11 protein-coding genes are annotated in these 45,118 nt (G+C 76.4%); 9 read left to right on the top strand and 2 right to left on the bottom strand.

Annotation, left to right across the window (positions count from 1 at the left end):
• Window positions 1–254: 254 nt before the first annotated feature.
• Both ACFCX4_RS02235 and eccCa read right to left on the bottom strand, forming a co-directional pair.
• Window positions 255–3,821, bottom strand: coding sequence for a hypothetical protein (locus ACFCX4_RS02235; protein WP_376138145.1), 3,567 nt, complete (start codon window positions 3,819–3,821; stop codon window positions 255–257).
• A 159-nt stretch (window positions 3,822–3,980) separates the two neighbouring features.
• On the bottom strand, window positions 3,981–8,021 hold the full coding sequence (eccCa, locus tag ACFCX4_RS02230; protein ID WP_376138146.1) for a type VII secretion protein EccCa: 4,041 nt from the start codon (window positions 8,019–8,021) through the stop codon (window positions 3,981–3,983).
• Between the two features lie 275 nt (window positions 8,022–8,296).
• On the opposite strand from eccCa, the gene eccD reads away from it, so the two are divergent.
• The 9 genes from eccD to ACFCX4_RS02185 all read left to right on the top strand — a co-directional run.
• Window positions 8,297–9,670, top strand: coding sequence for a type VII secretion integral membrane protein EccD (eccD, locus tag ACFCX4_RS02225; protein WP_376138143.1), 1,374 nt, complete (start codon window positions 8,297–8,299; stop codon window positions 9,668–9,670).
• Window positions 9,671–9,813: 143 nt separating this feature from the next.
• Complete coding sequence (eccB, locus tag ACFCX4_RS02220; RefSeq protein WP_376138142.1) at window positions 9,814–11,274, top strand: type VII secretion protein EccB; 1,461 nt, start codon at window positions 9,814–9,816, stop codon at window positions 11,272–11,274.
• 129 nt (window positions 11,275–11,403) lie between these two features.
• Entirely contained in the window at window positions 11,404–11,757 is a 354-nt protein-coding gene (locus ACFCX4_RS02215) for a hypothetical protein (RefSeq protein ID WP_376138141.1), read from the top strand.
• Between the two features lie 46 nt (window positions 11,758–11,803).
• Window positions 11,804–12,109, top strand: a complete 306-nt coding sequence (locus ACFCX4_RS02210) for a hypothetical protein (protein ID WP_376138140.1) — start codon at window positions 11,804–11,806, stop codon at window positions 12,107–12,109.
• A 5-nt stretch (window positions 12,110–12,114) separates the two neighbouring features.
• Window positions 12,115–12,534, top strand: a complete 420-nt coding sequence (locus ACFCX4_RS02205) for a hypothetical protein (protein WP_376138139.1) — start codon at window positions 12,115–12,117, stop codon at window positions 12,532–12,534.
• Window positions 12,535–12,627: 93 nt separating this feature from the next.
• Window positions 12,628–14,880, top strand: coding sequence for a hypothetical protein (locus ACFCX4_RS02200; protein ID WP_376138138.1), 2,253 nt, complete (start codon window positions 12,628–12,630; stop codon window positions 14,878–14,880).
• 40 nt (window positions 14,881–14,920) lie between these two features.
• Entirely contained in the window at window positions 14,921–15,364 is a 444-nt protein-coding gene (locus ACFCX4_RS02195; protein WP_376138137.1) for a YbaB/EbfC family nucleoid-associated protein, read from the top strand.
• On the top strand, window positions 15,357–15,668 hold the full coding sequence (locus ACFCX4_RS02190) for a hypothetical protein (protein ID WP_376138136.1): 312 nt from the start codon (window positions 15,357–15,359) through the stop codon (window positions 15,666–15,668). Before ACFCX4_RS02195 ends, ACFCX4_RS02190 begins: the two co-directional genes overlap by 8 nt.
• Before the next feature lie 58 nt (window positions 15,669–15,726).
• On the top strand, window positions 15,727–45,118 hold a 29,392-nt coding region (locus ACFCX4_RS02185; protein ID WP_376138135.1), incomplete at its 3' end, for an EndoU domain-containing protein.

Raw genomic sequence — 45,118 nt, 5'->3', positions numbered from 1 at the left:
CGCCCCCGGGGGGGGGGGGCGCGGGGGGGGGGGGGGCCCCCCCGGGGGGGGGGGGGGGGGGGGGGGGGGGGGGCCGCCCCCCCCCCCCCCCCCCCCGCCGCGCGTCCGGGCACCCACGACCCGCCGCCGGGCCCCGGCCCGCCGCACCGGAACGGCACGTCCCCTCGCGTCGGCCGTCCGGAGCAGGCCCGGAACGGCCCCGGGGCGGGGCGGGGGCATCGCGGGCCGGGCCGGGCCGGGTCGACGGCGTCCGGTCAGTCGGAGCCCGGCCCCTCGGACTCCCCGGGCCCCCCGGACTCCCCGGACTCCTCCGGGCCGAGGCCGGCCGCCTCGGCCTCGGCCTCGGGCTCGTCGAGTTCGACGCCCGGGGTGAGGTGGAAGCGTGCGGGGACGTCCGCCCGGGGCCGTTCGGCCTGGGGCATCGCGGCCCGGCGTTCCAGCCACGCGCGCAGCCGGGAGAGGGCGTTGCGGTTCCGCTCGGACGGGTCGCCGCCCGACTCGCGCAGCAGGACGCAGGCCGGCCGGTCGCCGTCGGCCGTCACCATCCCGACCACGGTGAACGCCGTCCCCGGGGGGAACACCGCCTGGGCCGGTCCGTCGGCGGAGTCGAAGACGGAGGTGCGCCGGCCCGTCGCCGACCAGACCAGGAACTCCACCGAGGAGCCCGGGAGCTCCGACCCGGGGGCGGTGAGGCCGGCCAGCGGTGCCGGCTCCCGGAACTGCCGGCCGGTCGGGTAGTGGGACAGGACCGCCTCCGGGTCCAGCCCGGCGCCGGCTCCGAGCAGGACGGCGCCGTGGTGGCTCGGCAGCCGGCGCAGACCGGAGCCGAGGCAGCGCAGGAACGGCTGCATCGCCGGGTCGCCGGACCTTGCGGCGGCCACCAGCACGGCGCGCGACGCGGGGATGCCGGTGTCGGTGTGGTGGAGCAGGACGGCGGCCAGGTCGGGCTTGAAGTCGTCCTGGGAGGTGGTCCGCAGCCCGGGGAGACGGGTGGCGAGCTGCTCCAGCCGGCCCGTGCACCGGTGGTAGTGGTCACCGAGCAGCGTGCGGACGGCGTCGCGCTCGGCGGTGCTCGTCGAGGTGACCGGGGGCGGCGAGTCGTCGAGGCCGAAGTACCGGGCGGGCTCGCCGTCCGGAGCCGGGGCGGCCGTGCCGGGGCCGGGACGGCCGGAGCCCGACGGGTCGTGCCCGGCGGCCGGGTCCCCGGCGGTCGGCTCCTCGGCGGCGGTCCCCTCGGGCGGCAGCGTCCCGACCGGCGGTTCCACCGGCTCGAACGCCGGGAGCGGCTCGGCGCTCGCCGGCCCGGTGGGCGCTGGTCCGGCGGCCGGCGGTCCGGCCGGCGGGACCGCCGGCGTCCTGAACGGCACTGGTGCGCCGCCGCCGGTGACGGCCGGTCCGGCCGTGCCGGGGGCCGCCGGGACCGCCGGTGCACCGGCGGGGTCGCCGTCCGGGGCACCGCCCGCGAGCGGCCCGGGCCGGGGCGGGCCGGAGGACCCGGCGGCGCTGCCGGTGACGGGGGCGGCGGTGGCCCGGACGGGCGTGGGCAGCGGGACCGGCGCCGGTTCGGCGTCGGGCTCCGGGTCGGCGCGGGGACCGGCCGGGGGCTCGGGTGCCCCGGTCGTGAACCCGGGGGCCGGGTCGGGCGCGGCCCCGCTCCCGTGAGCGGTGTCGGTCCCGTACGCGGGCCCGGGTTCGGGTTCGGCGACCGGCGGCATCCGGCGGACGACCGGTGGCCCGGTCCGGGCCTCGGGCTCCGCCGGTGCGGGCCCGGGGCCGCTCTCGGGCTCGGGTTCGGCGACCGGCGGCATCCGTCGCACGGGCGGCAGCCCGCCCCGGGCCTCGGGCTCCCCGGACACGGGCACGGACGTGGACGCGGCGGCCGGGGCGGACGCGGACGCGGTCGCCGGGGCGGTCTCGGGCTCCGCGACCGGCGGCATCTGGTGACGGGGCTGCTCCGCACCGCCCTCGGTCCGGTTCGCGGCTCCGGCCCCGACCGGCGGCGGCACCCGGCGGCCGACCGGCAGTTCGGCCCGGGACTCGGCGCGCGCGACGGGTTCGGGGGCCGACGGCACCCGGCCGGCGCCGGGACCGAGAGCGGCCGGCGCCTCCTGCGCCGCCGCACCGACCCCCGGGCCCGCGCCCAGGGCCGCCGCCGAACCCGCCCCGACCACGCCCGCCCCGACCGCACCCGGCGCGGGCCGCCGGGCCGCCGCGACCGGGCGGCCGATGCCGTACGACACCGGCGCCACCACGGGCGGGCCGTTCAGCGGCTGCTCGGCGCCGAGCCACTCCAGCTCGTGCATCCGCGCGACGAACCGCCCGACCCGCTCGGCGTCGGGCTCCAGCAGCCCGTGGACCAGCAGGCCGAACCCCTCGGCACCGACGGTCGGGAGCCGGTCCAGGAGCGTGCCCAGCTCCTCGAAGGCGTCGGCCGGCACCGGGCGGTCGCGCTCCCCGACGATCAGCAGGGGGCGGGCCGCCTCGGGCCGGCGGAAGCGCGGGGTGAGCACGTGCGGGGGCTCGGGCCGCAGCCAGAGCCCGGCCGGGACGGCCTCCAGCGCCCAGTACGGGAAGGCCCGGAAGACGGCGGGTCCGTCCGTCTGCCAGTCGGCGCCGCCGTTGCGCCAGGCGGCGGGGGTGGTGGGCGCGCCCGGGGCGGTGGCCAGCCGGAGCAGGAAGGGCTCCCACCCGGCGCGGCCGTCGCGGTCCATGATCCGCGAGGTCGGCCCGCCGGGGCCGAGGACGGGCAGGCCGATCGCGGCCTGCACCGGCCGGGCGGTGCGGGCGGCCAGCGCGCCGGTGAGCGCGGCGAGCTGTTCGGGGGCCGCCCAGGGGGCGCTGACCAGGGGCCGGTCGGCGCCGAGCGGCAGGGAGAGGACGGCCTCGGCGAAGTCGTCGGGCAGCAGGAGCGGCCGGGCCGGGGTGCCGATCAGCACCACGGCGTTGCCGGGCGGCGCCGCGGCCGCGGCGAGGTCGGGCAGCGGGGCGGTGGAGCGGTCGGCCGGGTCGGTGAGCCAGAAGCCGCCGGGCAGCCGGAGGACCCGTACGGCGTCGGCGCGGCCCCGGGCCGCGGGGGCCGGGGCGGGGGCCGGTGCCGGCCTGGGGGCCGCGGCCGCGGCGGGGGCCTGCACCGGGCGGGCCGCGGTGGGCCGGGCGGGGGCTTCGCCGGGGGCGGCGGTGCCGAGGGTGCTGTGCAGCCGGCGCGGGGCCTGGCCCGGCTCGCAGCGCCACCAGGCGGAGGCCTCGATCGCGCCCTCGGGGTCGTTGACCTTCAGGGTGCCGGTCGGGGTGATCTCGACCAGGCCGTCGGGGGCGACGACCGGCACCCCGGCGCGCTCGGCGACCACCTCGGCGGGCCGCCGGCCGTTGGGCGCGAGCGCGGCCAGGCCGGAGGCGGCGAGCACCAGGTGGGCGGCGCCCCGGGCACGGGCGATCACCCCGAGGTCGGCCATCCGGTCGCGCAGGACCTTGGCCGAGTCGGGCGCGGCGGCGACCACCACCACCGCGTCCGGGACGGGCCGCAGGGCGCCGATCGCGCTCGCCAGGTCGTCCTCGCGGGCGGTGGACGCGGCGATCACGAAGTGCGGGCCGACCGCGCGGAGCACCGACGCGCCGGGGGCGGGCGCCGTCCTGCGCGGCGCGGGGACCGGCAGGGCGGACGCCCCGGCGGGCCGCGCCGGCCCGCGCACGGGCTCGGCCGCGGCGGCCGGGGGGCCGGCGGGCAGGGCGCGCTGCGGCCCGCGCCGGAAGCCGAAGCGGCGGCGGGGCTCGGCCGGGGAGGCGGGATCGTCGGGGTGCGCACCGGTGCGGGAAGGGCTCATCGTCCTGGACTACGGCCCCCGCCGCGCCGCCGGTTCACCGGACGCCCGCCGGGGGCCCCGGAAGGCCCACCCGCCCCGGCACCGGGCGCCCGGCGCCGGGGCGGGCGCGGTGAACGGGGCGGCCGGTGCCGACCGGCGGCGGACCGGCGGCGGACCGCCCTAGGCCCGCCCCGCCGGGACCTCCGGCTCGGCCGGCTCCGGGTCGGGCATCAGGCCGGTCTGCACCTGGACCGTCCGGCGCCGGGTGATGTGCAGTCCGCGGCCGGGCGGCAGAACCCGCGGCTTGACGCTGCCGAACAGCGTGCCCTCGCTCGGCGGGCAGGAGAGCAGGGTGACCGGCGTGTTGACGTCCTGGAGCCGCCGCAGCACCTGGTCGCTGTAGGCGCGGCCGATGCCGTTGGCCGAGCGGGCGACGATCAGGTGCAGGCCGAGCTCGGTGCCCTGGGCCAGGTGCTCCAGGATCGGGCCGAACGGGCCGCTGCCCATCTGGCCGGGGATCAGGTCGTAGTCGTCCACGACGATGAACAGCTCCGGGCCCGTCCACCAGTCGCGCAGCCGCATCCGGGCCGGGCTGATGTCCTCGCCGGGCAGCCGGGCCTCCATGGCCCGGGCGGCCCCGGTGACGACCTGCCGGAGCACCTCCACCGAGACGGCGTAGCCGAGCCGGTACTCCTCCGGGACGCACTCGTAGAGCCCGCGCCGGAAGTCGACCAGCATGATCCGGGCCTCCGCCGGGGTGTAGGCGGAGGTGATGCCCTCGACCAGCAGGCGCAGCAGGTTGGTCTTGCCGCTCTCGCTGTCGCCGACCACCAGCAGGTGCGGCGACTCCTCGAAGTCGTGCCACAGCGGCGCGATCGCGGTGTCCTCCATGCCGATGGCGATCCGCAGCCGGCCCTCGGGGGCGGGCAGCGCGGAGGCGTCCAGCAGCAGCGGCAGCATCCGCACCTCGGGCGCGCGGGGGCCGGTCCAGTGCTCGTTGACGGCGTCGACGAGGTCGGCGATGCCGTCGGCGAGGTCGTCGGTGCCGCCCTGGCCGTCGATCCGGGGGAGGGCGCTGAGGAAGTGCAGCCGTTCCTTGGTGAGGCCGCGGCCCGGGCTGTGCGGGACGGTCTCGGCGGCGCGCATGTTGATCATGGAGTCGATGGGGTCGCCGAGGCGCAGCTCGAAACGGGTGCCGAACTGGTCGCGCACACCCGCGGTGATCTCGGCCCAGCGGGCCGCCGAGACCATCAGGTGCACGCCGTAGTTCAGGCCGCGGGAGGCGATCGGGGCCAGCGCGGCCACCAGCTCCATGAACTCCTGGCGCAGGGTGCCCCAGCCGTCGATGACCAGGAACACGTCGCCGTGGCGGTCGTCGGCCAGCTCCGGGTCCCCGGCGGCCTTGCGGCGGCGGAAGGTCGCCATGGAGTCGACGCCCAACTGGGCGAAGCGCAGTTCGCGGCGGGCGATGATGCCGTTGACCTCGGCCACGGTGCGGCCGATCCGCTCCGGGTCGTGGCGCCCGGTGACGCCGCCGATGTGCGGGAGCCCGCGCAGCGCGGAGAGCGTGCCGCCGCCGAAGTCCAGGCAGTAGAACTGGACCTCCTGCGGCGTGTGGGTGAGCGCCAGGGCGGTGATCAGGGTGCGCAGCAGGGTGCTCTTGCCGCTCTGCGGGCCGCCGGCGATGCCGACGTGCCCGCCGGCCGCCGACAGGTCGGCCGTCAGCAGCTCGCGCATCTGCTGGAACGGGCGGTCCACCACGCCCACCGGGACGGTCAGGGCGCCGACCGCGGGGCGGCCGTCGGGTGCCAGGCCGTGCCGCGGGCCGGGGGTGAGCGGCGGGAGCAGCTCGTCCAGGGTGGGCGGGGTGTCCAGCGGCGGCAGCCAGACCTGGTGGGCGGGCGGTCCGGCGTCGAGCATCCGCGCGGCCGCCAGGTCGAGCAGGTTCGGGGCGTCCTCCTCGGCCGCCTCCCGGGCCTCCTCGGCGGCCAGCACCTCGGGGTCGGGATCGCGCGGCGCGACGTACTCGGTGCCGTAGGAGACGATCTGCCCGGCCACCGCGGCCTGCTGGACGGCGCCGCGCCGGCGCCGGTAGGGGCCGGAGACGTAGGCGGCCTTGAACCGGGTGAGGGTGGCGATGTCGCTGCGCAGGATGCCGTTGCCGGGCTGGGAGGGCAGCTGGTAGGCGTCCGGCACGCCCAGCACGCCGCGGCTCTCCATGGCGGAGAAGGTGCGCAGGCCGACCCGGTAGGACAGGTGGGACTCCAGGGCGTGCATCCGGCCCTCGTCCAGCCGCTGGGAGGCCAGCAGCAGGTGCACGCCCAGCGAGCGGCCGAGGCGGCCGATCATGATGAACAGCTCCATGAAGTCGCGGTGGGCGGAGAGCAGTTCGCTGAACTCGTCGACCACGACGAAGAGCGTGGGCAGCGGGTCGAGCTGGGTGCCGGCGGCCCGCGCGGTCTCGTAGTCCAGCAGCGAGCTGTAGTTGCCGGCCGAGCGGAGCAGCTCCTGGCGGCGGTTCATCTCGCCGTGCAGGGCGTCGCGCATCCGGTCGACCAGGGCGGCCTCGTCGGCCAGGTTGGTGATCACCGCGGAGGTGTGCGGGAGCCGGTCCAGGCCGAGGAAGGTCGCGCCGCCCTTGAAGTCGACGAGGACGAAGTTGAGCGTCTCCGAGGAGTGGGTGAGTGCGAGCGCCAGCACCAGGGTGCGCAGCAGCTCGGACTTGCCGGAGCCGGTGGCGCCGATCAGCATGCCGTGGGGGCCCATGCCGCCCTGCGCCGACTCCTTGATGTCGAGTTCGACCGGCTTGCCGTCCGCGCCGACACCGATCGGCACCCGCAGCCGCCGGCCGCGCGGGCGCTCCGCCCAGCTGCGGCGGATGTCGTGCTGGTACAGGTCGTTGATGCCGAGCAGCGAGGTGAGGTCGAAGTCGGTGCTGAGCGGCTCGGAGACGTCCATCGCGTCGCCGAGGCGGTACGGGGCGAGCGCGGTGGCGTAGCGGCGGGCGGCCGCCGTGCCCAGGGCGTCCGGGCGGCCGAGCGGGGTGGACTCGTCGCGCCGGTTGCGGTCGGCGGTGACGAGGTCCAGCCGGTCGCCGGTGATCCGCAGCCGCATCCGGAACGGCGCGTGCTTCCACTCCACCGCCCCGGAGACGTCCAGCAGCACGGCGTTGCGGTAGCCGGCCAGCAGGGCGCGGCTGCCACTGGCCAGCTTCACCCCGTCCAGGACGATCAGGGTGAACGGCTCGTCCCGGCCGGGCTGGGTCTCCGGTTCGAAGGGCGGCCGGTCGGAGAACTCCGGGCCGAGCACCTGCTCCAGCTCCAGCAGCGAGTCGGCGACCAGGCGCACCGGGCCGGCGCCGTCCGTCTCGGTGGGGTGCAGGGCGTGCGGCAGCCACTTCAGCCAGGCCCACTCCCCGCGCAGCTCGGGCGCGACCGCGGCCGCGATCCGCAGTTCGTCCGGGGCGTGGAAGAACGCGAGCTGGGCGATCATCGCCCGGGCCAGTGCGCGGGCCGGGCCGGGGTCCGCGGCCTCGGCGGGCTCGGCCGGGGGCGCGGGCGGCACCAGGTCCTCGCCGTCCGCCGGGTCGGCCTCCGGCACGGGGTGCTCGCAGCGCACCAGGACGTGGGCGTAGCCGCGCACGTGGACGGCGATCGGCTGGTCGGCGATGGAACCGTAGGCGTGGATGAAGCGGCGCAGCGCGTGCGCGCAGAGCGGTTCCAGGTCCTCCACCGGCTGGGTCGCCAGCGGGGCCAGCTTGACCGCCAGGCGCTGGGAGCCGGTGGCGATCCGGACGTCGCCGAAGTCCGGGTGGGCCGCGCGCCGCTCCCAGAGCCGGGAGGTGCGTACGAGCGAGGCGAGCGAGTCCGGCGCGGGGTGGCGCCAGGCGAGCGCCAGCCGCTGGTTGACGATGTGGCGGCGGACCTGACGGCGCACCTGGGAGAGGTAGCGCAGGTAGTCGCGGCGCTCGCCGCGCAGCTGGCGCTTGCGGTCGCTGGCGCCGCGGATCAGCTGGGTGACCAGCATGCCGACGGCGGACAGGCCCATCATGCCCATCGCCACGTAGGTCAGCGGCCCGCCGCCGGACTGCGGGTTGAGGAAGATCATCACCATCGAGAGCGAACTCAGCGCCATCGGCGCCATGGCGATCATGTTGGACATGCCGCTCTGCTGCTCCGGGAGCACCGGTGGCTCCTGCAACTGCAGCTCGCCCTCCGGCATCGCCGGCCCGGGGCGCCGGGGCGGACGATCGACCAGGACCACGCTCAACGGGGCTCTCCTCTCGCGGCGCCGCCGCCGGCGCCGGTCGCCGCGGGCCCGACGGCCCGGGCCGCACCGCACTCGGGCCTACGGCCCGCGGGACCCCGGCGGTTCACCACGCCCGCGGGGCGGCCCCGTCCGCGGGTGAACCGTCCGCGGGTGAACCGCCCGCCCGGTGCGGGCCGTACCTGTGTGACGGGAGAACCGGCAGGCCGATTCCACGGAGGACGCGACAGGTGAGCACCAGCACGGCGGCGACAGGACTGGTACGGCTGAGGTTCCGCGCCCCCGGCACCGCCTTCGAACTCGCGCTTCCCGGCGACGTGGTCCTCGCGGACCTGCTGCCGGCCGTCCTCGGCTACGCCGGACCGGAGGTCGCGGAGAGCGGTACCGAGCACTCCGGCTGGGTCCTCCAGCGGCTGGGGGCCGAGCCCCTCGACGAGGAGCAGACCCTGGAGGAACTCGGCCTCACCGACGGCGAGGAGCTGTTCCTGCGCCCCGGCCGCGACGCGCTGCCCGAGGTGCACTTCGACGACCTGGTCGACGGCGTGCGGGCCGGCACCGCGGCCCGCGGCGACTCCTGGCGGCCCGCCGTCACCCGGCGTCTCGCCCTCGCGCTGGCCGTCGCCGTGCTGGCCGGTGGCCTGCTGCTGCTCGCCCTGCCCGGCCCGGAGGGCCCGCGCTGCGCCGCGGCGGCGGCGGTCGCGGTGCTGCTGCTGGCCGGCGGGACGGCGGCGGTGCGGCTGATCGGCGACTCCAGGGCGGGCACGGCGCTGGCCACGGCCGGTGTGGCGCACGCGGCCGCCGCCGCCGCCCTGGTGCCCGGCCTCACCGGCCCGGCCCGGCTGCTGGCGAGCGGCTCGGCGGCGGTCGGCGCCACCGTGCTGGCGCTGGCGCTGGTCGGCTCCGGGCCGTTCTTCGCCGGGCTGCTGGTGGCGGCCGCGCTCACGCTGGCCGCCGGGGCGCTCGCCGTCTCCGGCACGCCGGTGACCCACATCGCGGCGGCGGTCGCCGCCGCCGCGGTGCTGTTCGGCGCCTTCGTGCCCGCGCTGGCGTTCAGGCTGGGCGGGCTGCGGCTTCCCGCGCTGCCCCGCAACGCGGACGAGCTCCAGGAGGAGATCGACCCGTTCCCCGCCGAGGACGTGCTCGCCCGCAGCCTGGTCACGGACAGCTTCCTGGCCGGGTTCTTCGTCGCGGTCGGCAGCGCCTGCGCGATCACCGTCTCGCTGCTGGCACTGGCCCGCGACGGCGGGTGGGGCCCGACGACGATGGCCGCCGACCTGTCGGTGCTGCTCCTGCTGCACGCCCGCGACATCGGCGGGCTGCGCCAGCGGCTCGCCCTGCTGCTGCCCGGCGCGCTGGGACTCGGCCTGCTGGCCGCCCGGACCGGCTGGGACGCCGCCCCGGGCACCCGGCTGGTGGTGTTCGCCGTGATGCTGGCCGCCGCCACCGGCCTGTGCGCGGTGGCGTGGACGGTGCCCGGCCGCCGCCTGCTGCCCTACTGGGGCCGGGCCGGGGACCTGCTGCACTCGCTCGCCGCGCTCGCCCTGCTGCCGCTCGCGCTCCAGGTGTTCGGCTTCTACGGGGCGATGCGCGGCCTGGCGGGCTGAGGCCGCGCCGGCCGACCGCGCCGGCCGACCGCGCCGGCCGACCGCTCCGCCCGACCGCCGGCCTGACCGCCCGCCCGGCCCGGCCGGTCCCGCCCCGACCAGCCGCTCCCGTCCGTGCACCCGTACCGAGGAGGACCACCGCCATGCAGTCCCGACGCGACCAGGTGCAGGCCCACCTGTTCGTGATGAGCCGGGTCGCCGCCGGCGTCCTGCGCGCCGAGCCGGACGCCCCCGACACCCCCGTGGGCCGGACCAATCGCGGCGCCGCGATCGGGCTGGCCGTCGCCCTGCTGATCGGCGCCGGCGCCGGCGTCTACGGGCTGATCAAGCCCGGCGGCGCACGCGGCTGGAAGCAGCCCGGCACCCTGGTGGTGGTCAAGGAGAGCGGCGCCCGCTACGTCTACGCCCAGGGCCTGCTCCACCCCGTGCTCAACGAGGCCAGCGCCAGGCTGCTGGCCGGTGACCAGCTGAAGGTCGACCAGGTGTCCGCCCGCTCGCTGGACGGCACCCCGCGCGGCACCCCGGTCGGCATCGTCGGCGCCCCCGACGGCCTGCCGACGGCGTCGGCCACGGCCGGCGCCGACTGGCTGCTCTGCACGATGCGCACCGCGAGCGCGGGCCCGGTGCCGGCCAAGCCCGCCCCGCAGCTCTCGGTCGCGATCGGCACCCGGCAGACCGGCCGCCCGGCCGGCGAGCAGGGCGTCCTGGTCGGCGGGCCGGACGGCGCCGTCCATCTGCTCTGGCACGGCCGCCGGTTCACCGTGGACGCGGCGGGCGGCGCGGCCCGGGCACTCGGCTGGGCCGCCGCCGCGCCCGTCCCGGTCACCGCCTCGTTCCTGGCCGCCTTCCCGGTCGGGCCCGAGCTGCGCGCCCCGGACGTCCCCGGCCGGGGCAAGGACGGCCCGGCGCTGTCCGGCCGCCCCACCCGGGTCGGCCAGCTGTTCACCGGCACCAACGACGAGCGCTACGTGCTGGCCGAGCAGGGGCTGGTGGGGGTCACCGCCACCCAGTTCGCCCTGCTCCAGGGCGATCCGCGGACCCAGCAGGAGGCCTACGCCAACGGCCAGGTGGCGCCCGCCCCGGCCGGCGCGGCCGACCTCGCCGCGCACTCCGCCCCGGCCGCGGCCGCCGCGGCCTTCGCGCCCGAGGGCCTGCCCGGCCGCCCCCCGGCGCTGCTGGCGGCCCGTTCCGAGCAGGCCCTGTGCGCGGCGCTGCGGCCGGCCGCCGACGGCGGGGACCTGGACGTCTCCGTGCTCGACGCCTCCCCCGTCCTGGGCCTGCCGCCGGTGCTCCAGCCCGGTGTGCTGCCCAGCTGCACCCCGGCGGACCGGATCGCGGTGCGTCCCGGTGGCGGGGCGCTGGTCCGGGCGGTGTCCGGAGCCGGCTTCGGCAGCACGCTCTACCTCGTCACCGACACCGGTGTGAAGTACCCGCTGGCCTCGCAGGCGGTGGCCGAGCGGCTCGGCTACGCGAAGGCGGCGCCGACGGCGGTGCCCGGGCGGGTGCTGTCGCTGCTGCCCACCGGACCCAGCCTCGACCCGGCGCCGCTGGCGGGCGGCATCGTGCAGCCGGCGGTCACCGGCGAGGGCCGCTGCACACGGTGAGCCGCGGCGCCCGCGCGGGGGGTGAACCACCCGGCGGAGTCGTCCCGTTCACCCTGGCGGGCCGCTCCGACCGGCCCGCGGCGAATCGCGCCGGCCGGCAGCGGCCGGCGGCATCGAGGAGGTACTCACGTGGTCCAGCAGCAGACGACGGTCAGCCAGCAGGCCCTGCAGGACGTCAGGACCCAGGTGGAGGCGAAGTACGAGGCGATGAAGGCCACCGCCATGTACATCGAGGACATCAACACGGCGATCCGCGACAGCTTCGAGGGCGCGGCCAGCACCACCTTCCAGAACAACATCAACTCCTGGCTGGAGCAGTACGCGGCGGTCAGCCGCGACTACGACGCCTTCCACGGCAAGTTCGGCGACACCAGCCAGATCTTCACCGCCACCGGCGACCACACCCTGAACGTCGCGCACAACAGCCTCGGCACCGGGACCGGCCCCGCGGACTACGTCGAGGGCGTCCTGAACCCGAAGTGACCCCGCAGCCCGCCGAACCGACCGCCTGAACCGAAGGGAAACCGCCATGTCCGAGCACATGTCACTGCACTACGCCGGCGTCGACACCGCGATCAACGACCTCGACGCCCACTCCAAGACCATGCACGCCCAGATGGAGGACCTCAAGACCTACCTCCGGAGCAAGATCGGCGTCGAGCTCATCGGTGCGTTCTCGGTCGCGGCCGACGCCCTCGCGGGGCAGCTGGAGACCTCCGACAAGTCGATGACCGTCAAGATCGAGAACGCCAAGGCCGCGCTCACCGAGATCCGCGACGCGATCCACGACGCGGACATGCGCGCCAGCACCCACTTCGACCACGTCAAGGGCTGACCGTCGTGGCGGACGACGACAACGGGGACAAGGGCGACGGCGGCACCGTCAAGATCACCGACAACTTCCTGGCGACCTTCCCGGAGAAGACCATCAAGGTCTTCCTCTCGGACGTCCTGACGGCGGTGCCGGTGCGGGAGCTGCGGGCCTTCGCCGACGGCAGCGCGCCGTTCCTGGTCGGCAACAACTCCGGGAACTTCACCGCGCCGGGGACCCTGGCCACCGCGCTCAAGACGTACGACGACTCGATCGCCAAGATGCTGGGGACGATCATCGAGCAGTTCGACACCCTGATCGTCGACCTCTCGCTCGCCGACCGCTACCTGAACAACGCGCTGGACGAGTCCCTGGACTACGCGCAGTTCATGAAGGTGGCGAACCGGACCCTGACCTCGGGCTCGGGAACCGGTACCGGCACCAAGTAATCCGGCGGGACACCGCCGCCACCGCGGAGTCGGCCCGGCACCGGGCCGGCCCCGCACCACGTCAGGTCGGGCACGGCCGCGAGAGGGGATGCCATGGTGTACATCTGGGAGGACGCGCTGACCTTCGTCGGGTCGACGGCCGACAAGGCTCCGACCAAGCGCGGGGACGTGGTCGACGACGAGAAGCCGTGGATCAACACCGACGTCCGCCGGCAGGTGGTCCACGCGGGCTGGCAGGGCGTCAAGGGCGACGGCACCGACGTGAAGCTCGACAGCTGGGTGGCCTGGTACTTCACCTACACCGAGGGCAGCAGTTCGACGGTGAAGCACGGGAGCTACGTCGTCGGCACCAGCGTGCAGTACCCCAACATCGACGGACCGGGCGCGAAGTTCGCGGGGTGGACGGCCAGCCGCAAGCCGCTGGAGCAGTTCGTCGACGGCTCGGTCAAGGCCAACGACCGGCTCGACCCGGCCGTGTTCACCCGTGCGGCCGACACCCTCAAGAACTTCAGCTCCTTCCTCGACGGCTGGATCACCGCGATCGGGACCGAGTGGGTCAAGGGCATCGGGGACGAGGACGGCGACTGGCAGGGCAGCGCGGCGAACGCCATGCGGACCCTGCTGCTGGCGTTCCGCAACGAGATGGACGCCGACAACCGGATGATCCGCCTGGCCGGCGTGGACAACCTCCTGCGCCCGATGGACGGGGGCGTCAAGGTCCAGCTGGGGCAGCTGTGGGAGGGCTTCAAGGGCTGGTGGGGATCGCCCCTGGCCTGGCCGACCAACGCGGTCACCGCGGCGCTGATGGAGGGTCTCAAGGGCGCGACGCTGAAGATCGTCAACTCCGGCGACCGCACCCCGACCTGGCACAGCAAGGAGGACCCGGCCAACGGCGCCTTCGACGCCTACGGCAAGATCGAGGCCGGAGGGGTGCTCGGCTCCCTGCGGATCACCGTGACCGGGGCGCCGTTCGGTGACCCCACGTCGGTCGACTTCTGGAAGCAGGTCGACAAGCGGGCCCGGCAGATCTGGCTCGGCAACGTGGTGAAGTGGCTGGACCTCGAAGCCGACCGGGTGCTGACCGGGCTCACCCAGGCCTACACGTCCATCGGCAACGCCGCCCGGCCGCTGAAGCCGTTCCCGCTGATGATGCCCGACCCGAAGGCCCCGGACGACCCGACCAAGGACCCCACCAAGGACCCCACCAAGGACGACCCCAACAAGAACATCGACGAGCTCAACAAGAAGATCAACGAGCTCGGCACCGGCAGCGGGGGGAGCGGCGACGGCGGCGGTCCCGGTACCAAGGACCTCCCCGGCGGCCCGAACATCAAGGACATCACCGGCGTCGGCGGCGGGAGCGGAAGCGGTAGTGGGGGCTCCGGTGCCAACACGCCGAACCTCAACCTCGGCAGCGGCGGCATCGGTGGCATCGGCGGCGGCAGCGGGAACACCCCGAACCTCAACCTCGGCGGCAGCGGGAACACCCCGAACCTGAACCTCGGCGGCTCCGGCTCCGGCTCCGGCTCCGGCGGCTCCGGCTCCGGTGGCACTGGCAGCGGGAGCGGACCGGACCTGATCGGCAACCCCTTCCCCGGCCTCAACACCGGCCCCCTGCCCGACAGCCTCCTGCCCGGCAGCCCCGGTTCGAACCGGCCGGTGGTCGTGCCCCCCAGCTCGGTGATCACCAAGGACGGCCGGATCGTCGACGAGAGCGGCAACCCCGTCCTGGACTCCGCCGGCAACCCCATGGTGGCCGGCCCGGGCTACACCATCGGTCCGGACGGCATCCTGCGCGACGGCCAGGGCAACACCGTCACGCAGTACCGGCAGCTCCTCGCCGACCGCTACTCCGCCGCCGGTATCGGCAGCGGCGGCAGCGGCACCGGCGGCGGCGACGACCTGCTGACGCCCAACAGCTTCGGTGCCGGCGGCTTCTCCTACAACACGATGGGCCTGGGCTCCGGCAGCTCCGGCGCCGGCGGCGCGCTCGGCCTCGGCGGCAGCCCGATGATCACCGGGATGGGCGGCGGCCTCAGCAACCGCGCCCTGGCCGCCGGCGGCGACCCGTCCATCACCAAGGCCGCGGTCGACCAGGCCAACGCGGAGCGCGCCGCCGCGGAGCGGGCCGCCCGCGCCGCGGCCCAGGAGCAGGCCGCCCTGACCGGCCGCCAGACGCCCACCACCTCCAGCGGGATGCCGCCGATGATGCCGCCGGGCAGCGGCATGGGCGGTGCGGGCGGTCCGGGCAACGACAAGGACCGCCGCCGGACCACCTGGCTGGCGGAGGACGAAGAGGTCTGGGGCACCGAGTCCGGTGCCGTCGAAGGCGTGATCGGGCGCTGACCGCGGCCGGTACCCGACGAGCAGAAACCAGGAGAAGCGCATGAGCAACCCGTTCGCGGACCAGATCGCCCAGGCGATGGCGGACATGCAGACCGAGCTGGCCCGGGCCGAGGCCATGCAGCAGGAGATGAACGAGCTCACCGGCTCGGTCACCTCCAAGGACCGCATGGTCACCGTCAAGGTCGGCTCCCAGGGCCAGGTCGTCTCGATGACCTTCCACACCAACGCCTACCGCGAGATGGCGCCCGCCGAGCTCGCCAAGATCCTCACCGACGTCCTCAACGAGGCCCGGGCCGACGTCGGCAAGCAGGTCGCCGAGCGGATCTCCCGGTTCGACGGGATCGGCGAGACGCTGCGGCTCTCGATGACCGGCGGCAGCGAGCTGGACGAGATCCTCGAACCGCTCTGGGCGATGGCCCCGGGCTACGAGGACGAGGAGAAGAAGAAGGCCAGGGCGAGCAGGCAGGAGGAGTTCCGTGGCTGAGGGGACCACCGCCAAGACGGCGATGCTCAAGAAGAGCTTCGCCGAGTTCTTCGAGCTGAAGGACTTCGTCGCCCAGCTCAACACCGAGGCCACCCACATCAACGAGATCAACCTGCGGGTGGGCGGCAACGACGAGATCGGCAAGCAGTACCACGCCCAGGTGGACGACGGGACCAAGAACCTCTACGAGCTGATCGTCAGGATCGGCTCCACCCTGGGCTCGGTCGGCGAGAACGGAGAGCTCCTCGCCGACACCCTCGACAAGGCGGGCGACCACGCCCGCGACCTCGCCAACGGCTTCTGACCCAGCAGCAGCCGACGGCCCGACCCCGCGCAACGACCGGAAACGGCAGGCAGTCCCCGTGGCCCACTCCTCGATCGAGGTCAACGAATCGACCGCACGGTTCTTCACGATCATCACCGGCATGCCCTGGCCGGAGGTGCGTGAGGGGGACCTGCGCGAGGTCCGCGACGCCTACGAGCAGCTGGCCAAGGAGATGCCCCAGCTGCGGGCGCTGATCGAGAAGGTCGCGATCTCCTGCGCCCGGCAGTTCAAGGGCCAGGCCGCCACCTCGTTCGCCTACCAGATGAACTCGTTCATCGGCCGGACCGGCGGGGACGACTACGTGTCGGCGGCCGGCAAGACCGCCAAGGCGCTGGCGGACTGCGCCGGCGAGGTGGCCAACACGGTCGAGTACACCAAGTGGATGGCCATCGCCCAGCTGGTTCAGCTGCTGGTCGAGATCGCGCTGGCGATCTTCTGGGCGCCGTTCAGCTTCGGCGCCAGCCTCTCCGGGCTGGTGCTCAAGAAGCTGCTCACCAAGGCCGCGCTGATGGCCCTGATGAAGTACCTGCTCAAGACCATCGCGATGCACACCTTCTCGGGCATCGTCGGCGGTCTGCTGATGGACGGCATCATCCAGAACCTCCAGATCGGTCAGGGCAACCGCAAGGAGATCGACAAGGAGTACACCAAGCAGGCGGTGCTCTTCGGCGTCATCGGCGGTGTCCTGGGCGGCCCGCTCGAACTGTTCGGCCTCGGCCTGGGCAAGCTCCTGGGCCGCCTGCTCGGCAGGAGCAGCGGGCGGCTGCTCGCCGACAAGCTCAGCGACTACCTGGTCGACGGCGAGCTGAAGAGCCTCAAGGGCACGCTGAAGACCGCCGCCGAGGCGGCCGCCAAGTCCGGCGAGAAGGGCGCGCTCGGCACGATCGGCAAGGAGACCTCCAAGGGCCTCGCCGACGAGGCGCTGAAGAAGTCCCAGGCCCGCGCCTTCGCCCGGGACCTCGGCGGCCTGATGGAGGCCTCCGCCGAGCAGCTCCAGGCGGGCTTCGGCAAGACCACCAAGGGCAGCCTCGGCGACACCTTCGTCAAGGAGATGGAGAAGACCTTCGTCAAGCACCTCGGCGAGCAGCTCGGGAAGAAGGAGGCCGGGGCGCTCGGCCGCGAGCTGGGCGAGAAGTTCGCCGAGAAGTGGGTCGGCAAGATGCGGCAGACCGTCCCGCTCAGGGGCGCCGCCAGCGAGGGCCTGGAGGACGCGCTCAGGTCGGTCCTCAAGCAGGAGGGCAGTGCCGGAAAGGGCCTGACGACCCATCAGATCAACGCGCTGGGCAAGCACCTGCCGGAGCTCGCCGACGGGATGTCCCAGGGCAACAAGATGTTCAACCTCGGACTGGCGCTGGGCAACTACATCCAGTCCGGCACCCAGAACGTGCTCAGCGAGGGCTTCTACAACCTCATCTTCGGCGAGAACCACGAGTTCACCGTCACCGCGGGCAGCTTCGTCGGCGGCATGATGACCGCGATGATGGGCCACGTCATGCACCTCGGCTCGGCGCCGCTGATGCAGGGCTACGCCGACCTGGTCCAGCGGACCCAGTTCAAGGCGGTCGAGGCCGGGGCGTCCAAGTACTTCCCGCTCTACCACCCGATCAGCTTCGCCGCCCTCGCCAGCATGGCCTCCGGCAAGATCGTGCCCTTCCCGGTGCCCAGGATGGGCCACCCGGAGGCCTTCGAGTTCGCCCGGAGCTTCCGCGTCAACTCGCTGGAGGACGTCGCGCAGGGCCTGTCGCACGCCTCGGGTGTCGACATCAAGACCCCGCCGGCCGACCCCGAGGTGGCCGAGTGGATGCAGCAACTGCTGCCCTACGTCGACCTGGTGGCCGACGAGCACGCCGCCGATCTGGCCGCCAGGGCGGCGGAGCGCGCCCGGACCGTCAGCGACGACGACGCGACGCTCCACGAGGAGCCCGTCGGCACGCCGGAGAAGAAGGGCGCGAAGGGCGGCGACGAGAACTCCGGGGCTCCGGTCAAGGTCCAGTCGGACGACGCCGCGGCGGTCCTCACCCCGCGGCCGCAGGAGTCCGAGCAGCGGGCACCGGAGACCAAGCCGCAGGAGCAGAAGGCGCAGGAGCAGAAGCCCGCCGAGCGGAAGCCGGGCGAGACGTCCGGCCAGGAGGCGCCGAAGAAGGGCGCCCAGCCGCGCAGGGGCGCGGTGCCGCCGGTGTCGACCGAGTCCTCGGGCGACGCGCCGGCCGCCCCCCGCCGGCGCACCGAGGGGAACGACGACCTCACCGCGGGCCGGCGCCAGGCCGCCGGGGCCACCGCCTCCGCGACGGCCCCGGCCACCGGTGACCTCCCCCGCCCGGTGACGGTCACCTCCTCCGGCGGCGGTCACCCCGCCGCCGACCACACCCAGGTCCCGGCCCCGCCCGCCCCGCCGCGTCCGCCGGCCGGCACCGACGAGTCGGGCCGCCACGACGTCCAAGAGCCGGTCCTCCGCGGCCCGCGGCCGACCGAGAGCCTCGCCTCGCTCCTCGCCGGCCAGGGGAACCCCCGCAGCCGGCCGGACGACGACCTCCTGGTGCCGACGGCACCCCGGCGGGACGGCGACGACGGCGAGGACGGCGCGTGGCCGACGCCGAACCCCCTGCTCCGGCAGGACCAGGCCGGCCCGCCCCAGCAGCAGTCCCGGCCCCGGCCCGTGGACGCCGACCAGCCCGCTCCGGTCCCGGTGCCGGTCCCGGTGCCCGCGCCCGCCCCGGTCCCCGTCCCCCCGCCGGTGCACCACGTGCCGCCGCCCGGCAGCTCCGACCTGCGGCCCGGCTACGTCCCCACCGTGGTCCGCCCGCCGGCCGGCCCCCTCCCCGCAGGCGTGGCACCCTCCCCGCTGCGCTCCTACGAGGCCCGGTACGGCACGCTGCCCACCGGGGAGCGGGCCACCGAACTCGTCGTGAAACTGCACCTGGACACGGCGCGCGTCCAGGAGTTCCCGGACCGGGTCGCCGCCCTCCAGCGCCGCGCCCGGGAGGGCGTCGCCGAGGCCTACAACAGCGGCCACCGGCTGCCCGACGGCAGCGTGCTGCGGGTGCGGGTCGAGTTCACCGACTCGCCCGACACCGCGGACCAGACGATCCGGCTGCACGGCACCACCGTCCGCCAGGACGAGGCGAACTGGGGCCTGCCGGCCGACCGCGAGGTCCTCGGCCACCAGATCGGGCGCATCCTCGGACTGCGCGAGGACTCCCACGAGGTGTACCGCGAGGGCGGCACCGACCGCTCCGCCGGCGGCCCGCCGCCGCAGCGGCTGCGCACCGTGGGCGCGGCGCTCGCCGAAGCGTTCGGCGCCGGTGCCGGGCTCGCCCTCCCGGAGCGGCCGGCCGTCCCGCAGGCGGTCCGCACCACCTCGCTGTACGGGGCCGACGGCCCGGACGGCGCGGGCGGGCACCTGCTGCGCGCCAGCGTCCGTCTGGCCCACACCGACGGGCAGTTCCGGGAGAACCCCAACCGCACCGTGCACCTGGACCCGGCGGATGGCAGCGGGGAGCCGGGCCGGACCTTCTTCCCCGCGCACTGGACCGCCGACGAGGCCGTCTACGCGGCCGAGCAGGCCTTCCGCGACTCCCGCACCCGCAGCCCGGACGCCCCGCACTGGGAGGGCGAGTACGCGGGCGTGCGGATCGCGGGCGAGCAGCAGGACGGCGTGATCACCGGGTTCCGGCCCGTCGACGAGCAGGGCGCGCTCACCCCGCCCCCGTACGCGCCCAAGCGGCCCGCGCCGCCCGGCCCCGACGACCTCGGCCGCCCGCGCGAGTTCGGCGACCGGCGCTCGCTCGACGGCGTCCACCTGGTCCCCGGCCCCGGAGCCGCGGCCGGCCACGGCGTCCGCACGGACGCGCCGGCGGCCTACCACCCGAACGGGACCACCCGGCGGCGGGTCTGGTTCCTGGACCCCTCCCTGCCGCCGGACTCCCCGCTCGCCGTCTTCCCGAGCCGCTGGCGCCGGCGCGCGGACGCGCCGGACCCGGTGCACTACCCGGAGGTCTGGTCGGCCGGGGAGATCCAGGTCGTGGCCGACACCGCCCTGCTGACCCACCCGGGCCGGCGGGTGCCGCTCGCCGACGGCCGGACCTTCCACGTCGTCGGCGAGGCGTTCGACGTCCGGGTCGAGGGGCTGGTCCGGGACGGGCAGGTCCTCGTCCACCGGCCGCTCGACCAGCAGGTGCCCTGGCGCCAGGGCACCCACGACGACGGGTTGCCCACCGAGGTCGTCGCCCGTGCCACCGAGTCGCGCACCCACACCGTGGGGGCCGGCCGGGAGGTGACGGTCCGCCGGGTGCTGTTCAACACCCGGGAGGACGGCCTGGAGGTGAGCGTCCGTCTGCACCTGGCCCCCGGCGACGCCATGACCGCCGCGGACCTCGCCGGCCACCGGCGGCGGCTCCAGGAGGCCGCCGACCAACTGGTGCGCGAGCAGTCCCCGTTCGCGCCGGTGAGCCTGCGGCTGGAGTTCACCGACAGCCCGGAGGGGGCGTTCTCCAGCGTCCGGGTCGCCGCCGGGGCGCAGCCCCGGCTGGCCGACCACGTCAAGGACCTGCTCGACGCGGGTGCGGGCCACGACCTGGAGCTGGTGGCCCAGCTGTACGCCCGGGGCCTGCCCCGCACCCCGCTGGGCGTGCCGCTGCCGGACCCCGTGCCGGGCAGCCTGCGCGAGCCCGGGACGCCCGACCCGGCCGGGCCGCCGCGCGTCACCGACGCGATGGCGCAGAACCTCGCGCCCGTCCGCGCCGTCTTCGCCGACGGCGCCTGGGAGCGGACCGGGCAGGGCCTGCCCCCGCACTGGACCGCCGACGACGGCCGGTACGCGGCGTACCTGGTCGCCACCGGCCGGGCGGAGGGCGTCCAGGTGGTGCCCCGGCTGCACGAGGACGGGCCCGGCACCGTGTTCGAGGGCACGGTCGCCGGCTCCCTGGTGCGGGCCACCGTGTCCGGGAACCGGATCACCGGGTTCGTGGTCCGCCCCGGCGACGCCGAGGCCGCGGCCGAACCGGTGCCGGCCGGGCCGCGCCGGGTCCTCGCCACCGCCGAGGTCACACCCCCGGCGGACGCCTTCCGGCGGTCGATCGGCGCCCGCGACGGCATGGCGTTCGAGGTCAGCCGGGTGCTGCTGGCGGACGGCGACACCGAGACCGTCCTGCGCCTGCGGGTCCACCTCGACACCAGCGCCGTGACCCTGCCGAAGTCCGAGCTGGACGCCGGGCTGAAGGCGCTGCACGAGCGCGCCGCGCGCGGCGTCGGCGTGCACTTCAACCGCGGCCAGCGGCTGCCGGGCGGCGACCTGCTGCGGGTCGAGGTGCTCTTCACCGACGACCCGGCGGGCGCCCACCACGTCGTCCAGGTGCACGAGGACTTCCCCCGGGAGACCTCCCACGACTGGAACCTCCGCACCGACGAGTTCACCCTCGCCCACGAGCTGGGCCACGCGCTCGGCCTGCCGGACGAGTACCGCGAGGCGGCGTGGCGGGCGCGGCCGGTCCACCAGGACGGCGCGCTGATGGCGGCGCAGAGCAGCGACGGGTTCGGCCACTTCCTGCTGGACATGGACCGCCACGACGCCCGCTCGGCCCGCAACCCCCTGCAGGGCCTGCCGCCGCGCTACCTGCGCGAGTTCGGCTCGGTGGTCGACTCGGCGCTCGGCACGCCCGGCGGACCGGCCGCGGCGGGCGGCCCGCCGCGGCGCCCGGGCCTGGGCGAGGACGTCCTGCGCCGGGTGCTGGAGGGCCGCTCCGACGGCTCCGGGGGACACCTGTACCCGAAGGCCGGATCCGACCGGCCGCGCCCGGTGGTGGTCGAGGGCTCGGAGCACCGCAACGGCACGTTCCGCGTGACGGAGACCGCGCCGGTCCCGGTGCAGCACGTGGAGTCGGCCGGCACCCTGTTCGCGGGCCCGGCCCGCTCGGAGTGGACCGTCACCCGCACCATGTTCCCGCGGCACTGGTCGTCCGACGACGCCGCCTACGCGGCCGAGCAGGCCTACCAGAGCGCCGTGCGCACCGGCCGGGTCACCGAGCGGTACGGCACCCACCACTGGACCGGCGAGTACGGCGGGATCCGGATCGAGGGCACCGTGGTGAAGGGGGAGTTCACCGGCTTCCGGCCCGCCGCCGACCAGGACCGCGTCCCGGTCCCCGCCTTCGGGCCGCCCGACCTCGCCGACCGGCGCTTCGACCTGCTCGGGGAGGACCACGTCCGGTTCGGCGACCGCCGGGCCCTCACCGGCGTCCACAGCCGGCCCGATCCGCTGGTCTCCGCCGTCCACGGCGTCCGGGCGGAGCCCACCCCGGAGGGGAGCAACGACAACGGCACCTACCGGGCCCGGGTCTGGTACCTGGACCCGACCGTCGGCCCGGAGGCGCCGCTCGCGGACTTCAAGGCCCGCTGGTTCCGCCGCGCGGACGACGCCCCGCACACGATGTACCCGGACAGCTGGAGCCCGGCCGCCGTCCGCCGTGCCGTCGACGCCGCGTACCGGGGCACGACCCAGCGGCGGCCCGAGCCCGGCGGCGCCGAGCACTGGGTGGGCGAGCACGACGGCGTGCGGATCGAGGGCATCACCCGCAACGGCGTCCACCTGGTCCACCGCCCCGCCACCGACCAGCCGATCACCCACTGGCGGGACACCGAGGTGGTCGAGCGCTCGGCCACCGGGGCCCCGGTGGTGTACGGCGTCCAGGACGCCGAACTGACGGTCCGCCACGTTCGGTTCGCCGCCGGGCAGCAGGGCCTCGAACTGCACGTGCCCGTCCGCCTGCGCCTCCCGGCGGACGCCACGCCCGAGCAGACCGGGGCCTACCGGGCCGCCGTGCAGTCCGCCGCCGACCGCTTCTCCCACGGCGCGCGCGACTCGCAGGACCGCCTGGTCCGGGTCGTGGTGGACTTCGTCGACCACGACGGGCCCGGCCACCGCACCGTGGACGTCACCGCCGACGTGCCGGCCGCCGGCCTCCCGCTGCGGACCCTGCTGCCGGATCTCGACAACTCCTTCACCGTGCTCCGTGACGTCGCCGACTACGTCGGCGGGCAGTCCCCGGCCGAGGGCTGGGCGCCGCACGGCGGCCCGCGCCCCGCCGCCGTGCCGCTGCGCGCCCCGGACAGCCCCGGCACGGCCGAGCGCCCGGAGACGGTCAGCCGGTGGACGCAGGACCACCCCTCCTCGGCGGGGAACTTCGCCCTCGCCGACAGCTGGCTGCCGGCGCACTCCGGCCTGCCCGCCGCCTGGTCCCGCGCGGACGCCTTCGAGTTCGTCGGCCAGGCCGTCGGCCGGGGCAGCTACACCAGCCGCGACCGGCAGGTGCCCCGGGGGCCGGAGGACATCACGGTCGACGTGCTGGAGCACGCCGGCGTCACCCTGCGGATCGTGCGCGACGGCGAGTACCGCGTCATCGGCGTCACCGTCCTCGGGGACCCGGTCTACCCGCCGCAGCTCCGCAGCGCGCAGCACGTCGTCCCCGAGCAGCGGCACGCCCCGCTCCGCCCGGGAGGCGAGGACGCGGAGCAGCCGGCCCCGGTGCAGCCGCACCCGGAGGCCGTCACGGCCCCGGTGGCCCCGGTGGACCCCAACTCCCGCACCGAGCTGCGGCCGGACCCCGACACCCGGCGGGTCCGCCCGCCGGCCGGCCCCCGGGCGGAGGGCGAGGCGCCCTCGCCGCTGCGCCCGTACGAGGTGCGGCGCGGCCGCCTGCTCAACGGCGACCCGGTCACCGAACTCGTCCTGCGGGTGCACCTGGACGCCTCGGACGTGCCCGCGGCCGACGCCGGGCGGGTCACCGCGCTGCGCGACCGCGTCCACGAGTCCGTCGCCGGGGCCGGCTACAACGGCGGGCACCGGCTGCCCGACGGCAACCGCCTCCAGGTGCGGGTCGAGTTCGTGGACTCGCCCGGCGCCGCCGACCACACGGTGCGGCTGCACCCCGGCACCGTCCGCCAGGACGAGGCCAACTGGGGTCTTCGCGCCGGCCGGCAGGTGATCGGCCACGAGATCGGCCGGGTGCTCGGTCTGCACGACGGGCCGCTCGAACAGCTCCGCGCCACCGGCACGGAGCGCACCGCCGACTGGCCCCGCCGCCTGCGCGCGGCGGGCGCCGCCGTCGACGAGGCCTTCGCCCCCGACCGCACCCCGGACCCCGCGCCCGGCCGGACGCCCCCCGCCGCGGCCCCGAACGCCGCCGCGGCCCCGCCCCGGATCACCGACCGGGTCCGCGACACCGCCCTCTACGGCCCCGGCGGCGAGGACGGCACCGGCGGCTCGGTGCTGCGCCCCTCCGTCGACCGGGCGTACGCCGGGCAGCTGCGCACCAACCCGAACGACACCGTGAGCCTCCCCGCCCCGGCGGGCTCCGGCGGCGCGGACCGGACCTTCTTCCCCCGCCACTGGAGCACCGAGGAGATCCTCTACGCCGTCGAGCAGGCGCACCTGGACTCCCGGCGCTACGGCACCGACGCCTCCTCGCCGCTCTGGATGGGCGAGTACGCGGGCGTGGTCATCACCGGCACCCAGCGCGACGGCGCGGTCACCGGCTTCCGCCCGCACCACGGCCAGGGCGACGAGGCGCCGCCGCCCTACGCCCCGCGCCGGCCGCTGCCGCCGCGGCCGGGCGGACCCGCCGCGCCGCCCGGGTTCGGCGACCGGCGCGCGCTGACGCCCCTGCACCACCGGGTCGACCCGGCCGCGGGCGACCTGCACGGCGTGCGGACCGAGACGGTCGGGGCGCCGCACCCCAACGGCACCCGCCGCGCCCACACCTGGTACCTGGACCCGTCGGTGCCGCCCGACTCCCCGCTCGCCGACTTCCCCGGCCGCTGGCACCGCGCCGCGGACGGCCCGCAGACGGTGCTCTACCCCGACCACTGGACCCGGCGGACGGTGGCGGAGCGGGTGGAGCCCGCGCTGCTGGACGGCCGGCCCCGCCGCGAGGTGCTGCTGGAGGACCGCCGCACCCGCCACGTCGTCACCGACGTGGACGGGGTCCGGGTCGAGGGCCTGGTCCGCGACGGCCGGGTGCTGGTCCACCGGCCGGCCGAGCAGCAGCCCGACCACACCGCCGGCTTCGTCCGCCGCTGGGACGACGCCCCGGTGCTGGCCCGCTCCGAACCCGTCACCCGGCCGGTGGCCGGGGGCGGCCCCGACGTGACCGCCCGGCGGGTGCTGTTCGCCACCGGGCAGGAGGGCATCGAGCTCACCGTCCGGCTGCACCTGACCCCCGGCGACGGCATGACCGGGCCGGACGTCGCCGCCCGCCGCCGGGAGCTCCAGGAGGCCGCCGACCGGCTGACCGCCGACCTGGACCCGTTCACCCCGGTCTCCCTGCGGCTCGACTTCACCGACGACCCGTCCGGGGCGTTCTCCGGCGGCCGGCTGCGGGCCGACCGCCCGGCCGACCTGGCGGACCACCTCGGGCCGCTGCTGCGCACCGTCGACGAGCACGGCCTGGACACCGCGGCGGCGATCCTCGCCCCGCCGCCGGGCGCGGCCCGGCGCGCCCTGCCGCTGCCGGAGCCCGTCGCCGGCACGCTGCGGGCCCCCGGCACCGACGACCCGTCGGCGCCGCCGCGCTCCACCGACCTCATGCAGGGCCGGTCGGCGGCCGTGCGCGAGTCGTTCACCGACGCCGCCTGGGAGCGGCCGGTGCTGGGCGTGCCCTCGGACTGGACCCCGGCGGACGCCCGCTACGCGGCCTACCGGGTCCTGCACGCCGGCACCCCGGACGCGCGCGGCCGGATCGACGGCGAGTTCGCGGGCCGCTCCCTCAGGGTGTTCACCGAGGACGGCCGGATCACCGGCTTCCGGGTCACCGCGCCCCGGCCCGGGGACTTCCCGGCGCCGCCGGCCGGCACCCACCGGGTCCTGGCCACCGCGGAGATCCGGCCGCCCGCCGACGCCTTCCGGCGTTCCATCGCCGCCCGTGACACCCGGTCCTTCGAGGCCACCCGGGTCGAGCTGCCCGACGGGGACACCGAGACCGTGATCCGGCTGCGGATCCACCTGGACACCGCGGACCTGTCCGGCCTGACGCCCGCCGAGCGGGAGTCGGGGCTGCTCGGGATGCGCACCCGCGTCGCGAGCGGCGTCGACGAGCAGTACAACCGGGGGCAGCGCCTGCCGGGCGGCGACCTGCTGCGCTTCGAGGTCCACTTCGTGGACACCCCCGAGGAGGCGCACCACACCGTCGCCGTCCACCCGGTGCAGGACCGGGCCAGTGCCCTGCACTGGGACCTCGTGATCGACCGGACCGTCCTCGCCCACGAGCTCGGCCACCTGCTGGGCCTGCCGGACGAGTACCGCGAGGCGGCGTACGGTCCGCGTCCGATCTATCCGGACGGCGGCCTGATGAGCAGCCAGGGCGTCGACGCCTTCGGCCGCTACCTGGTCCACGAGGACGGCCCCGACGAGGTGATGGTCGCCGTCCACCCCGCGCAGGGCCTGCCGGCCCGCTACCTGCGCGAGCTGGGCTCCGGCCTCGACGAGGCGTTCGGCCCGCCCGCCGGGCCGGTCACCCCCGGCGGCCCGCCGCGCCGCGCGGCGTTCGGCGAGGACGCCCTGCGCAGCTCGCTGGACGGCACCGACGGCTCCGGGGGACACCTGTACCCCGGGCCGGGCACGGGCCGCACCCGGCCGCCGGGGACGGTGGGGCCGGACCACCCCAACGGCACCTTCCGGGTCTCCCGCACCGAACGGGTGCCGGTGCCGTACCTGGAGTCGGCGGGCGGCCTCTTCCCGGGCGCCACCCACGAGACCCGCACCACCACCCGCACGATGTTCCCGCGGCACTGGACCTCCGACGAGGCCGCCTACGCCGCGGAGCAGGCCTACCACAGCGCCCGCCGCACCGGCCGGATCACCGAGCGGGACGGCACCCACCACTGGACCGGCGAGTACGCCGGGGTGCGCATCGAGGGCGAGGTGACGAACGGCGGGTTCACCGGCTTCCGGCCGGCCCACAACCAGGACCGGGTCCCCGTCCCGGCCTTCGAGCCGCCGAACCCCGGCCCCCGGCAGTTCGCCGCGGGCAGCGAGGACCACACCCGGTTCGGCGACCGCCGTACCCTCACCGGCGTCCACACCTGGCCGTCGGCCGCGACCGCCCGCGAGCACGGCTTCGTCGTGGAGCGGCTGCACCAGCCGCACGACAACGGCACCTACCGGGCCCAGGTCTGGTACCTCGACCCGCGGGTCGGCCCCGGCGCGCCGCTGTCCAACCTGGAGTCCCGCTGGCTGCGCCGCGCCGACGGCGCCCCCCACGTGATGTACCCCGACGCCTGGTCGGCGTCCGAGACGCTCAACGCCGTCCAGCAGGCGTACCTGTCCCGGCGAGGGAGCCGGATCCTGCCCGACGGCACGGAGTCCTGGACCGGCCGCCACCAGGGCGTGGTGATCGAGGGCCTCACCCGCGACGGCCTGCACCTGCTCCACCGCCCGTCCGCCGACCAGCCGATCTCCCGGTGGCGGCCGGAGGAGATCGTCCGGCAGTCCGCGCCCCGCCCGGTGGACTTCGGCGGCGGCTTCGGGGCCGTCGTGCGGCACGTCCGGTTCGGCGACGGCCAGAACGGACTCGGGATCATCACCCCCGTGCCGCTGCGCTTCGGGGCGGACATGTCGGCCCAGGACCGGGCCGACTACCGGGCCGCCTTCCAGCGCCGGGTCGACCAGGAGCTCGCGAACCTGCGCGACGCCGACGGCGCACTGGTCAAGGTGGTCGCCGACCTGATCGAGACCGACCACCCCGGCGCCCCCCTGGTGGGCCGCGGCAGCATGCCGGGCCCGCGGACCCTGCTGCCGCACCTCATCGGCGACCACGCCCCGGTCGCCCAGGTCGTCGAGCACGCGCGCCGCACCGCCCCGGCCGAGGGCTGGACGGCCAGCCGGCCCGACGCCCCGCCGCTGCGGGCGCCCCGCACGCCGGGCACCGACGAGCGGCCCGCGACGGTCAGCCGGACCGAGACGCTGCACCCGCAGCTGGAGCGCTCCTTCGCGCTCCCCGACGGCTGGACCCCCGGGGACGCCGGCCTTCCCGCCGGCTGGTCGCGCCAGGACGCCCTCTCCTACCTCGCCGACGCTGCCCGCAACGGCGTCCCGTTCGTGTCCGACCAGCCGCAGCCGGCGGTGCCGCACGGCCGCACGGCGGAGCTGGTCGAGCACCTGCGCGTCCGGGTGCGGCTGGTGCGCGACGAGCTGGGCCGGGTCACCGGCGCCGAGGTGCTCGGCGGGACCGGGTTCCCGCCCCAGTTCAACCGGCCCGTGCCGCCCGTCGCCGGACCCGCCCCCCGCCGCACCGGTGCCGACGAGCACCTCGGCGACGACCACCCGCCCGCCTCCGCCGACCACGCCGCCCCCGCGTCCGGCGACCGCGCCGACGGGCAGCCCGCCCCGAAGGCGCCGCAGGACGCGGACGCGCCGGTGCCGCCGCCCGCGGCCGCCACCACGGCGCCGGCGGGCGCCGCCCTCCCGCCGGCGCAGCCGGCCCCCGACAACCCCTGGCACCCCGCCGGAACCGACGGCAGGTTCCGCAGCAGCCTCCCGATCCGCCCGCCCGCCCCCGTGGCCGGGACCTGGCAGGAGGTGCTGCCCAACGGCACCGTCCGCGTCCACCGCGCGGAGCTGGACGCGAACGTCCGGCCGGGCGCGCCGGCCTCGGCGTTCCCCTCCCGCTGGAGCCGCTCCCTGCTCGACCCCGGGACCGTCTACTACCCCAAGGACTGGACCGCGTCCGGTCTGCGCCAGCACGTCACCACCGCGCTCGCCGACCCCGTCCTCCAGCGCGAGGCGAACGGCATCCGCTACAAGCTGGGCCGGTCCGGCGGTGTCTGGATCGAGGGCATGTACCTGCCCGACGGCACCTTCCTGGGCCACCGCCCCGACCCGTACCAGACGCTCCAGCACCCCCGCTACACCGACCCGGCGACGCTGACCGCCGCCCGGGGCACCGAGGTGGAGCCGCCCGGCCTCGGACCGGTCCGGGTCCGCCGCGACCTCATGTTCGACGGCTCCGAGACCCTCCAGATCACCGTCCGGGTCAAGCTGACGGGCGACGAGGACGCGCCGCTGCACGACAGGCTCCGTACCCGGGCCGACCTCGACCGGTCGGTCAGGGAGCTCCTGGCCGGCCTCCAGGAGGGCGGAACTCCCGCCGGGATCCGGCTGGACTTCACCCAGGACGCCGACGCCGTCGAGCTCCGCGTCACCCCGGGCCGGGACCTCACCGCCGAGCAGGTCGTGCCGCGGCTGCACGAGCGGATCGCCGCCGACGGGCCGGCCGCCGCCCTGGACGCGCTGAAGCAGCAGGCGCCGCCGCCGCCGGAGAGCCTCGACGGCGGCGGCGCCCGGATGCTCGGCGGCCGGAAGGCGCTGTTCGCCCCCGCCGCGTGGGACAGCCCGACCCTGGGCCGCCACCTGCCGCGCGAGTGGACCGCCGACGAGGCCCGCTACGCCGCCAGCACGGTCGCGGCCTCGGCCGACCGCGTCCCGGTGGGCCCGGTGCCGCCGGGCGGCACCACCGCGCCCGAACTGCGCCACGGCAGGTTCGCCGGGGTGAAGCTCACGGTGCGGGTCGAGGACGGGCTGATCACCGACTTCTGGAGCCAGCCGGACCAGCGGATGCCCGACCAGCTGGCCGCGCCGGCCGCAGAGAAGGCCCAGGTGCTGGGAACCCACCGGATCCGCCCGCCGAAGGACGCCTTCGAGCGGTCCATGGAGCTGCGCCGTATGCAGCGCTTCACGGTGAGCCGGCTCAGGCTCCCCGACGGCGACACCGAGGCCCTGGTGACCGTCCGGATCCACCTCGACACCAGCAAGCTCAACCTGGCGGACCGGCAGACCGCCACCGGCTTCAAGGAGCTGACCAAGCGGGTCCGGACCGGGGTCTCCGAGGTCTACGACATCGGCCAGCGGCTGCCCGGCGGCGACCGGCTGCGGGTGCGGGTCGAGTTCGTCGACGCTCCGGGCAAGGCCCACCACACCGTGACGGTCCACCCGAAGCAGGCGCGGGAGGACTCCGCGAACTGGGGCCTGGGCACCAAGGCCGTCACCGCCGCCCACGAGGTCGGCCACCTGCTGGGGCTGCCGGACGAGTACCGCGAGCGCTCCGACGGCGCCCCGCTGCGCCCGGTCTACCTCGACGGCGGGCTGATGGGCTCCTACGTCCGCGACCGGTTCAACCGCCCCCTCGCGGACATGGACAACCTGACCGGCGCCCCGCTCACCCCCGACCCGCGGCCCCTGCTGCGCGCGCGCAACCTGCGGCAGCTGGGCAACGTGATCGACCAGGCCTTCGGCGCCGACCGCGGCCCGGGCCCGGAGAGCACCCACCCGCCGCGGCCCCGGATGAACGCCGACGCGCTGCGCCTGGCCCTCCACGGCGACCTGACCCGCATCAGCCTGCGGGAGCCGGGCTCCGGGCGCGACGGCGGCGGCCACCTCTTCCCGCCGCCCGGCTCCGACGACCCGCGGCCGACCCGGATCCCCGGCTCGGAGAACCGCAACGGGACCTTCCGGGTCCTCGGCGGCCCGGCCGACGGCGTGGCCGCCGGCCACCGCTCGGACGCGGGCGACCTCGACACCTCGGCGGCCGTCCGGGCACGCGGGCGCACCATGTTCCCGGAGCACTGGTCCGCCGACGACGCCGCCTACGCGGCGGAGCAGGCGTACCAGCACGCCCGCCGCCGAGGCGACGGCGCCTTCACCGAGGCCGGACCGGACTCCTGGAGCTGGACCGGCGAGTACGGCGGGGTCCGGATCGAGGGCCGGATCCAGGTCCGGACCGAGCAGGGCCCCCAGGGCCCGGTCCGGGTGGCGGAGATCGTCTCCTTCCGGCCGTCCCACGACCAGGGCGGCCTCGGACCCGCCCCGCACCTGCCCTGGCACCCCTTCCCGGACACCTTCGACCAGCGGGCCGGGGACCTGCTGCGCTACGGCGACCGGCTGACCCTCACCGGCGTCCACCACCAGCCGCCGAACCTCCTCAACGAACGGGGCACGGCTTCCCGCGAGGCCCTCCTGGCCGGCCAGCGGTCGGGCATCAGGATCGGCACCCCCTCCGCCCCCAACCCCAACGGCACCTACCGCGCCACCGTCTGGTACCTCGATCCGGCCGTCAACCCCGCGGCGCCGATGGCGCAGTTCGACTCGCGCTGGTTCAAGCGCACCGACTACGCGCTCAACATGTTCTACCCGGACCACTGGCGCCCGGTGCGGATCCTCGACGCCGTCGACTCCGCGTACACCGGCCGGGACAGGTCCGCGGACCGGGTGGTGGACGGCGCCGTCCACTGGACCGGCACCGGCGACGGCATCCGGATCGAGGGCATCACCCGCGACGGCCGACACGTGGCGCACCGCCCCGCGGACGAGCAGCCCGGCGTCGTCCGCCGGGCCGGCGCGCCCACCTCCCCGCCGCTCACCGAGCCCGGCCCGCCCGGCACCGGCAGGCGCCCCGCCGTCACCTCCGGCATGCTCCCCGGCACGGTGCCCGCCGACGTCTTCGGCCCTGACCTGAGCAGCACGGCCGGCCGCGGCCTGCCCGCGGCCTGGACGGCGCAGGAGCAGCGCTACGCCGTGCACAAGGGGAAGAAGGCCGGCGTCGACACGCCGCTCGACGGCGGCGGCACCCGCGGCGAGGTGGTCTTCGCCGGCGTCCGGATCACGGTGGTGCGGGACGCGGACGGCAAGGTCACCGACTACTCGGTCGCGGACGGCCACACCCCGCCCGCCCAGCTCGACGTCCCGGTGCCCGAGCGCGGCACCCGCCGGCCGAAGGGCCCCGCCGGGGAGGAGCAGCCGCCGAGGGCGCCGTTCCACCCGGACGAGGAGGACGGCTCCGACACCTCCTCGCGGCGCGAGGAGGACGGCTCCGACGACGGCTACGACGAGGACGGCCACGACGACGGTTCGGACACCTCCTCGCGGCGCGCCGATGACGAGGACGAGGACTGGTACGAGGACGACGACGACGCGATGTCCGAGGTGTCCCGCGCGGACACCATGGACCTCATCTCCGACGACGAGTCGATGGAGTGGGACGGCAGCTTCGCCGCCCCCCACCCGGCCGCCGGGAACATGGAGCTCGACCAGTCCCCGCCGCCGCCCCGCCCGGTGCGCCCGGCACACGAGGCGCCGGCACCGGACCTGCGGTTCGCCGCCCTCGGCCGGCCGGTCGACGTCCACCCGCCCGCGGACCCGGCCCGCCACACCAGCGACTCCACCTTCCTGCGCCGCTTCCGGGTCGCCCGCGGCGTCCTGGTGGACGGCAGCCCGGCGGTCGAGATGGTGGTGCGGATCCACCTCGACGCCGACGGCCTGCCTCCCGGCCCGGACCGCGACCGGGCCGTCCGGGAGCTCCAGGAGCGCGCCCAGCGCGGCATCGACCAGTACTACAACCGCGGGTACCGGCTGCCGAACGGCGACGTCCTGGTGACCAGGATCGAGTTCGTCGGGCCCGACGACGCGCACCACCGGGTCGAGGTGCTGGACGGGACCGGCCGCGAGGCCCAGGACGAGTGGCACCTCGGCAGCACCGAGCGGACCCTGGCCCACGAGTTCGGCCACCTGCTCGGCCTGCCCGACGAGTACCGGGAGCGGCGCGTCCGCGAGGAGGGCACCGACGAGTACGGCAACACCGTCCTGGTCGACGACCCGATCCACCCCCGGCCGTCGATGGCCGACGCCAGCCTGCTGGGCAGCGCCTCGCGCAGCCGCGGGCGGGTCCGGCTCGACCAGGACGCCGGGCTCCTCTCGGACGAGACCGTGATCCACGACTCGCTCGCGCCCCGGCACCTGCGGGAGCTGGGCCGGGCGATCGAGCGGGCCCTCGGCCCGGTCCCGACGGCACCGGTCGTGCACGACCTCCCGCGCCGGGCCTCCTTCGGCCGCGACGCCCTGCAGACCTCCACCTTCGGCGACACCCGCAACCCCGGCGGCCACCTGCTGCCCCCGGCCGGCTCCGACCGGACGGAGCCCGGGCGGGTGCTGCGGGTGGAGCGCAACGGCGTGGTGGTGGCCGACTTCTCCGGGGAGACGGCCTCGACCCTGCCCCGGCCCCGGCGGCTGGACGCCGCCTCCGCGGCGGCCGACGACCTGATCCTGGCCGGAACCGGCCGGCGGCGGATGTTCCCGCGCACCTGGACCAGCGAGGACGCGGCGTACGCGGCGGAACAGGCCTACCTGCACGCCCTGGGCACCAACGACGTCGTCCACCTCGGCGGCAGCCGCTACCGGTGGACCGGCGAGTACGCCGGAGTCCGGATCGAGGGCGAGATCCGCGCGGGGGAGTTCCTGTCCTTCCGCCCCAGCGACCGGCAGCCGGACGTCGACCCGCCCCTGAACGCCCCCCACCGCCCCGAGCTCGACGGCATCTTCGGCGCCTTCGGCCAACGGGCCGAGGACATCGCCCGCTACGGCGACCGCCAGCACCTGACCGGCCTGCACCACGAACTCGGCCTCTCCCCGGCCGACGCCGAGAGCGCGCTGCGCGCCCACGGCGCCCGGGTCGTCGAGACCTCCGCGCCGATCCTCAACGGCACCTACCGGGCCCGGGTGGCCTTCCTCGACCCGACCGTCGCCCCGACCTCCCCGCTCGCCGACTTCCCGACCCGCTGGCGCTTCCGCCGGCCGGGGACGTCGCGCACCATGTACCCGCGCACCTGGACCGCCGAGAACCTGTTCCTCGCCGTCGACGTCGCGCACGACGGCGTCCCGGTCGAACGGCGCGTCTACCAGGCGGACGGCCGGACCTACCACTGGGCCGGCGAGGCCTACGGCGTCCGGATCGAGGGCCTCTCCCGCGACGGTCTGCACCTGGCCCACCGCCCGTCCGAGAACCAGCCGATGGCGGAGTGGAACCCGCGGCGGGAGGTGGGCAGCTCCCCGGACACCCGGGTCTGGCTGGGCGACCGGCCGCTGTCCGTCGCCCGGGTGCTGTTCGACTCCGGGCAGGACGGCCTGCGGATCACCGTGCCGGTGCGCACGGTCGTCCACGGCCCGGTCCCGGCGCACCTGCCCGGGCTCGCCCGGGCCGAGATGCAGCAGCGGGTGGACGCGTACGTCCGCGACCGGCTGCTGGAGGCGGCCGGGCCCGGGACGCAGCCCTGGCTGATCACCGTCCGGCTCGACTTCGACCCGCCGAACGGCGAGGTCTTCTCCACCATGCTCCTGCGCCCCGACGCCCTGTCGGACGCCGAGCACGTCCTGGGCCCGCTGGCCCGCTCGGGCGAGCACCGGGTGTTCCCGTGGCAGGGCCGGATGCTGGGCGACCTGGCGACCCCGGCCGAGCAGCTGGTCGCCGTGCACGGGGGGCCGCGCGTCCCCACCGACCTGCGCGAACCCGGCCCCCTGCGGGAGGGCGAGCAGCCGCCCGGCGTCGTCCCGGGCTGGGACACGCGGACCGTGCAGCTGCTGGCCGCCATGGACGTGCGGTTCAGCGAGCAGGTCCTGGCCGCCGACCCCCGCGACCTCCCCGCGAACCGGAGCCTGCCCCACGAGTGGAACGCCCTCGACACCCGCTGGGCCGCGCTGCAGGTCCTGCGGGACCACGAGAGCCGGCACGGCGCGACCGTGAGCGAGATCGTCCGCGGCACCATCGGCGACGTCGTCGTCGAGGTCCACGTCGAGGACGCCCAGATCGTCCGCATCACCGGCGTCGGCGACCAGCGCGAGCTGCCGCAGCTGCACGTCCCCCCGTTCGTCCCCACCCCCGGCGCGGGACCGCACCACACCAGCTCCGAAACGCCGGCCCCCCACCGGAACACCGCCTCCGCCTGGCAGCCCGCCGACCTCGACGGCACGGTGACCGGCGCCCCGCGCCGCCCGCCGGCCGCGGCGGGCGACCAGATGCGGACCACCCTGGCCAACGGCGCGGTCCGCCTCGTCACCGTGCACCTCGACCAGGGGGTCGGGCAGGGCGCCCCGGCGACGCTCTTCCCCTCCCGCTGGCACCGGTCCGCGCTCGACCCCGGCACGGTGTACTACCCGGAGCGCTGGAACGAGGCCCAGCTCGCCGCGCACGTCACCGCCGCGCTCGACCACCCCGTCCACACCCGCCACGAGGGCGACGGCTCGCGGGTGGTGCTCGGCGAGTCCGAAGGCGTCTGGATCGAGGGCCGGTTCGGGCCCGACGGCACTCTCTACTACCACCGCCCGGCCCCGCACCAGGGCTGGGACAACCCGGACCACCGCGGCCCCGCCGAGGCGACGGCCCGCCGGGGCGAGGACGTGGACCTGGTCGGCCTCGGGCCGGTGCGGGTCCGGCGCGACCTCATGTTCGACGGTTCCGAGGTCCTGCGGCTCACCGCCCGGATCCGGCTGGTGGGCGGTGAGGACCCCACCGGCACCGACCTGCGGCGGGCGGAGGCCGCGCTGCGGGCGTCGGCCGAGGAGTACCTGGACGGTCACCGGGCCGGCAGCACCACCCGGCTGGAGCTCCGGCTGGAGTTCACCCGGGACGCCGACGCCGCCGAGGTCCGGCTCGTGCCCGGGCAGGACCCCACCGTCCGGCAGGCCCTGCCCCTGCTGCACGAGGCCGCGGGCACGGACCGGCTGGCCGAGGTCCTGGCCTCCGAGCAGCAGCCGCAGGCGCCCGCCGTGCCGCGCACCGTGTCCGGCGAGGGGATGCTCGACGGCCGGCGGCCGTTCTTCACCGCCGACGCCTGGGACCACCCGACCGAGGGCCGCAACCTGCCGCGCGAGTGGACCGCCGACGAGGCCCGCTACGCCGCCGGCGTCGTCGCGGCCTCCCCGAACCGCACTCTCGCCGGACCGGTGCCGCCCGGCGGCACGCACGCGCCCGAACTGGTCCACGGCTCCTTCGGCGGGGTCCGGCTGACGGTGCGGATGGAGAACGGCCGCATCACCGACTTCTGGGGCCAGCCGGACCAGCGCATGCCGGACCAGCTGACCCGGCGCGGGGCCGAACCGTACGAGGTGCTCGGCACCCACGAGGTCCGTCCGCCCACCGACGCCTTCGACTACGCCCTGGAGTCCCGCGAGTCCCAGCGGTTCTCGGTCACCCGGATCCGGCACGCCGACGGCGACACCGAGTCCGTGGTGACCCTCCGGCTGCACCTGGACACCAGCCGGCTGAACCTGTCCGACCCGCACACCGTGCGCCTGCTCAACGACCTGGTCAACCGCGCCCGCTCCGGACTGGCGGAGACCTACAACGGCGACCAGCGGCTGCCCAGCGGCGACCGGCTGCGGGTGCGGGCGGAGTTCGTGCACGACCCCGCCGGTGCCCACCGCACCGTGACCGTCCACCCGGACCGGATCCGGGTCAGCCACGAGCACTGGGACATCCTGACCTCGGCCGTCGTCCTCGTCCACGAGATGGGCCACCACCTCGGACTGCCGGACGAGTACCGGGAGAGCAGCTCCCGGCTCGACCGCCGCCGCCAGGTCCACCTCGACGGCGGGCTGATGAGCTCCCACATCCGCGACCGCTACGGCCGCACCGAGGTCGACACCAACTACCGGGCCTCCGTCCGGGGCGTCCTCGACGCCCGGCCCGTGCTGCGCGCGCGCAACCTCTGGCAACTCGGCTCCGTGATCGACCGGGCCTTCGGGACCGACCGCGGCCCCGCCGGCGACGGCACCCACCCGCCGCGCCCCCGGGTCAACGGGGCCGCCCGGCGCCTCGCGCTCCACGGCGACCTCAACGGCACCGGCCGGCAGTTGTCCGGCGGTGCCCGCGACGGCGGCGGCCACCTCTTCCCGCCGCCCGGCTCCGACCGGCCGCAGCCGACCCGGATCCCCGGCTCGGAGAACCGCAACGGGACCTTCCGGGTCTTCGGCGGCCCGGCCGACGGCGTGGCCGCCGGCCACCGCTCGGACGCGGGCGACCTCGACACCTCGGCGGCCGTCCGGGCGCGCGGGCGCACCATGTTCCCGGAGCACTGGTCCGCCGACGACGCGGTCTACGCGGCGGAGCAGGCGTACCAGCACGCGCTGCGCCGGGGCCCCGGGGCGTTCACCGAGCTCGGCCGGAACTCCTGGACCTGGACCGGCGAGTACGGCGGGGTCCGGATCGAGGGCCAGGTCGACGTCCTGGCCCGGCGCCGCCCCGGCGGCCGCCTGGTCTCCTCCCCGGAGATCGTCTCCTTCCGCCCCGCCGACGACCAGAGCGGGCTCGGAGTGGCCTCGCACCTGCCGTGGCACCCCTTCCCGTCCGGCTTCGGCCAGCGGGTCGGGGACCTGGTGCGCTACGGCGACCGGCAGACCCTCACCGGCGTCCACCACCAGCCGCCGGAGCGGGGCTGGGCGGGCGACGGCGACGCCTCCCGGGTCGGCCAGGCGGGCCAGCGCCAGGGCATCCGGATCGGCACGCCCTTCGCCGCGCACCCCAACGGGACCTACCGCGCCCAGGTCTGGTACCTCGACCCGGTGGTCTCCCCGCGGGCTCCGATGGAGGCCTTCCCGTCCCGCTGGCACGTGCGCGCCGACGACCAGTCGCACATGTTCTACCCGCGGGACTGGCAGGCCGACCACGTCCTGGAGGCCGTCGAGGAGGCCCACCACAACCGCGACCGGGCCGACGACCGCCGGGTGAACGGTGCCGTCCACTGGACCGGTGTCAGCAACGACGGCATCCGGATCGAGGGCATCACCCGCGACGGCCGGCACCTGATCCACCGTCCGGCGGACGAGCAGCCCGGCGGCGTCCTGCCGCCGGACGCGCCGCGCTCCGCCCCGCTCACCGAGCCGACGGGCCCCGGCGCCGGCCGGCGCCCCGCCACCATCTCCGCGATGTCCCTCAACCCGGTCCCGGCCGGCCACGTCAGCCCGGACCTGCGCGCCGACGCGGGCCGCGGACTGCCCCGGGAGTGGACGGCGCAGGAGCGGCTCTTCGCGGCCGCCAACGGTCGGCGGGTCGGGGAGGAGGAGCTGGTCGAGGACGGTTTCCGGGTCCGGGTGCGGTTCGCCGAGGTCGAGATCACGGTGCTGCGCGACGAGCAGTACCGGATCGTCGACTTCTCCCTCGCCGACGGGCACACCCCGCCTGCCCAGCTGAACTTCAGCCCGCCCGAGCGCGGCACCGGCCGGCCGGTCGTCCCGGTCACGGTCGAGCGGTTGTTCGCACCGGAGCCCCCGCGCCCGGAGGACGGCTCCCTGCCGCGTACGCCGGGCGGTGACGAGGGCGGGTGGCCGTCGACGCCGGGTCACGACGGCGGTTCGCTGCCGCGCACGCCCGGCGGTGACGAGGGCGGGTGGCCGTCGACGCCGGGTCACGACGGCGGTTCCCTGCCGCGCACGCCCGGCGGTGACGAGGGCGGTTCGCTGCCGCGCACGCCCGGCCGGGACCGGAGCCCGCGGCCAGTGACGCCCGGTTCCGACGACGGCTCCGGCCCGTACGACGGCCGTCTCCTCGCCGACGAGGACGAGGCCATGGACCTGTACCGGCAGTCCGAGGACGAGGACATGGAGTACTACACGGACTCCACCCTCGACTACCTCTCCACCGACGCCGAGATGGAGTCCCGGTACGACGGCTCCGACGACGGCTCGGACACGCGTTCCGACGACGGCTCCGGAACCCACCGCTCCGTGGACATGGACCTGGGCCCGGACACCGACACGGACGGGGCGCCCCGCGGGGTGCGGCCGGCCCACGAGGCGCCGGTACCGGACCTCGCGATCGCCCGGACCCTCCGGACGGTCGAGGTCGAGGCGCCCGCCGACCCGGCCCGGCACACCAGCACCGCGACCCACCACCGCGCCTTCCAGGCCAACCGCGTCGTCCTGGTGGACGGCCGTACCGCGGTCGAGCTCGTGCTCCGGGTCCACCTGGACACCTCCGGCCTGCCGGCCGGCGAGGACCACACCGCGGCCCTGCGGCGCCTGCGCCGGCGGGCCGGGCGGAGCGTGGACGAGTACTTCAACACCGGCCACCGCCTCCCCGACGGCGACGCCCTGGTGGTGCGGGTCGAGTTCGTCGACGACCCCGGCCTGGCGCACCACGAGGTCGAGGTCCGGACCCCCGCCCCAGGGGAGCGGATCCGCGAGCACTCCGGCCTCTGGGGCCTGGACACCGACCGGACCGTGCTGGCCCACGAGCTCGGCCACCTGCTCGGCCTGCCCGACGAGTACCGGGAGCGGCGCGTCCGGCTGGAGACGACCGACCAGGACGGCGACCTGGAGGTGGTGGCGGAGATCCGCCCCCGCGCCTCGCACCTCGACGCGACCCTGATGGGCGGCACCCACGCCGGCAACGGCCGGGTCCGGTTCGACCAGGACGCCGGCATCGGCTCGGACGACACCGACATCCGGTTCGCGCTCGCGCCGCGGCACCTGCGGGAGCTGGGCCGGGCGATCGAGGACGCCTTCGGCCCCGTCCCGATGGCACCGGTCGTGCACGACCTCCCGCGCCGGGCCTCCTTCGGCGAGGACGCCCTCCAGACCTCCACCTTCGGCGACACCCGCAACCCCGGCGGCCACCTGCTGCCCCCGGCCGGCTCCGACCGCACCGCGCCCGGCCAGGTGGTCCGGGTGGAGCGCAACGGCGTGGTGGTGGCCGACTTCTCCGGGGAGACGGCCTCGACCCTGCCCCGGCCCCGGCGGCTGGACGCCGCCTCCGCGGCGGCCGACGACCTGATCCTGGCGGGGACCGGGCGGCGGCGGATGTTCCCGCGCAACTGGACCAGCGAGGACGCGGCGTACGCGGCGGAACAGGCCTACCTGCACGCCCTGGGCACCAACGACGTCCTCCCGCTCGGCGGCAGCCGCTACCGGTGGACCGGCGAGTACGCCGGAGTCCGGATCGAGGGCGAGATCCACGCGGGCGAGTTCCTGTCCTTCCGCCCCAGCGACCGGCAGCCGGACGTCGACCCGCCCCTGAACGCCCCCCACCGACCGTCCCCCGACGACCCCGCCCGGGCCTACGGGACGTTCGGGCAGCGCGCCGAGGACGTCGCCCGCTACGGCGACCGCCGCCACCTCACCGGCCTGCACCACGAGCTGGACCTGCGGCCCGCCGAGCGGGAGAGCGCGCTGCGGGCCCACGGCGCCCGCGTCGTCGAGACCGAGCCGCCGATCCACAACGGCACCTACCGGGCCCGGGTGGCCTTCCTCGACCCGACCGTCGCCCCGACCTCCCCGCTCGCCGACTTCCCGACCCGCTGGCGGGTCCGGGACGACGACGACGGCCTGCGCACCATGTACCCCCGCACCTGGTCCGCCGAGGGACTGCTGAACCGCGTCGACGAGGCGCACGACAGCGTCCCGGACGAGCACCGGGTGTACCTGGCGGACGGCCGGACGTACTACTGGACGGGCGAGGCCGACGGCGTCCGGATCGAGGGCCTCTCCCGCGACGGCGCCCACCTGGCCCACCGCCCGACCGCCGACCAGCCCGCGCCGCCCCTGCGGGCCTGGGACGACCGCCGGACGCGGCACACCGTCCGCGGCGACGACCTCGACCTGGACGGCCGCACGGTGACCGTCTCCCGGGTGCTGTTCGACTCCGGGCAGCTCGGCCTGGAGATCACCCTGCCGGTCACGGTGACCGTGGACGGCCACCTGACCGCCGCCGAGCGGCGCGCCGCCACGGGCGAGCTCCAGCGCCGGGTGGACGCCTACGTCCGCGAACGGGTGCGGGAGACCGCCGATCCCGACGGGACACCGGAGGCGCTGGTCACCGTCCGCCTCGACTTCCACGAGGAGCACCCGGACCCCTACGCCCGGGTGATCGTCGACCGGGACTCCCTGCCGGAGCCCGCCGACCTGCTGGTGACCGACACCGCGGAGAGCCTGCGGCTCCTCCTCGGCCCGCTCGCCCACCGGGACGACCTGGACGTCTTCAACGAGACCGCCTCCCAGCTGGAGGCGCTGGCCCCCACCCGGGTGGACGTGCTGGCCGACCTGCACGCCGTCGAGGGCGCCCCGCCGCTCCCCGCCGACCTGCGCGAGCCCGGTCCGCCGCGGGAGGGCGAGCCGGCGCCGTCCGTCACCGCGGGCGCCGACCGGCAGAGCCGGCGGGCCATCGGCGCGATGGACTTCCGGTTCACCCCGGAGGCGCTGGACCTCGACCCGCACGGCCTGCCCGCCGACCAGAGCCTGCCCCGCGAGTGGACCGCCCGCGACGCGCACTGGGCCGTCACCCGGCTCGTCGAGCGCAACGGGGTCGGCCCGCGGGACACCGCCGTCGTCTACGACGAGTTCCACGGCGTCCTGCTGGAGGTCGAGGTCGTCGACGGCCTGATCACCTCCTACCGGGGCATCGGCGACCAGCGGGACCTCCCGCAGCTCCACGTGCCGCCGCTCGCCCCGGCCGGGGCCGGGCACACCTCGGGGGCCGGCGCCGCCGTGCCCCACCTCGCGCCGGCGGACGGCCACCCGCTGCTGGACGCCGTCGCGGACGCCGCGCCCGAACTCGCCGCCGCCCTGCTCGCCCACCACGGCCTCCCGCCGGCCACCGAGCGGCGGGAACTGCTCCGGCTGATGGCGGCCGAGGTGGCCGAGTACCTCCAGCGGACCCGGGCCGAGGACCTGCCCGCCGAGGTGCTCACCGCCTTCCGTCCGCACCGGCTCCCGGCTCTGGACACCGCCCAGCAGATCCGCGGCCTGCGGCACGACCTGGCGGTCTCGGACGGCACCGGGGACGCGGGGCTCGGCGACGCGCTCGCCCCGCTGCTGGCCCACGCCCTGCACATCCGGCTGGAGGTGACCGACCAGCAGGGCGGCATCACCCGCCACGGCCCGGACAGCGAGGCCGTCGTCAGGATCACCGACGAGGGCGCGCAGCGGCACGACCTCGTCGACCGCGACACCGAGATGCTGTCCGAGCGGGAGTCCTCCCCGGCACAGACCGACCACGGCGACGACCTCACCATGCTGGTGGACCCCGCCGAGACCGACCTCGCCCAGGTCACCGCGGCGCGCGAGGTCCGGGCCCCGCTCGACGCCTTCCGGCGCTCCGTCTCCGCCTCCTTCCTCCGCGGGTACGAGGTGCGGCGCGGCTTCCTGGAGAACGGCGACCCGGCCACCGAGGTCGTGGTGCGCATCCACATCCGCCGTGAGGCCGCCGAGGACGGCATCGAGGAGGGCTACGGCTACGACGCCCACGTCGAGCAGTTCACCGACGACCAGATCGGCGAGGTCATCGACCGGGTCTGGGACGGCGTCAACCAGGCCTACAACACCGGCCACCGGCTGCCCGACGGCAGCGTGCTGCGGGTGCGGCCCGAGTTCGTCGACCACTCGGCCGACGTGAACCACCACGTCCACATCGTCGACCTGTTCAGCCGCAAGCTCCAGGAGGACAACGAGACCTGGTCCCTGGAGTCGACCCCGGACTCGCTCGCCCACGAGATCGGCCACCTGCTCGGCCTCGACGACGAGTACCGCCGCCACCAGACCCGGCACACCGTCTACACCGACTCCGGGATGATGGGCTCCGACCGGGTCGAGCACGGCCGGATCACCGCCGACCAGATCGCCGGCATCGGCACCCGCCCGGTCGACGGCGTGCCCACCCTGGCCCCGCGCAACCTGCGCGAACTGGGCGCCGCCATCGACGAGGTGTTCGGCACCCAGCCGTCCCGGCTGACCTCCACCCGCACCGGCCCCGGCGGCCGGCCGCTGCCGCCCCGGGCCTCCTTCGACCAGGACGCGCGGCAGTCCTCGCTGTACGGCGACCGCCACACCGGGACCGGCCACCTCCTCCCGCCGGCCGGCTCCGACCGCCGCCGGCCGTCGGGCATCGTCGAGCAGCATCCCAACGGCGTGCTGCACGTCGAGTACGAGGCCGCGCCGACCGGCCGGGGACGCCGCGCCGTCGCCGTCGCCACCGGGAGCGCCGCCGGCGACCTGCTCACCACCGACACCGCCCGGAGGAGCCGGCTCTTCCCCCGGAACTGGACCGAGGACGACGCCGTCTACGCCGCCGAGCAGGCCTACCTCGACGCGCTGCGCACCAACAAGGTGGCGTCGGCCGGCGGCGGCCGGCTCCGCTGGACCGGCGAGTATGCCGGCGTGCGGATCGAGGGCGAGGTCCACGGCGACACGTTCCTCTCCTTCCGCCCCGCCGACACCCAGCCGGAGCCGCAGGCGCCCCCGGCCCCGCCGACCCGCCCCCGCCGGTCGGCCGAGGCCTGGGACGGCCTGTCCGACCTGCGCCCGCTGCCGCCGCGCGACCCCGACCCCGAGTACGCGCCCTCCCGGCCCGAGAGCATCCTGCGCTACGGGCAGCGGGCCCAGGACGTCTCCCGCTACGGCGACCGGCAGTTCTTCACCGGCCTGCACCAGGAGTTCGCCCCGCGCTCCGCCGTGAGCCTCGCCGACTGGCACCGCCAGCGCGGCGTCGAGGTGATCGAACGCGGGCCCACCCACGTCAACGGCACCTACCAGGCCCGGGTGCGCTTCCTCGACGCCCGGGTCGCCCCCGACGCGCCGCTCGCGCAGTTCCGCAACCGCTGGCTGGAGCCGCAGGGCACCTCGGTGCGGACCATGTTCCCGCGCGACTGGGGCCGGGTCGGCGTCCTCCAGGCCGTCGAGGCCGCCCACGCCGGAGCGTTCCACCGGATCCGGATCGACGACCGGACCTACCGCTGGATCGGCGAGGCGAACGGCGTCCGGATCGAGGGCCTCAGCCGCGACGGCCGGCACCTCGCCTACCGGCCCACCGCGCTGCAGCCCGGCGGCCACACGGAGTTCTGGGACCAGCAGCAGCTGATCGCGGGCGGCACCCCCCGCACGATCGCCGTCGGCACCGGGCACCTCCAGGTCCAGCGGGTGCTCTTCAGCTCCGGCCAGCAGGGCCTCGACGTCGTCGTCCCGCTGCACGTGGGCCGCGAGGGCGGGGTGACGGAGCAGCAGGTCCGCGCCTACACCGACCAGGTGAACCGCGACGTCGCCCTGGCCTGGGCACAGGGCAACCAGGGCCGGCAGCCGCTGCTGGTCAACGTCACCGTCGTCCCGGTGGCCCGGCCCGAGGGCGCCTTCCGCAGCCTCACCCCGCAGGAGGCCGCCGGCGCCACCCCCTCGGCGCTGCTCGGCCCGCTGCTGCCCGCCTTCGGCTGGAACCGCGAGGGCGGCCCGCTGCGGCAGCTGTTCGGCATGGCCGGTCCGGTGACCGCCTACTCCCCGCGGGTGCTGCCGACCGAGGGTCCCGCCGCGCTGCGCGAGCCCGGACCGCGCCGGCCGGACGAACGACTGCCGGACCTCGTCCCGCAGTTCGACGTGGCCACGCTCCGGCCCGCCTTCGCCGACGGTGCGTGGCGCGACCCGCGCGGCCCGGGCCTGCCGCGCGAGTGGTCGGCCGACGACATCCGCTACGCGGCCGGCGTGGTGCTCGACCGGGCCCGGGCGAACGGGACGCTGCCGGTGCCGGACGGCGACCTGGAGGGCAACGTCGGCGGCGTCACCGTGCACGTCCGGCGCGTGGGCGGCCTGATCACCGAGGTCCGGGGCGAGCCGGGCCAGGAGGGCTCCCGGCAGCACTCCACCCCGGCGTCCAACGGCGCCCCCGTCGCCCGCAACGCCGTCCGCCCGGACGAGGAACCGGCCGGCGCGCCGATGCTGCGCGCGCTCGCCGAGGCGGACCCGCAGCTGCTGCGGAACCTGTTCGGCGACGACGGGGCCGCCCGGCTGGCCGCCGACCCGGCCGAGACGGAGAAGGCGCTGCGCGAACTGGTCGTGTCCCGGTTCCGGAAGACCCCCGGCCTCGCGCGGGAGGCGCACGACCTGTACTCCGCCTGGGCCCGCCGGATGGGCAACGAGCCGGCTGACTGGCCGGTCTTCCTGGAGGACCTGCACCGGGAGATCGCCCTCTGGCAGGAGAAGGGCCTGGACGGCGTGCACGACCCCGCCGCGGTGCGGGACGCCTTCGCCGTGCTCACCGCCGCTGCGCTGGACCTGCGGGTCAGCCTGGTGGAGGTGCGCAACGGGAAAGCCGAGGTGTCGGAGTTCGGCCCCACCGACGGGCGCCGGGTCCTGCTCGACCACGACGAGCGCGAGGGCTACTCGACCCTCGACGCCGCCACGCGCCGGCAGGAGCAGGAGCGCGCCCTGCGGGAGGCGGCGGAGGCGCAGCGCCGGGCGGAGGAGGAGTCGAGGTCCACGTCCGACGACGAGGAGGAGGTGCTCGTCCGTTCGAGGCACGCGGGTCGGGGTCCGGGCAGCGGGTCGAAGATCCGGGAGGACCTGGAGGCGCGGCACCGGATCGAGGAGGACGACTCGGCCTCCACGACCTCCGGGAAGGAGGAGGTCGTCACCCACCTCAAGGGCGACGACGAGGAGGAGGTCGTCACCCACCTCAAGGAGGAGGGCGAGGACTCCGACACGCCGCTGAAGACGCCGGAGGAGCTGGAGGAGGAGCGGCGCCGGGCGGTCGAGGAGAAGCGGCGGGCCGACGACGAGGAGGAGGTCGTCACCCGCCCCGAGGAGGAGGGCGAGGACTCCGACACGCCGCTGAAGACGCCGGAGGAGCTGGAGGAGGAGCGGC

The sequence above is a fragment of the Kitasatospora sp. NPDC056327 genome (genome assembly GCF_042261735.1).
In the GTDB taxonomy this organism is placed as follows: domain Bacteria; phylum Actinomycetota; class Actinomycetes; order Streptomycetales; family Streptomycetaceae; genus Kitasatospora.
The sequence above is the reverse complement of the archived record's forward strand: the minus strand, read 5'-3'. Positions and strand labels throughout refer to the sequence as shown.

Coding starts and splice junctions, on each gene's coding strand:
- eccCa (WP_376138146.1), bottom strand. CDS start 8,021: ATGCCGGAGGGCGAGCTGCAGTTGCAGGAGCCACCGGTGCTCCCGGAG.
- ACFCX4_RS02195 (WP_376138137.1), top strand. CDS start 14,921: ATGAGCAACCCGTTCGCGGACCAGATCGCCCAGGCGATGGCGGACATG.
- ACFCX4_RS02200 (WP_376138138.1), top strand. CDS start 12,628: ATGGTGTACATCTGGGAGGACGCGCTGACCTTCGTCGGGTCGACGGCC.
- eccB (WP_376138142.1), top strand. CDS start 9,814: ATGCAGTCCCGACGCGACCAGGTGCAGGCCCACCTGTTCGTGATGAGC.
- ACFCX4_RS02235 (WP_376138145.1), bottom strand. CDS start 3,821: ATGAGCCCTTCCCGCACCGGTGCGCACCCCGACGATCCCGCCTCCCCG.
- ACFCX4_RS02210 (WP_376138140.1), top strand. CDS start 11,804: ATGTCCGAGCACATGTCACTGCACTACGCCGGCGTCGACACCGCGATC.